Genomic DNA, 57,671 nt, shown 5'->3' with positions numbered 1-57,671 from the left:
ATGAGCTTTTCAAGATTTTCCTTAAAGGACGTCAAGGTATCTGGCACTTCCAATGACAGCCCCTTAGCATTTTCCTCATACTGCTGACGCTGCTTTAAGCAGGCCTCCAGAGCCTTGTTGGCATTATCCAGCTTTTCTTCAGTAACGGAAACCTTGTCACCACCATTTTGGTAAAGCTGACGCTGTACATCCTCAATGGATTCCTCATTGGTTTGCTTTTGCTCCATAATGGATTCATGGTCTTTTTTTACCTGTGCAAGATTATTTTCCAAATTTGACAGAGCTTTTTCCCTAAGCTCCTTGTCCTCCTTGGCAAACCAAGCTGACAGGGCCCCTTCCATCTGTTCAATAACCACCTGACGGCTATGAGCATCAAAATAGCTTTCCCCAAGGGCAGTAAGAGGCAACAGCATTTCCTCCTGCCTTCTTGCCCTTACCACCGCACTATGGGCGGTGTCCAGGTCATGAAAATGCTCCAAAAGACGCTGTACATCATCCTCTGTTCCAGGCTGCTCCAGCATATTTTGGCGCACGAAGCTGGTGAGGGAATCCACCTTCTTCATGGAAATAGTCTGCTGGAAAAGATCCATGGCCTGCAAGGAGCTGATGCCAAAGCGACGGCGAAAATCCTCCGCATATTTTGGGTAATCATCATAAATATGGATATAGACATCATTGCTGAGGCGCTTTCTCAGGCTTCTGATATCGCTTCCAAAGTTGCTGAAGTGATTTTCAATGGTAAGAGTCTTTTCACCCAACACAAAGAACCTATCCGGGCTTCCCGTTTCATCCTTGTACCAGAAAACCTGAGCCAAAGTCACTCTGGCTCCCAAATTTTCGTCACCAAAAACAGCCAGTACAACGCTGTACTGGTTTCTGTCACGAAGGGCCTCGGGCTGGCCAATGCCGTCCTCAGACCTTTTCTGGGCATAATAGCCCCTGATATAAGAATTAAGGCTGCGCTCTCTGGCACTGGCATCCGCCGCCTTGTTGTAGGTAACCTTTTTAGGTGGCACCAACAGAGTAATCAGTGCATCCACCAGAGTAGATTTGCCGGAGCCTACATCACCTGTCAAAAGTGATGTTTCCCCATCCAAATCCATGGCCCAAATCTTCCCATCAAAGGTACCCCAATTATATACTTCCAGCCGAACCAGCCGAAACCCCATCTTCACATCCTTGGGGTCATGCTCAAAATCAAATAAATCCATAATTATCCTTTTCTATCTTATCCAACCATATCCCTGCACGGCCATATCCATAAAATGGGCCATTAGCAGATTTGTTTTCAGCTCAAAAAATTCTTTGTCATAGCTATCTGGTAAGTCTTCGTCCAAAACTTCCTCTATAGCCGACTTTACTCTGGAACGAGGCTGTTCATCCTTGTACCAGTCCACCACGAAAATATCCTGTTTGTTATCCCGCAGCTTCTCATACAAACGCTTGGCCGAAAGTTTAACCTTTTGTTCCTCGGTCTTGGTGAGCTTCTTGTCTGCCATCAACAGGTCATAAATCTCCAGTTCTTCATCTGTAAGCCCCTCACGGCTGGCTCTGGAATCTTCCTCCTGCATATCCGCTAACAGCTTCACCAATTCTTCATAATAGTGTTCATTATCAGCACTGCCTGCGTTATATTGATCAATTATATTTCTATATCGTTCAGAGAAATTTCGGCGAGTACAATTTCGCTTCAACATCTGAACCAAAGCCCGCTCAATAAATGACTTCATATCGTCAATTTCCACCGACCGATATTTGGCCTGCTTAAACTCAGCTTTTAACTCCTCAGCATCAATTTTCGACAAATCAATAACTTTGGTTTTATATATGGCAACACCTTCCTTAATCCCCTGAATTGGGTTAGCAGCTATCACACTATCATCAAGCAGAGCTGCCATTCTCATACGGGCACGATTAATTTTCTCATCATCAATTAGATTATGGTACAGCCCGTGAAGATAACACAACGCAGAATAAGCCTCCGCGTGCGGCCAGTTATATTTGAAAATCTCTGGCTTGGCACTCTCATAAAGATTAACCAATGTATTAACAATAACATTGAACTTATCCTTATACTCGTCCTTATCAACAATGATATTATAGGCCTCCCGCAATTCTTCCAACTGATCAAACAGGGTACTTTCCCTCAATATGTCATCAATATCTATACCTAGTCCCAACAGAAATGCCTTGGCTTCTTTAACAGCATCGTCCAGATATTTTAAGAGTTCCTCCATATTTTTCACAGGGAACTCATCATCATTATCCCCAACAGCATAATCACGCAGAGCTTTTTTCATGTATTTGAATACATTTACATAATCTACAATCATTCCGCACTGCTTGCCCGGAAAAGTCCGATTTGCTCTGGCAATCCCCTGCATTAATGTATGAGCCTTCATTGGCTTGTCCAAATACAAGGTAGACATGCTTGGCACATCAAAACCAGTGAGCCACATAGCACACACGAACACCAACTGTAAATTGCTGTCCGGGCGTTTAAACCTATCCTCTATGTCCTCGCCTTCAGGAGAAATATAATTCATTTTGTCCCGATGTTTTTTTATGTCCAGCCCCTTTGCACTGAATTTTTCTTCCTCACCAGCTTCCTCAGAAATAACCACCGCCATTTCGGCCTTATTCATATAATCAATAATCCCGGTTATTTCATCTTGTTTTGCTTTAGTAGCTGCTCTGTTGCGTTCCTGAATTAGCTTTTTCTTTTCCTCGGACCAATAGCGTTGTACTTTGTCATACATCTGCACTGCCGTGTACTTATCTACCGACACTACCATACCCTTGCCAAGAAATCCCCGACGCGGAAAATGATAAGCAATATGGGCCGCAATCTTATTAAGACGGTCCTCCCGCTTGATTACTTCCAAAATTCTTGAAGAAGAATTTTCCAACAGTCGCTGTTCCTCATCATTAAGATTTTCTTCTTCGATAATGTTTACCACATCATCATCCAGGAAATCATTTTGCAGACACACCTCTGGTACTGGTTTGGAGTAAAACAACGGCACCGTAGAACCATCCTCTACAGACTGAGCAAAATTATACTCGGATACATAATTACCAAACCACTGATTGGTTAGCCTCTTGCTTCCCAACAGCGGAGTACCTGTAAAAGCTACATAATTTGCATTAGGCAGACCAGTATGCATATTTTCTGCCAGAGTCTTGTACTGGGTGCGATGTGCTTCATCCACGATAACAATAATATCATTACGCTCGGACAATACGGGGTATTTCTTTCCCTTATCATATTTGAACTTATGTATCATAGTAAAAATAATTGGCTTGTTGCCGGTCAAATATTCCCGTAGCTGCTTTCCATTCTTTGGCTGGCATTCTTCATTTTTACCAATTACTTCTGTACGAATGAAGTTCTTTACAATCTGATTATCAAGGTCCTCACGGTCAGTAATTATCAGGAAGGTGAAATTCCCCTCCATAGTCTTCCTCACCTTGCGGACAAACATAACCATGGAGAAGGACTTTCCACTACCCTGGGTATGCCAAAAAACGCCAAGCTTTCCCTGTAAATCCTGACGATTCTTTAGTGCCTCTATCAGATTGTTTACTCCTAAATATTGATGGTTCTTGGCGATAATCTTATTACCGCCATTCTGAAACAGAATGAAGTTCTCAATATAATCAACAAGATTACTTTTATTCAGCAATCCCTCAATAAAATACTTTATGGAGCTGTTCTCTGCCTTTGAAACTTCTTTTAATTCGTTACGGTCTACCTTTTCCTTTTCCGACTCCACCTTCAGCCATTCAAAGAAATACTCATAGGTAGCACAATATGCCCCCAGCCGTGTTTCTATGCCATTGGACAGCACACAAATCTGATTAAAGGCGAAAAGATTTGGAATGTCCTTCTTGTAATTGGTGAGATTATCATTATATGCTTCCTTCACCTTTACAATGCTGTTTTTCAGCTCAATGAACACCATTGGCATACCATTAACAAAAACCAGCACGTCGGGCCTTCGCCAGTACACATTGCCCATAATCCACATCTGGGAAACAGCAGTAAAAGTATTATTTTCCGGCTGGCGAAAATCCACCAGCTTCACGAAATCAAAATCAGCCTTGCCATTCCGTCTGACATTAACCTTGATACCATTACGGATTTTACGATACAGCTCATAATTGGCTGTTGCAATATCCTTGGCAGAATAATCCTGACATAATTCACGGATTATATTATTTAAAATATCCGCATCAATATTTGGATTCAGGCGAAAAATAGCTGTGCGCATCACCTCTGGCAATACACACTGGCTCTTGGAGGTGCGCCCAGTGCCATCGTTTAAATCTTCTCTTTTGGCCGGGTCCGGATCACACTTTAAAATGTCGTACTTAAATGATGGTTCTTGAAGTTTTGCCAGTATCGCCTGCTCAATATCATCCTCTGAAATAAAGCTGCCCATGGCTCTATCTCCTTTCGTATTCTAAGCCATCCCCCGTGGGGAGGGTGCCCGTAGGGCGGGTGAGGTCATACCTGTAGTTTTCCACTCATTAGACGAGGAAGCAAATAATCCCTCTGTTTGATAAGATTTTGATTTTGTTTGTTAAACATCTCAATCTGTTTGATAACACTATCCGTAAATCGTTTAAATCTCACTAGCAATTCATCACTTGGCAGCAACCATTTTATTTTTTTTATGAATGCCAAATCTGCTCGTTGTCTACCATCTGCACCATTCATGCTATTTATGGCTTGTTTTCTAAACAATTCATCTCTAGCAATACAATAAGTGAAGAAAGAGTCCACTTTAACACCATGCATAACAATAAACTCTGTCGAACCTGTCCCAACTTCATCGTCATTCAAGCAATTAACCAATCCTGTCTTGCCATTCTCCAAACAAGGGGTTATTTTTGCAAAAAGTACATCTCCATTTACGAAATGAGTACCCGAGCTTTTTTCCTCTATTGTTATCTGTGATTTATCAATAGACATTCCAAATGTACTTAATGCAGCCATTGGAATATTTATATAGCTATATTGTTGTTTAAAATCATATTTAGGATTGAATTTTATAATATCTTTTAACTTGCAAACCTTCCATCCCTTTGGCACACCATCCACAAATTCAGCCTTTTCATGCCCTGGAAACCTAAACCGCACAAACCATTCCTTGTACAGGTTTTCAGCCATTTGCTCAAGGATTTTGATACGTTTTTTGTTGGTTTCGAGCAGTCTATCATATTGTGATATAACTTTTCCTATTTTAATTTGCACATTATAGTTGGGAATAAAAAACTTAAACGACTTTATCGTTTCCAAGGTTATACTTGCTTGATTAGCTGCACCTCTCGCTTGTCCTACAACATGGCCCGAAAAATCACTTGACTTTAACCTATAATACAGAAAGTCATTGTCCATACCTTCATTTGGTATTATTTTGACAGCATTTTGGTTTAATAGAGCATTATTCAACTCATAAGGAACTCTTACGACCTTTCCTACAACAGAATCCGGATTATTAGGCCAAGAACCAACCGTCTGAATAATTATATCTTTATAGTGCAACTCATAATCCAGATAAGTATACTTTTCTTCTTTTGGATAATATTTTAAATCATTTGCAGAAATACTATCTGATGTAAAATCTGATACTCTGACAATAGGCACACCACTATCAACGTATTTTGTACTTTTAAACGCAAAACCTTTCTTGGTAGTGATATTTTTACCCAAAATAGTTTCATGCCAATTCATATTCCCAATTCCTTTAAACTACCAACTATACTATCCATCAATTTATTACTTTCTTGCTGTAACTGATACAATTCCTTATTAAGCCCCAGAATCTCTTCCTTAAATTCTTCCTCGCTAAGGCCATCATCTTCAACAGCTACACCTACATAACGTCTGGCATTCCATGAAACAATAGTTCATACTTATCATACTCCAAGTTCCTTCAATTCAGCCAACAGGAACTCTTCCAACTGTTTTTTATCTGGCAAATGCAACATATATGTAGAAACAAAAATCTGTTCATCCACACCATTAAGGACATACTCTACCATCTTTTCTCCCTTTTCGGTACACAAAAGAATCCCGATAGGTGGATTATCTCCCTCAGTCATTTCACATTCCTTGTAATATGACACATAGGAATTAAGCTGTCCAAAATGCTCATAGCGAAACTTATCTACCTTTAATTCAACAATTACATTGCAGTGTAACAAACGATTGTACAGAACAAGATCTATAAAATAATACTCATCATCTATAACGATTCTTTTCTGGCGTGCTTCAAAACAAAATCCTTTTCCCATTTCCAGCAGAAACTCCTGCAAATGCTCCATAATGGCTTCTTCTAAATCAGATTCTGTAACAGCCTCCTTGCCATCCAGCCCGAGAAATTCCAGTGAATAGATATTTTTTACTGTCAATGACTTACTAAAATCCTCACTATCTACCTGCCTTAGCAACAATTCTGGCTTTTTGCTGATACCTGCCCGGAAAAAGAGTTTTGAGCTAATCTGTCTACGAAGTTCTCTGACGCTCCATGTCCCCTTTATACATTCTACCTCATAAAAGAACCGTTCAAGAGGGTCATCAATAGGCAATATCTCTCTTAAATGTGAGAACGATAATCGGCTTATCAATACATCTGGGGGCATTTCAAATTTGCGTGACGCTGTATCGCAGATTTGATTTTCGACATTTTTCAGATAACTATTTTCAGCATCAAACTCCTTAGGTAACATCTCTATTTCATCGATACCACGTAATTTGCGTGACACTGTCGCGCAAATCTGCGGATACCTTTGATAAAACAGTCTGCATGTTCCTAACATCTGTCTGTCAAGACCTTTTATCTCCACTTTTTTAGACAGCTTTGTCAAAAGCTGAGTCCCATATTCAGCCCTGTCGTTACCACTTTGCTCAAATTCCACAATATAAAAACCAATCATCCAGTTTCTAATTGTAAGAAGCTGATTTACTGCACCTTTAGCATATAAACTTGTAACCTTGTGTATTTTCTCAACATTATTAGCTAGTAGTTCAAAATTCATCCTTTATTCTCTATCCCCAATATCTGCATATTATTGAAAATAGCCTCCATCAACTGATTGCTTTCATTCTGAAGTTTTTTTAATTCTTGGCTAAGCCCCAGCATTTCTTCCTTAAATTCTTCCTCGCTGAGCCCATCATCATCCACAGCTACACCTACATAACGTCCGGCATTGAGGGAATAATCCTGATCTTTGATACCATCTTCACCATCCAGCTTGGCTGCCTTGCAAAGACCAATTACGTCCCTATATTTCCCCTCAGGGAATTTTTCCTTAAGCCACAGAAGGTTTTTCAGATAGTATTTAACACTATCCACCAGCTCCAGGCCACCGGCAATCTTGTCTTTAAACTCCTGAACTTCCTTGTTTTGACCTTTCTTGACCTTGTTGCCATTAATCCATTTATCAGCCTTGACAAACTCCTTACGGCATTTACTTAGCTTCTCCAGTTCACTATGCAATAATTCAGCAGTATGGTTTACAAGAACTATATCCAGCTTATCTATTCCCAATGCAAAGCTTTCTGTTATTTCCTCAGTTTTGCCTATATCAGGATTTTCCACCTCAAATACGATGTTGTAAGGAACAAAATCTTTTATCTGCTGATTTAAATCACTTACACCTTCTGCCAACTTTTCCTCATATTCATGCACCAATTCCTGATAGCTGGCTTCATCCCCATTATATAGCTTGGTAATAATGCCCAGATTTTTTATCTGTTCATCACTGAACTTGCGGTGTGCCCTGTCCACCTGTGTAAAAACATTGCGGGCATCAATAAAGAGGATTTCATCCTTTTTATCGCCGTGAGCCTTTTGTTTATCAAAGAACCATAAGGTTGCCGGCAAAGTTACAGTATTGAACATATTGGAGGAAAGGGTCACCATCTGACTGATAATACCTTCCTCAATCATATTTTTACGAATATCATATTCGCTGCCGGAAGCATCAGAAGCTGAGTTGGCCATAACCAGAGCTGCCTTGCCTGTTTCATTTAAGGCCGATGCAAAATGACCAATCCATAAATAATTGGCATTAGGCACAGTTTCTTTTTTATCAGCATTCTTTTTACTGGAACTGCTTTTTTTACGAGGGATACCATAGGTATTGAAGCGCTTATCATCTTTTACCCGATCATAGCTTACCTCATCAACGTTAAAAGGTGGATTGGCCATTACATAATCAAAGGCCCCAAAAGCATTATGTGGGTCAGAATAAAAGGTATTGGCTTCTCTTATATCTCCCCTAACATTATTCAAAATCAAGTTCATTTTGGCCAGTTTTACAGTATCTGGCTCTTTTTCCACACCATAGCACCGAAAATTCATCATTTCTTTGTTGTCGGCATTATGTTTGTGCATATATCGGGCCGCCTGCACAAACATACCACCAGAACCACAGGCCGGATCTAAAAACTTCTTCTCCCCGCCTGGCTCCGGACCAAGTACTTCCACCATATAGCGAACAACAGTAGAAGGCGTGTAGAATGTTCCACCATCCTTACCCTCAGCCAAAGCAAAATTTCCTAAGAAATACTCGTAGATTTCACCAAATATATCCAATGTGGATTTTTCTGGAATATCCTTAAATATTCGCACAATACGTGATAAAAGCTCTGGCTCTTCCTCTGGCACCAGCTGCTCATAAACATCCTTTGGCAATACATTTACCAGTGTCGGATTTTCCTTTTCAATGGCTTCCATGGCTTCTTTTACTAATGTTGCCTTTTTCGCATCATCAGGAGCATTATTAATGGAATCATAATATGCTTTCTCTGGCAGATAAAAACCACATTTATCAATGGCAATCTCCCGCATAGTCTTTTCCCGGCGACCGCCTTTTAATTTATCATACTCGGCCTGAATTTCCTGCTTATGCTGTTTAAATAAAATATCAGCATAACGCAAAAATATAAGACCAAGTATCGGCTGGCCATATTTATTAGCTGCCAGATGGGCTCCAGAGCGAAGCACATCCGCCGCATGCCACAAATCATCTTTAAGTTTTTTCAGTTCTATGTCTGTCATTGTAGTTCTTCCTTACTAATTTGTTTTTGCTAATCACGTTTTATTTTATCACGAATACAGCGTTCAAAGATACATTTGAAATAAAATCTATAACAAAAAAGAAGTTGATGTACTAAAAAAGTAACAACAACTCCTTCTGTTTCATTTTCCCTGTATCGGGAACATTTAATCATCGCAACTTACCTCATGGATGTTGGCTCAGGTATTTCCATTTTTCGCTCAATCATACTGGAAAACCATTCTTTTTTGGCTTCTTCAATATTACTGTATGCTTCCTCCAAAGTATCTCCATCACTCATACAACCAGGCAAAAGAGGCACATACACGAAAAAACCGCCCCCATCTTCAGGCTTTATTTTGCTGAGTTCAACAGGATAATCCAATTCCATGTAATATTCCAATGTCTTTTCCATACATGTCACCTGCCCAAGCCATTAATAGATTTTACTATTCTTTACTGAAATTATACCAATCAACTACTCAATTTTCTATATGCCATAGCGGGATTAGACTTTAGCAGCCTCAAAATCTCAAAAAATATCTCCGGGCTGTTCACAAACACCAAGGCAGAACTGTAAGGCCAATTAGCAGATGCATATTCCTGCCACAGACCTTTTCGGTGCTGGGCCACTATGGCATAATCACTGTCTTCATGACTTTCCAGCCAGAAATAAGCAAAATAATCTGCCAAAGACTCCGTCAGCTGGTGCTTTCTTTCCATAGATATTCCCGTTCTGGGGCTGGCATCCTGCAAAAAGGCCTTTTCATCCCATATTCGGTGCACGGAATGAAAAAATTCATGAGCAAGCACCATACTTAAAGCACTTTCATATTCATTCTCCAAATGAAATGTGCAGCAATATTCCTTCACTGCCTCATAGTATATGAATACACTGTAGCCCTTTTTAATGGATTTCCCCAGCTGCTTATCAAAGGGGCCATTAGCTTTAGGAATAACTATCACTTCATCTGAAATATATACAGGTGGCAGCCATTCCTTGCGCTCCCCCAGCATTTTACAAAAAGACTTATCTGTAAAACCAGCCATGAAATCATAGAAGATTTCCCTTATTTGCACCAGCTCATTTTCCAAAAATGAATCAACATTATATGTAAACATCATAAATCCAATATATTTTACTTAACAAACATAAAACAGGCCAAATACCCCAAAAGCTATGAGTAACTGGCCTGATTTTTTTACCCGTTAATATCGGATAAAACTACATTTTCAAGAGCATCGCCACATTTTCCGGGCAGTATTCTATCTGCTCTGACCAGCGGCGTATGGCTTCAGGCAAATCACCCGTAATGGCTGCTGCTATAAAAATATATTCCGTGGATATATCTGTATAAATCAGCAAATCATCCAGGCTGTAATCACTGAGTTTTTCCAACTGACGGTACATTATATATTGATATATACGCTGAAATATCTGGTGTGGCATTATTAGTTCATAATTTTCAAGAAATTTAGGATTTTCACGGGCATATTGCAAATAGGCAGCAATATCCTCCCGCCACTTATCATCAATGGGTTCAGTATTTCCCATTATTTCCAGAACCTCAAGTGCATCATTCTTGGAAAGACCGGGATGAAATGTCTGCTGTTCCTTTTTCATGTTTATTCCCAATAGCTTCAAAAGCTCAGAAAAGCTCAGATTAGAGCTCTGACCCTCAATACTGAATTCCAGTGAACCAGCCTGCAAAAGCAGCCCACAAGAAACCTCGCAGCTAAGGCCTACCCCAGCCAGCTCATAATCATTGAGAACGGTATAGAAACGGGGATGATTGGTGCATATCTCGCAAAGTATTTCCTCGCCTGCTGACAAAATCAGCTTGCAAAGGCCATCCTCCTGTAAAAATGGGCAAGCTCCATTTTTAGCAAGCCCAAAGGAATACACACCAGTTGCGCTGGATATATTAGCCCGTAGTTCATCCCCCAGACTTCCTCCAATTTTCAGATATTTTTCCGCCGTGGCATTGTCTATATCTATCTCCCAGCCCTTACAGCATGAATGGCTGCAATCACTGGCTATACAGGAAAAATCCTTATAAAATGACGGATAAACTGTATTCATCCCATTACCTGCTTAATTCAGGGCTTCCTTCACTAATGTATTGACCATCTTTCCATCAGCACGGCCTTTAACCTTTGGCATAAGTGCCCCCATTACCTTGCCCATATCCTTTGGTGATGAAGCACCAGTCTGCTCCACAGCCTCTTTCACCAAGGCACGTACCTCATCCTCAGATAACTGCTGTGGCAAATATGGCATCAGAAAAGCAATCTCGGCTTCATTCTGAGCTACCAAATCAGCCCGTCCGCCCTTTTCGAAATCTGCGATGGAGTCCTTACGCATCTTAACTTCCTTGCTAATAACGGCTATTACAGCATCATCATCCAGCTCTACCTTGTTGTCAATTTCCTGCTGCTTAATGGCACCTCTGACCATGCGAATAACTGCCAGGCGTTCTTTTTCCTTGGCCTTCATTGCTTCCTTCATATCATTTGCCAACTGTTCTTTAAGTGACATATTATGCACCTCCAAAAATAATAACTTTAAACATTTAAAATTCCAAGGCATTTTCCTCAGATGGTTCCTCAGCATTTCTGCTGCCGAAATCAAGATAGTCCTGCAACCGCTCATTAAACCTCTGGAGCCAATCAGCGGTCACAAAGCTCCTTATGAGCTCCCTAACCTCATAGGCATCCGCCTGACCGTAGACCTCTGACAAAAAGCCCATTTCCACAGCCTTTTTGATGTGGCGGTTCACCTCATTATCAAACTTGGTTTCATTGGTAGCGGCGGGATAAAATGGCTTCAATCTCAGCTTTATATCCTCAAATGAAAGAACCAAAATACTATCACCATTGGAGGCATCAAAATCCCCCAGGCTCTTACGAAGCTGCACCAAAAGAATACTCAAGCCATAGCTTAGCTGATGGCGTGGCACCAACCGAGGTAGATTTTCATCATCATTTTGCTTCACATAGGCATAGCCCGCATTATCATCCACATAGAGAAGTAAGCCAATCTGGGCTACATATTCCTCCATGCGGGGCTGATTATCCTTAATTATATTCCATATATCCGGCTGGGTGCGCTTATCCACCACCCCCTTTAAAATCGTAATCAGGGCACGGGAATAGTCCATGTCCTTTTCTTCAGCCATAGTATTTGCCATCCCTTACCCCTCCTTTTTATAAAAAATAATCTTATCCATATCCACCTGAATATCCACAGCGTTCACATTTTCCATATCCAGAAGCTGACGCTCACCATCCACAAAGCTGCGGCTGTCACTGCTGGCAATTACCAGATAATTGAGAAGCTCGGTAAGGCCCTTGGTAAGGGGGTGCTTTTCCAAAATCGCACTTAGGGAAACCTTCTCCTTGTCCCCCAGGACATCAGCGATATTTTCCTCCAGCACCTTTCGGTCCACATATACCTGTTTAAAAAGTGCCTCCACGGAGCCCTGATGACTTCCCTTTTCAATGGCACTGCTTTCAATAATAGGCTTTTTCGGTGGCACAAAAAGTGGTCTGTCCATAATAAAATCAAAAAATGGGGCCGACTGATCCATCTGGGCGAATTCAGCATCTCTCGGAATATTATCCTTTATGGAAATTGCCTTATCCTCCACCTGCTTAATAAGCTCATAAATGTAACGCTCCTGCTCCAGATAGCCTTCATCCACATATTGGCGAATCTGACGGGACAAATTGCTGACGGTGTCCATAACCTGTCGGGCAGCCTCGGACCACTGACGGCGGATATGACGCATATCATACTGCTTTTCCACCTGTTCAATGCCCTGTATTTTTAATATTCTTCCCAAAGCCTCATCCAATTCTTCCCGTGAAGACTGGTTCATCAAATAGTCCCAAAAAGCTCCAAAGCTCCTGCCCTGCTCTGAGTGCTGTATATAGTCCCTGTCCTGAAAGAACTTTTCCAAAAGCTCTCCCTTGCCCTTTTTCCAGGTAACTATCTGCTCCATAAGACTGCGCTCCAGCTGACGGAAATTTTCCTCCACCTCACGAAAATCCGCCAGTATACTTCTGGCGGTTTCGGCAGCATGAATATATCGGTCCTTTATTTGAACTTCATCTAAAACCTTTGGAGCTCCACCATTTTCCAGGCGGAAAATCTCCTTTTCAATAGCCTCCTTTTCCTCTTTAAGCCGGGCTATGCGGCTTTCGGCACTTATATTGCTTTCCTCATCAATTTCACGAATAAGGTTAAACACAAGACGAACTCTGGATTCCGTGCCAATAAAGCTCTGCTTCCTCAAACCAGCCAGCCATTCAATACCACGCTGGGCATCTGCTGTCAGATCGTAGCAGGGCTCGTTTTTCTTCACAAAAAATTTACGGAGCCATGAGTGCTGACCATCAGTCCATGAAGCCAGATAATCCTTGGCGGGACGGATAATCCCCTGGGCCTTGGCATTATCATGAAGATCATATATAAAATTATTAAGATCCTCCAACAATCTGTCCTCTGGCACAGCTCTCTGATTCTTTACCATAAACTCCTGATAAAGGAAAGCCGCCACGAAGCTGCACTGCTCCGAGGCCAGCAATCTCCAGGCCGGATGCTCATTTCTCAGCTTCACCAAAAAGCTATACTGCATGTTGTCAGGGATATTATCATTCATCATATTATCAATACACCTACAGTTTAATCACGCCGTAATGCACCTTGGAGTGCTTGCCACCCACAATGGTATCAAAGCCCAGACGGGAAAACTCCAGGCTGCGGCTGTTTTCCTTCATTACAACCCTATGACGTGCCACCCGTTTGGCCTCCTTTACTGCCTCTATTGATAAAGGGCGATGGTCAGCCACAGCACGAATAGGATTTATATTATGGCTGTCCTTTAATGGATGACGGAACATAGGATCAAAATAAACAACATCCATAGACTTATCCGGCAGAGTTTTTAAATAATCATTGTAATCAGCATTTATAACATTTACCCGCTTAATGGCACTGTGAAGTTCGTAATTGGTGGCGAGAAAATGCTTCATGCCTTCACCAGTGACAAAGGCAATAAGGGGACTGGCCTCCAAGCCGGTGACACTGCCCCCTTCCCCCGTAACAAAGCTGGCCACTATGGCATCAGCACCAAACCCCAAGGTACAATCCAAAACGCTCATGCCTTCCTTTAAATCCATGGCGGCTGTCATGTGATCCTCATCACCCATACGAATATTCTTTATACGAAGCTGGGACATATTAGGGTGAAAAAACAGCTCCCCATCAAGGGTATCCAAAACAAAGCTGCCTTTTTTAGCCACCAAAATGTTATCTACACCGTATTCTTCACGCATTTCAGGCAAGGCCGCCCGATTGCGTTTAACATTTTTAATCCCCAGCTTCTCCGCCGCATAGGCTGCCAGCTCAATGCTTTCCTTATGATTTTTTCTGTCCGTCGTGACAATGGTATTTAGCATTAATTCTCCCTAAATATATGTGCAACTCAAAAGCCTGTGCGCTTAAACATCTTGGCCAGCTCATCGCTGCTGAATTTCAAAATTGTTGGTCTGCCGTGAGGGCAGGTATATGGCATGGCGGTTTTATTAAGCTCATCCAGAATAATTTCCATCTGACGGAAATTAAGCTCAAAGCCCGCCTTTATTGCCGCCTTACAGGCTGTCATAGCAAGGCACTCATGACGAATTTCCGCTGCACTAAGCTGATGCATATCCTCCAGGGAAACCAATGATGCATATCCTCCAGGGAAACCAATATTTCCCTAATTGTGTTTTCTGCCTCAGCCACAGGAATATCCGCTGGAATCTCAATTAGACGATACTGGTCCGGCCCGCTTGGTTCAAGACCAAAGCCCAAGCTATGGAACATCTCCAGATTGCTTTCAATAAGCTGGGCTTCCCTTTCGCTAAAATCCAATATGAGATGCACCAAAAGCTGCTGTGATGGTATACGCTCCGTCATAGCCGCAAAACGATCATATAATATGCGTTCATGGGCAGCGTGCTGGTCAATGATATAAAGACCATCTGCATCCTGGGCAATAATATAGGTGTTATCCACCTGACCGATAGGAACCATTGGAGTTGCACTGATACCCGCGGATTTTTCAATTATTTCCCCGGTTGACCTATCTATAAGTACATCATTTTCCAGAACAGTATTTTCTGATTGGCTGGCGATTAACTCTGTATCATTTATAGAAGTTTCGCCACCATTTGCAACTGTTCCACCCGAAGAAACCAAATCTTCACCCTTCAGCTGGGACAACTCCTCCTGGGCCTCATGCAAGGTCTTGGCCTGCTGCTCCACCCGATACTGATACGCCGAAGACGGGATACTGGAGGGAGTATAATCACTATGACTTACGGAGCTGGCTGCACTGGTTGTCCTTGGCTGTGATGCCGGTACAAAGTGCATCTCATCAATAAGGGGCTCCATAACGGGCTTTGACTCCTTCATGGAAGCAGGAATTCCCGTAAAATGTCTCTCGGGGCGCTCCACCTGGGCAGCGATATTCCCAAGAGCCTCGCCATGGGGGCGCACTGCGTCCAGCACGGCCTTATACACAGCTTTAAAAATTCTGCCCTCATCCTCAAATTTAATCTCGCTTTTCTGTGGGTGAACATTTACATCAATAGAATTTGGTGCCACATCCATAATAAGGGCCACCATGGGATAACCGGATTTTGGAATAAGAGATGAATAGGCATTATCCACCGCCTTTGACATGGCCCTATTGGAAATAATACGTCCATTTACAATAAAGGTTTGCCAATTTCTATTGCTTCTAATGGTGGATGGCTTGGAAATATAGCCCTTGATGGTAATATCATCGTCGGCAAAATCCATGCCTAAAAGAGCATCTCCTACAGAGCCTCCATAAATACTGCGGAGAGTATCATGGAGATTGCCATTTCCCGGAGTCACCACAGAGGTTTTATTGTTATTTATAAACTTAAAGGCAATATCAGGGCGGGAAATAGCCAGCTTTATAATAAACTCATTTATCTTACTGGCCTCGGTATTATTTGTTTTCATAAACTTTTACGGGCAGGAGTATTAAAAAACAAATCCTCCACCCGAATTGTGGTACCCAGACTACAGCCAGTTTCTCCGATTTCCGGCTCCTTGCCCCCGATAATCTTCACCTCAGTTCCCAGCTCCGCCCCCGCCTGACGGGTCTGCAAAGTAAAACGAGACACCGAGGAAATACTTGGAAGGGCCTCACCACGGAAGCCCAGGGTATCTATATCCATAAGGTCCTCAACCTTAAAGATTTTCGAGGTGGCGTGACGTCGGATGGCCATCTTCGCGTCTTCCATGCTCATGCCGATACCATTATCCGATACCCGCATAAAGCTGGTACCTCCCGCCATGATTTCCACCTCAATGCGGTCAGCCTTGGCATCCATGGCATTTTCGATTAATTCCTTTATAACTGAAGCAGGTCTTTCTACCACTTCACCTGCCGCTATCTTATTGATAGTGCTATCGTCAAGAACATGTACGAAACTCATCCTCGTCCCGCCTCCTCTTTGGCCTGCTGCTGTAAGCGATACAGGGTATTCATTGCTTCTATTGGGGTCATGGTCATAACATCCATGCCCAACAGCTCATCACTGATGGAATTCCCGAAAAGAGATGCCATCATATCATTGGATTCAGCCACCGTTTTAGCTTTCTCCTGTTTTTTGGTTAATGGGATATCCTCAACCCTGGAGCCCTCGGCCTCCAGTGCCTCCAGTATTTTTTCTGCCCGCTGGGTTACCGTCTTTGGTAGTCCCGCCAGGCGGGCAACGTGAATACCATAGGATTTATCCGCAGAGCCCGGAATAATACGGCGAAGGAAGCTAATGTCCTTGCCCTTCTCCTTTACAGCAATGCAGTAATTCTTTATTAAATCATCCTCCAAGTCCGTAACCTCATGATAATGGGTGGCAAATAGGGTCTTGGAGTGAATATGCTCACGAATATGCTCGATTACTGCCCTGGCAATACTCATGCCGTCAAAGGTACTGGTACCACGGCCAATTTCATCCAGAATAACAAGACTATCACGGGTGGCATATTTGAGAATCTGAGCCACCTCTTTCATTTCCACCATAAAGGTACTCTGACCGCTTACCAGATCATCACTGGCACCTATACGGGTAAATATTCTATCCACAGGGGAAATGGTGGCTTCCCGTGCTGGAATAAAGCTGCCCACCTGAGCCATAAGGGTAAGCAAAGCTGTCTGGCGCATATAAGTGGATTTACCAGCCATATTAGGGCCGGTAATCAGCATAATCTCACATTCAGTATGATTTAGACGGGTATCATTTGGAACAAACAAATCCCGTGTCAAAATCCGCTCTACCAGTGGATGACGGCCGTCCTTGATATCAATCTGCCCATTATTCAAAAGCTGTGGCCGCACATAGTTATAAGCACTGGCAGCCTCAGCCAGCCCCGTAATCACGTCAAGAACCGCAATATGCTTGGCCGTTTCCTGAATATCTCCCAGCTTTGACTTAATGGTGTCTCGAATTTCCATAAAAAGATTGTACTCAATGTTTACAATCTTTTCCTCAGCTCCAAGAATCTTAGTCTCAAATTCCTTCAGCTCCTGAGTAATATACCGCTCGGCGTTGGCCAGAGTCTGCTTACGGACATAATGATCCGGCACCAGCTCAGTACCGCTATGGCGCACCTCAATATAATAACCAAAAACCTTATTGTAGCCTATTTTCAAGGTGCGTATGCCAGTGGCTTCCTTTTCCTTTTCTTCCATCTCCTGCAAGAGCTGCTTGCCGTCACGGGAAATCTTGCGGTATTCGTCCAGTTCCTCATTGTAGCCTTCCTTGATAATGCCACCATCACGAATGGTAAGTCCCGGGGCATCCACAATGGCCCTGTTTAAAAGGTTCACAAAATCCTCATAAAGATGAATCCCCTCATGGCATTTCTGCAAAAGCTGGGATTTTCTGCCCTCAAGGAGATTTTTTATGGCAGGAAGGGCCATAAATGAGGTTCTAAGAGCCACCATATCCCTGGCATTGGCTGATCCCACTTCAATACGGGTCAGCAAACGCTCAAAATCATATATGGACTTAGTGGAAGTCTTCAGCTCTCCACGAAGGATAAAATCACTGGATAATTCCTCCACAGCATCCAGACGCTGGTTAATCTGCCCGATGTTTATCAGGGGATATTCCAGCCACTTCTTTAGGAGACGGGTCCCCATGGCCGTATCTGTAAAATCCAGAACATCCAAAAGGGTATCCTTCTTGCCACCATCCCTAAGATTACGGGTAATTTCCAGATTTCTTAGGGTATAGGTATCAATAACCAGATTATTGGCGAAATCCAGCTTGGTCAGCTGGGACAAATGGGAAAGATCTGTTCTCACAGTGTCGTGGAGATACCCCAACATAGTAGCCACGGCTTCACTGGCAGAACGGCCAGCAGGTCGATTGTTCACATCAAAATGCTGAATAATCAAATCATCCACATTTTTAACAGGCTCCTCAATACGAGTGAAGGCACAGGCTGCCATACGCATATCTATAAAGGCCTTTAAATCACCGAGAAAGGAGGGCTCACCCAAAATAATCAGCTCCGGCATCATAATACGGTACAGCTCATCATAAAGGGCTTGCAGGCGGTCATCACCAGTATAAACACCATAGAAGCACTCCCCGGTGGAAATATCCGCCCCGGACAGTACAACCTCCTCGTCAGCTTCATAAACCAAAGCAATATAATTATTATTAGCAGACTGAAGGGCACTTTCCTCCAAAATGGTACCTGGAGTAATGACCTTAATGACCTCGCGTTTTGTAAGTCCTTTGGCCTTTGGGTCACCAATCTGCTCAGCAATAGCCACCTTATAGCCCTTATTTACGATTTTTGTAATATAGCTTTCAGCAGCATGATAAGGAATACCGCACATGGGATTCTTCTTTACATCACCGCTGCGACTGGTAAGGGTCAGTCCCAGCTCGCGGGAGGCTGTCACCGCATCATCCAGAAACATCTCATAAAAATCTCCCATTCTAAAAAACAGGATTTCATCAGGATGCTGCTCCTTTATGGCCATATATTGCTGCATCATTGGTGTCATTTCCATGAAAATACCATTCCTTCTATACTAAACAACTTTATCTATGGGCAGATTTACGTCAGCAATCCATTCTAAGACTTGCGCCAGTAATCTTTGCGAAAGCTTACGCCAGCTCACCCTTCAGCACCCAGGTCTGAGGCTGACAAATCTTTACCTCTACCAAATCCCCAGGCTGTTCATTGCCCTGATATGGCCACAGCACCAGCTTATTGCCGGAGGTACGTCCGGACCAAACCTTGTCATCATTGGAGCTTGGCCCCTCCACCATAACCTTTACCACCTTGTCCTGAAGTTGCTGATTTTTCTCCAGACTTATCTTATTCTGAAGCTCCATAAGGCGATTCAGACGGTCATGCTTCACATCCTCATCCACCTGTTCTTCCATTTCTGCTGCCGGAGTGCCAGAACGCTTGGAATAAATGAAGGTATAGGCCTGGTCATAGCGAACCCATGCCATTAAATCCAGAAGCTGCTGAAAATCCTCCTCAGTTTCTCCCGGGAATCCCACAATAATATCAGTGGTAATAGTGGCATCCGGTACCGCATTTCGAATCTTAGTAATAAGCTCCTTATAGGCCTCCACAGTATAAACGCGATTCATAGCCTTCAATATTCTGTTTGAACCATGCTGCACCGGCAAATGGAAATGGGTACAGATATGCTGACTATTTTTAATGACATCAATTACTGCATCACTTAAATCCTTTGGATGGGAAGTCATATAGCGCACCCGCTCAATACCTTCCACCTTGTCCACCATTGAAAGAAGCTCAGCAAAGGTAGCCTTCTTGTGGTCCTTACCATAGGAATTAACATTTTGACCAAGGAGAGTAACCTCCTTGTAGCCCTGCTTCACAGCCTCCTGAACCTCAGAAACAATGTCCTCAGGCATACGGCTCCGTTCCCGCCCCCTTACATAAGGAACGATACAATAGGTGCAGAAATTATTGCAGCCGTACATAATTGGCACCCAAGCCGATAGAGCTGTCTTTCTGTGAATGGAAATATCCTCAGGCAAATCCTTTTCATTGATTTCTGTGTCAACAATATGCTTCTCCTGAGCCTGCTCCAGCTTGGAAACAGTGGAAACCACTTCCTGAATCTTATTGGTGCCCAGCACAAAATCAATATGGGGAGCACGCTTTATCAGCTTCTCCCCTTCTTTCTGCGCCATACAGCCAGTGATACCAAAAATAAGGTCAGGATTCTTCCGCTTGAGATTCTTTATCTCACCGATTTTTCCATAGACCTTGTCCTCGGCATTTTCACGCACCGCACAGGTATTTATCATAATAAGGTCAGCCTGCTCCATATCCTCAATGGACTCATAGCCCAGCTTGGCCAGCTCCCCCTCCATACGCTCTGCATCACTGAAATTCATCTGACAGCCGTATGTCAGCATCTTTAGGTATTTCTTTTCTCTATTTAAAGTCAAATTGATACATCCTCTCAAAAACAAACAATCGTACAGAATATTATACCATAATTGATGATTTTTTAAAAAATGAAATCAATAGAAAAAGCCGGGATATAATCTCGGCTCGATTGGAGAAAAATGAATTTTACGTATACTGTTCTCCACAAATCCATGAAATGACTTTCATTTTTTCTATAAATCATTCCCCTAGCTTGAGAATAATATTTTTCAAAATAAAAAATTTGCCAGCCTTTCGTAGAGATCCTTGTTTTAAATGCTATGTTGCGTAAATATCCCCAATCATATCAGCATCTGTAATATCTTTCAGATTCGATTAATCGGGATTACTTAATAAAAAATCCCTGATATTTTTGTGTTTTATCCCATTCCTGCTCATATCAAATTCATCCATGGACAGTACATATTTGGGATAATTATCCCTAATGTTCTCATATACACCAAATTCACGCTCTATTGTTTCCGGCGAAGCCAATAAGTAACATACCTGTACATAAATCAAGCCTTGCGGTGTTTTGACAATAAAATCGACTTCCTTGTTATTAATCTTTCCCACAGTAACCTCGTAGCCTCGCCGAATCAATTCCAAAAATACTATATTTTCCAGTACCAGAGCTATATCTTGAGTATTGGAGCCTAATACTGCCTGCCTTATACCATGATCAGCCAAATAGTATTTTTCATGAACGCTAAGCAGCTTTTTCCCCACCAAGTCCTGACGTTTTACCGAATAAAATAAAAACGCGTCCATGCAGGAATGAATATAATTTAAAATTGTTTCAGCTGAAACATTTCGTCCTTCGCTTTTGAAATACTTTGAAATAGAAGAAGCTGAAAATGTGTTGCCTATATTGGCCATAACATAAACCATTATTCGCTCCAACAAGTCTATATCACGGATTTTATTTCTCTTCACGATGTCCTTTAATTCCACGGAATTATACAAATCCTGCAAATATTGAATTGAAGAAGACTCCTGATAATCCAATTCTCCCAAATATGGCATACCACCGTATTGAACATATTTTTTAAACCCCTCTTCCTCCGTAGCTTGTGGATGCTTCATACGATAAATCTGCATAAATTCTTTAAAGGAAAAGGGATATATGGCAAACTCCACGTAGCGGCCAGCCAAATAAGTAGCCAGTTCACCAGATAAAAGTTTGGCATTGGAACCAGTAATATAAATATCGACGATTTTATCAGTTATAACCGTCAAAATCAATTATTTCTGTATTTTATCAGTTATAACCGTAAAAATAAAAAAATCGACTTTTCTATCAGTTATAACTGATAATTTGAAAAGAAAAAACGCCGGACACTCCGGCGCTTTCATTTAAATATATCATTTTCCTATTACTATTGCCTTTAATTCCTTGAGAGCATTGTCGTACACTTCAAGATCTTCGTAAGTAAAAGTGGCCTTGCATTCATCATTTTGTGGATACCAGCCAGGCATATTAAAGGTTTTACTTTGCCCTTGATATGTTATGGTAATTGGCTGTCACAAATAACAACTTTTATTTTTCAATAAATCGTCCACCAAACTGGGGAATAATATTTTAAGAATAATTTATATCAGCTAGTTTTTGTATAAAGTCAGTAATTTCTCATACATAGATTTCACCTCTTTGTATTGAAATTTCTGCTTCACTCAGCAATCTAATGCCCAAAATATTTCCCCCGGCTTAATAAGATATTTTATTGACTATTCAATACAAACTCATTAAAATCACATTAAGAGGTGATTGATATGGCAACAGCAAATTTACAAGTACGAATTGATGCTGATTTAAAAAACGAAACAGAAGAAACTCTTAAGAGCATGGGACTCTCCATGTCCACTGCAATTCATCTATTTTGCCGTCAGGTTGTCAATCAAAGACGCATCCCCTTTGAAATCGTCGCACCGCCAAAATATAATGAAGAAACTCTTCACTCCATGGACGATACTCTTGAGGGCAGAAATCTCAGCCGCAAATTCTCCACTGTCGATGAAATGTGGGATGATTTAAATGCTTGATGTGCGTTATTCCTCTCAATTCAGAAAGGACTTCAAACTTGCCCAAAAACGTGGTCTTCCCATAGATGAATTAAAAGATGTAATAAAACGACTGGCTGCCGAAAAACCACTGGAAGCTAAATTCTATGACCACCAGCTTAAGGGTAAATACTCTTCCTTCCGTGAATGTCATATACGCCCCGACTGGCTTCTAATTTATAGGATTGACCAAGAAGAGCTTGTTTTAATAGCTCAAAGAACAGGTAGCCATAGCGATTTATTTGATTGACAATCTTATAGTATCTAACCCGTATAAGGCCTGTCTTTTTGACAGGTCAAAGGATTGCATTTTTCTTCCTTGCTGATGAAATGCTTTTCATCTTTGTATTTACTCCTTGATTTCATTGTCAATGTGCTTATCTTGCAAGCCAATTACCACCAGCAAAGCCATGTCCCTGCTGATGACTCATTTAACTCATGGTATAGATTTAAGTGCCTGATTGTCAACTTTGGTACTGTCGCTTACAACATTTACCGCAGATATTCTTCCTCTAATTTTGCCATCGTGCCATCCATGCGCAGCTCCGCCAAGACAAAATTGATATAGTTCAGCCATTCCTGATCGCCCTTTTCCATCAATATACCGCAGGAATGGCGGGTAAATGGTGCGTTTATCAACGGTGCAGCAAGGCGACTGTCCTTTTTGATGTATTGAGCCGCCTCCACGGTCTCAGTAATCATGATATCCGCTTCCCCTTCTGCGATAAGGCGCGGGATATCGGCGTTTTCATTATGTACAATAAGCTGTGCCTGGGCCAGATTGGTGCGGGCAAATTTCTCATTCGTGCCACCAGGATTTATCATAATACGCACTTCAGGACGGTTCATATCGCTTATGGTTCTATACTTATTGACATCCGTCTTGCGGCAAAGGATAGTTTTGCCGAATAGACCCTCACCATAAGCATCGGACATGGCCATGATTTTTGCCCGATTGTAATTACGCGATATGCCACAAAGGGCAATATCAAATCTACCTGCCAGCGTGTCGGCAGTAAGCGTCGGCCAAGTGGTGGGCACATATTCTATTTTTACGCCAAGAGAGTCCGCAATCAGCTTTGACAGTTCCACATCAATTCCCTCATATTCTCTTGTTTTAGGATTCAAATACGACATAGGGATATAGTCTCCGGTCGTACCGATTCGTATTGTCCCCCGTGCCGCAATATCCTCCAGATGTCCTGCCAACGCCATGGACAATGAACAAAAGTACATTGCTGCAAATAATAAAGCGGCGAAAATTTTAGTTTTCTGTCTATTCAATATCATGGTATTCCCTCCGTTACAAAACATCAAATATCGCTTAGTAAGCTTCGTCCAAAACAGTGCTTCACACTACGCCCTTACTCAAAATCTAAGCTCATCTGCCCCTTCGGATTTTATTCGCTAAGATTTAATAATAAAAAAATGTGATGGTAAAACCGTTGGTGATGACGCCTCATAATCCCATGGAAATCGAACATCAATATCTGAACACCGAAACATAATCACATAACAGACTCTATTTTTTCAATAACTAATTTTTCCACCCATTTAGGAGGAAATGCTTTACCGCGGTTCCAGTCCTGCACCGTTCTATATGGAGCTCCCAATAAATCTGCCAACTGCTTGATATTTAATTTTGCCTTTTCTCTGGCGTATTTTATAGGGTTGTTCTCTTTTAACAATATTTCTCTGTACGCATCAGTATCGGCAACAATCATATTCACAAAACCATTTTTAGGTGCCTCAACAGTTTTTATATCTGTTGATTGAGGAATTGCTTCATTATCGTCCTCTAAATCACATAATACAAAGTTCAGATAATCAGTAGCCATTACAATTGCATCTGTAACATCTTCTCCCTGGGTTGCGCCCTCAAAATCAAGAAATGTAACTATATACCCGCCATCTTCAGCAGGTGTAAATACGGCCGGATACGAATATTTTGCCATTTTTTATTCACTCCTTTAACATTATTTGAATAAAACTCAATTCCTTGCTTTTACTTAATACCTGACTGTTTTAAGATAGCCTCTACTGTCCCTATCTTTATTTCAGATGCATGACGGGGAATTCTAAAATACTTATTTATTATGGGACTGTCATCGTTATCCCTCTTCTCACATTATATACATCCGTCGTATATTTTTCAATAATAATACACGTTATCTGTTTATTATTAACCAAACAAAAAAGCCTTTGGTTCCAGCATTTCAATATGAATTGGAATACAGTTACCAAAGGCCCCTTAGGTTTATTCTTTTATACACCTGTTTGGTACTTATATATTACTGCTTTGCATTTGTAGTGTCAATTCGAAAATTGTTTTAAATATTTATATTTATACAGTCAAAAACTTTCATATTTGCCAATGTACACTTCACTCTACCATTAACTTCACCATCCATTAAATACAAATTGATATTTTTCCCTCGAGGCATAAATTTCACCCCTCAACTAAATGTTAATTCCTAGCTCGAGACATTTTTATAGATAACAGCTTCATTAACCGCTTTAACACCTTTTGAGGATGGCCCTTTTCCCAGCGAGAATTAAAGGCATAGCCAATCCAATATTCTTCCCTGGTCAGCCATGTCAAAACTGCCAAGCATTTCTTTTCACTACACCAGCTTACCCCTTTAAAGGCTTCATCGTTCAAACCGTACATTTTAACTTTTATGGGTAAATTCTCACCGTAACTATGGTCAAAATAATCGTTTCTATCCAAAAGAATCAAACATGTCCAATTCGATCTTTCTCTGTAATTTGGCGTAATACTCTGCAAGGATTTCCCACGGCCAATGAATTGGCAGGAATATCCCTGGTGACTACGCTACCGCCACCGATGATTGATCCCTTGCCGATTTTTACCCCCGGCATAATGGTAACATTGCCGCCTACCCAAACATCTTCCTCCAAAATGATTTTTTCAACCTTTTCCGGATAATAGGCCCCATACTGGTTAAAATGCTTGGAACGCTCATCAGCAACCATTGGATGGGAAGGCGTGGCAAAAAGCACCCCTGGACCAATCAGGCATCTGTCCCCAATATGGATTTCATTGCCATCAAGAAATACAACATTGAAGTTAATATATACATCATCCCCAATATAGATATTGCAGCCATAATCAAACTGTACCCCATTGGCAATAAAGGAATTCTCCCCAATATGCCCCAGAAGGTCTTTCAGCAGCTTCTGTCTTTTCTCCTTCTCCTCCACCATAGTCTGATTATAAATTGTAGAAGTATTCCCGGCCAAAGCCCGTTGCTTCACCATCCAAGGCTCGTTGTCCTGAAACCATTGTCCATTAAGCATTTTCTCTTTTTCTGACTGCATATGGATACACTCCCTTTACACTTCATAAACTTCTGTTGTAGGCAAATTCTTAAGCAAGGCTGGATTGGCAGATAATATTATAAACCATAATGGTGTATTTCGTAAATCAACATAAAAACGCCAAATTATCTTTTCCTAACAAAAAGTGGACTTGAATAATTCAAATCCACTTATAAAGCAATATAATATTTTGTGCCTGTCAGATTGCCAGGTCATTCAACAGATTTCTCAGCACCACAATCTCATCCTTGGTGAAGGTGACGCCCTTCCCCATACGACTTCTGTCCGAAGACCATTCACGAATGTCATACTTTGGATTAAGGTGATTCCAGGATACAAGATTCAGCTCCTTGTGCCAGCCCCGTCTGTCCTCAGCAATTACTCCAAACTCCTCCTTGATTTCACAGGTAATTTCTCTCTTTTCGTTGTTTTCCATTGTAAAACACACTCCTTGATTAATAATATTATCTATATCTGTATTTTATCAAAATATTTTAGGCTTGTAAACAAAATACAATAAAAAAGAAGGCTGCTTTCGCAACCTTCAAAATTTATTCCATATTTCCGTCCCAGTGACGAAATAAATTATTCTCCACATTTAAGCTGTCGCAGATTTTCCCAACCAGCATATCCACCAAGTCCATCAAAGTTTTCGGTAAATGATAAAATCCTGGACTGGCCGGAATCACCATAGCACCCAAACGGGACACCTTGAGTAGATTTTCCAAGTGTCCGGCATGCATTGGGGTTTCACGAGGCACCACTATAAGGCGGCGGCCCTCCTTTAGAATCACGTCAGCAGCCCGAGTCAGGAGATTATCCGTGACCCCAGTGGCAATACAGGCTACCGTCTTCATTGAAGCGGGCACTACCACCATGGCATCAGCCCTAAAAGAACCACTGGCAATTGAAGCACCAATATTATGTACATCATGAAGCATGTCTGCACTGCTCAGAATCCTCTCATAAATGTCAGGGCACTCAAACTTCACTACCTTTTCGCCACTCTCCGTAAGCACCACATGAACCTGATGCCCCGCTTCCTTCAGCACCTCTATAAGACGGAGACCATAAATACTGCCACTTGCCCCCGTTATTCCAACTATAATTTTCATACATCCTCCAAAAAAGCCATGATTATAACGCCATTGTTCAAATTTTTCTTCTTTAGAAGAAAAATCTTCCAATTAGCGTTTCAACGAGCTGGGAGATATGCTCACCAGCTGTTGTAGTTTGTTTTCCCCCACCTAAACATCTTAAAGCTCGTTATACAGCTTCAAAGGCATTCTCAATAAGTCTGAAGCTCATGCTGCCACTTTTAGGTGCCAAAATTTCCAGCACATCAAAGCGGTAAAAATAATCATTAAGTCCCTTATACCTTATATACATCTGGGCAGTACGGATTATTTTTTGCTGCTTGAAGTAATTTACTGCTTCAGCCGGTGCCCCATATTTCACAGAGCCCCTGGTCTTTACCTCCACAAAGGATATGGTATCCCCCTTGCTGGCAATAATATCTATTTCCCCAGTCCTTGCCCGATAATTTCTCTCACGAATAAAATATCCGTGATTTTCCAAATATTGGGCTGCAGCCTGCTCTCCCTTATTTCCCAAAATCTTATTGTTCATTACATGCCTTTCATTGGCGGCATCTGATTTTTCATATCCTTGCGCCGCTGATCAATCCTATAAACATAGGCCAGAATTTCAGCCACAGTGGTATACAGCTCTGTGGGAATTTCCTTGTCCAGTTCCAGAGCCATAAGCATATTTACCAAGGATTTATTCTGATAAACGGGCACCTTTCCTTTTTTGGCAGCCTCCAGAATATTTTCTGCAACGTGCCCTTTACCCTTGGCCACCACCTTTGGTGCCATGTTTTTTTCAGGATCGTATTTAAGTGCTACGGCTTTCTTCTCTGCAAGGGGATCCAATTCCGGGTCTTCCTGCGGCCGTCTTCCTTTATTCATCATTGCTTACAGTTCCTATCTTTAAATCAGTCAGGTTAATCGGAGTATTATAAAGTGCCTTGCGGATATCTGGGAGATATTCCTTAAATTCATCCACAGCTTCATTATCCGAGAACACCACCCTAAGATTAAGATTATTGCCATCGTACAGGCGGCATACAACGTCCACAGCACCAATTTCATCTGTCAGCACACATACACGGAACCACGTATCCTTACGGGTAACACCGTATTCATCCTCATGTGGCGGTTCATCGTAAATATGAAGATATGCAGGATAGCTAAGAGTACCATCCCCTACATACAAAGGCATCATATAGGAAATAGATTTTTGACCATCAGCCTTAAAGGCACCGTCACTATCCATGGAGCCCTTTATAGCATTGGTAAAATTAACAATTTCCTTGCTGGCACTTCTGTACTGATAGCCCTTCATTTTCTTCAAGGTACTGATATCCGCCAGCTGCATAAATGCCCACAGCTTTGGCAATGCATCAAATCCCATTTTCTGGGCCGCCTGCTGAACTGAAGCCGGCATATTGCCTTCTATTGTACGAAGCAAGGTATTTAGCTGCTTGGCATCCTGCTCAGACAGCATCCCCTGATTCTCATTGATAAAATTGTTAAGAAGCTGAGTTTCTTTAGGAGTCAGCTCCATATTTTTCATAATCAGCTGTCCAGCGTCCTTTAAAGCCAAGGCCACTTGTTGGCTGTCCATTTGAGGCAGCTGGTATTGGGTGGTATTAGCAGCAGGCGCATTATTATTTTCAATAGGATGCTGAGGACCGAAACGGTTGAAAATACTTCTAAACAAAGGGTTCTGCTCCACGGGACCATTCATTCTGGCAGAGGTACCCTCATAAGCCATACCAATATTATTTAGGCGCACATTAATGGTCTCACGGCCAGGAATCGTAAAATTCGTCTGGGACTGATTAGCTTCTTCGGCAGCCATAGTTGATTGATTAGGCATAGCAGTATTTTGCTGAGTACTCTGATTCCCCTGAGTCTGTGCCATCCCCTGTGGCATAGCAGTATTTTCAGCCATTACACTGGTAGCATTAGCAGGATTACCAGCAGTATTGACAGTAGTGCCCGTTGTCCCCTGCTGGATCTGACTTGCCATTTGAGGGCTATTGCCCCCTGGTTGAGTCTGATTTGCCATCTGCGGGCCATTGCCTCCAGTCTGAGTCTGATTTGCCATCTGCGGGCCATTGCCTCCAGTCTGAGTCTGATTTGCCATCTGCGGGCCATTGCCGCCAGTCTGAGTCTGTTGAGCCCCTTGCCCACCAGCATTAACCTGTTGGGCCGCACCTTGAGGCATATTTTCGGTCCCTGAAACCCCAGCATTGCCCGCCATATTATTGGCCAAATTAGCAGTTGCCCCGGATTGAGCTGCTTGCCCACCCTGAAGAGCAGTCTGTACACCTTGAGGAGCCATCTGGGCAGAGTTACCCGTTGCTGTACCCTGGGCATTCCCCTGCTGAGGCTGTGACTGAGATGTATCCCCAGTAAATGCACTTTTAGGGAAAAAGGCATCCACCAATTTATTTAAGATATTTAGACCTTCTGTTGGCTGCTGAGCCCCCTGGGCTGGCTGAGGATTAGTGACAGCGGCCAACTGGGCCAGAAGCTGCTCAAGCTGCCGTGGCATTTCCTCACCTTCCGGAAGCTGCATCAGCTGAAAGGCCAATTTGTTGATATTCACAGTCTCCATGGAGCTATTGTTGCCAAGAACTGCCTTAAGATTATCAAACACTGTCTGCAAGCCTTCTGAAAAATCTCCCAGCTTGCCCTGATCAGCCATTTGTCCCAGCTGCGTCATGATTCTGCTCAAAGTATTAAGCTGCTCCACAGAAAAGCGCTGACTGGCCAAAGAACTGCCCACGCCTTCTCCCACGGTGCCTTCAAGAGTAAAGGCATTGCGCATAATATTCTGTATGATGTTTTTCAGCTCACTTGGAATGGCATTTTCCGCTTCAGAATGATGGGTAGAAATCTTAGACAGAACACCAGCCATATTATCTATGGAATTTTTTATATTTACATCTGTACGGGGCGAAAAGGCAGAACCGGAACTGCCGCCGCCATCCCGTTTGACAGATAGCTTATCACCTTTAGTTTCTTGTGTCCGCTCCGCAGGTTGTACTGAGGGCGTCATTCCTGTTACATTTGTTGGCAAGGCCTTTCCACCTCCTGGATACCAAAATACTGGTTATCATTTTATAAAAGCATTAATATATCGATTATCATGTTTAAATGCATGATTAATTAGTAAACAAATTCCCCACATCTTCCGTCTCTTCCACCATTGATTTAATAGGTTCAAAGGACAATCTGTGAATTGGACATGGGCCGTATTTACGAATGGCCTCAATGTGACTCCCTGTGCCATATCCCTTATGCCCGGCAAAACCATATTCAGGATATTTTTTATCATATTCATCCATAAGACGATCACGGGATACCTTGGCAATAATGGAAGCTGCTGCAATAGATGCGGACTTGGCATCTCCTTTAATAAGAGATAAAGACGCCATAGGAAGATTTTCCAGCTTCACTGCATCCAAAAGCACCTTGTCCGGCTGTGGTTCCAAGGCAAATATAGCTTCATACATGCCATTCATGGTGGCCTGTAAAATATTCACTCTGTCTATGGTACGTTCATCCACAAAAACCTGCTTTACACTCACAGCCTTGGCCATTATTTCATCATAAAGCTCATCTCGAACCTTTTCGGACAGCTTTTTTGAATCGTTGATTTTGGGAATAATAAGCCCCTCTGGAAGAATAACAGCTGCCACAGATACCGGTCCTGCCAAAGGACCACGGCCTGCCTCATCAACACCCGCAATAACAGTAAGGCCTTCATTTCTGGCCTCATACTCGTAGCGGTACATGGCCTTGACGCGGGCTATTTCCTTTTGCTGTCTTTCATAGCGTTTAAGGATTTTTCCTGCTGCCGCCCGGGTATCCATCTTAAGAGCCTCCAACAGCTCCTCAGTAACTTCGCCAGACGCAAACAAACCCTCTATTTGTTTTATCGACAAGTCTGCAATATTCATTAATTCTTCTCCTGAGAATTCTCGGTCTCTTCAATATCAGGTGGCGTATCAAGACTGACAGTGCCCAGCTTGCCACTTCTGAAATCTGTGAGGACAATACGTTGTGCCTTTTCCAGATCCACCACGCCGCCCTTCACAAGACAGCCCCGTTTCTTTCCAATAAGCTCCAAAAGCTCACCAGAGGTTTCGGGCAATTCATCTGTAATCTTGTAGCGTTCCTTAATACGCTCAGGATACAGCTTAATCATGGTATCGAGGAACACACCGGTGATAAGCTCCCTGTCAACTGCCTCATCGTTGATAGCCCCAGTAAAGGCCAGCTTAAGGCCTGCATTCATATCCTCAAACTTTGGCCAAAGAATACCCGGAGTATCCAAAAGCTCCAGACTGTCAGCAAGACGAATCCACTGCTTGGCGCGGGTTACCCCTGGCTTGTCCGCAGTCTTTGCCTTGTTGGAACCAGCAAGGCGGTTTATAAGAGATGATTTTCCCACATTTGGAATACCTAGAATCATCACTCTGGCAGAGCGAGCCTTGGCCCCCTTAGATACCAGCTTTTCCGTCTTGGAGCGAGCCAGCTCCTCGGTGATTTTTACCAGTTGCTTAGTTCCCTTACCCTGGGTGGCATCCACGGCCACTGCCTGAATACCCTTACTGCGGAAATAAGCAACCCATTTCTTGGTTATGGCAGGATCCGCCAAATCAGATTTATTCAGTGCCACCACCTTAGGCTTACCGGCAATAATCTCCTGCAGCATTGGATTGGCACTACTATATGGAATACGAGCATCCAACAGCTCAATTACCACATCCACCAGCTTCAGATTTTCAGTGATAATTTTTCTGGCCTTGGTCATATGACCAGGAAACCACTGCACATTAGGCAGCACCTGCTCAGCAGCCAGCTTTCGAGTGCTCTCTTCCCGTTCCTTTATATAATCATTCATATGTAAACTCCTATCTATACCTGCACACAAAACAACATATTAATTATACGGCCCAAGAAATGTATTGGCAAATCCTCTTTTCGGACAAAAAAAGCTGGGAGAAAAAAAGTCACATTCCTCACAGCTCAAAAATAAATCATTTTTTGTAGTTTTCGTGATAATACTTAATCGTCCTAAATCAACATATTAATGGACATAATGGCTTCTTCCTCCTGGGTTGGCTCCCTATCAGGCAAGGTACCCATTCGCTGTTTGGCTGATGCCAGAAGTCTTTTTACTTTTTCTACTTCCGCCTCATCGCACTTATTTTGCTTATAACCATCTTCCACTTCCTGTAAATCCTGTTCCAACAATGCAATTACGGCTTGCATATCCTTCTGGGTGGCCGCTGCAGCAATCTGACGGCTACGTTTTCCTTCATTGACTGTAACTGTACTTTTGGACGATTCCGTAGTCACTTCTCCATTTTCGTCTACCCTGACATTCATCCCCTGAAAGCCAACCTCATCCTTATGGCTGGCATAGGATTCATCCGCCGCCCGCAAAATATCAAACAGTCTGTTACGACTATCTTCATCAGTCAAGCACTTCTTCAAATACTTTGATGAAATACTGGTCATGCCGCCACTAACCACCTGATAATTATCCCGCAAATAGTCACTTAATTCATCGATATTTTTAAAAGCCTGACTTGTGCCAGATGCCTTGGTGTTTTGCAGATAAGCCTTAGCAAGCATAGGATTACCATTATACGGTATTTGCATAATTTTCTCAGCATTTTCCCGCAAAATATCTGTAACATGACTATCAGCCGTCCGCTTTGGGGCGCGCTGGTCTGCCGGTAAATACGGGATATCCTTAAGCTCCGAGGCCATAGCCTTCTTCTTTTCCTCAATCTTTTCCTGTAAAGCTTTTAAAGAACCCTTAGATCGGTTTTTATTTTTTTTCGACTGCTTCTCCAGCAATTCCTGCCACCAGTTTTTCTTATCAGAACGCTTAACAGAAGACTGGTTTCTGTTATCACTGACGCCAACGCTCCAAGCACGAAGGCCGCCGTTGTCATCGATAATCCAACCAGCAGATTGCAAGTTTCTCCCTTGTACTAGATCCGTGTTGGAGACATCGTATAGCAGAGCCTCATACTCCAGCCGCTTCTCCGGGTCTTTTTCCATTTGCTTCAATATTTTGGGTGAAATTGAAACATTGTTCGTCCCCACCCCAGAAAAAGGATTTGTTCCAACGCTAAACTTCATCCCTGAGAATTTTCCCTGCAATTCCGAGAAGATACCACCTTTTTCCTGGGCAGCATCAGCTTCCGCCCGTTCTTTTTGGCGAGCCTTGGCATATTCTGCCGCAGCCTCCGAAACATAGCTTTGTCCTATGCGTACTGGCATCTTAATTACCTCCCCACCACAAGTTTTTCTTATCTTATATATCGTTATAAATTCATCCCAGCTTACATTTTTGGTGCGAATGACTCATTTTTAGGTGTGAACGGCTACCTTTACACAGTTCTTTTCGTTGCTCAGCCTATATTCTCATGCTATGATGAGTAAAACGAAAAAAGAGGCTAAACCATGAAAAAAATATCCCGAAGAATTTTGTTAATTCCCTTGCTAACAATTTTTCTTTTACTGGCAGTAGACAGCTTCATAATAAGCCGCATTAACGTAACACCAAGTATATATCAGGAGCAAAACACTATTTCTTTTCCTGCCTTTCATACCAAGGATTTGCAAGGAAATATCGTTACTCAGGATATTTTTGCCCGCTCATCAGAAAGCAATATATCAATCGTCTGCCTTTGGGTAACCCAAGACACCGTCACCAGCCGTGATTTGCTTTGTGCCTTGGCCAACTGGCAAAATAACTCCACCAATAAAATCCCTATCATTGGCATCATCGGTGATTTACGGGAAACAGACAATAAAGAGAAACTCTCTCTGGCACAATCCGTTGTATGGAATCTACCTACAGATATCCCACAACTAATGGTCAATGACGACCTTGACAGCTTTTTGGTTCGTATCAAAAATGCCCCAACGGTCTGCTTCGTAGACGGAGGGGGCAATCTCATGGGCCAGCCGGTAGTTGGCAATGAACCAGACCTAATAATAAAAGAAGCGGAACGGTTAATAAAAACCGGTTCCGCCCAAGTTCAGCTTGAACAAACAATCCAAGACAATTTATTTCATTAATCTCAATTATCACTTTTTTCTTCCCTATGATAAAGCATAACAGTGAGATTAAACACCTGTTTGTCCCCTTTAGACAATGCCCTTATCTCCACATCACCATTATATTTTCTGGCACAACGCTGAATATTATCCAAGCCAATGCCATGTACCCGCTTTTCCGCCTTGGTTGTTTCCGGGAGCTCTGCCCCTGTTTTCCACACTAACTGCCCATCATAATCATTCTCTATTTCCAAGAAGAATAATGAACCCTTTTCGTAGGAGTGCAAATCTATATTTCGCGCTCCTTTTACTTTTTCGCAGGCCTCTATGGCATTTTGCAAAGCATTGTTCAAGATAATACTCACATCATATACATCAAAGGAAGCATTTTTAGGGTAATGAAAATTCACGGAAAAATCAATTTCCTTCCTTTTTGCCTGTTGCCTTATCTGGTGTAAAATCACATCCAACATTGGATTACCGGTATGATCCGCAAAATCCAGTCGGGCTACGGTCTTTTCCATTCCTTCCAAATACGCGCCCAAATCCTTATTTTCCCCCATAGAACGGTTACGTATATATGCGGTGAGATTAGCTATATGCCCCCGCAAGTCATGGCGAAGCCCCCGCATATCACCATAAATATCCTGCAAATCCTCGATTTGGTGCTGCACATCTGCCACCCGATTTTCCAGAAGCAACCGTTTTCTTTCCTCGTCCTTTGACTGAATAACACCCCTAAACAGAATCACCGATGACACCACAATACCCAAAAGCAGCAAACTTACCACGGGGAGAAGTACCAATGTTTCCGGTACCCGCTCATAAATTATCATCAGGGCACTGTTGTCCACCGAATATGCCATCAAACGCATAGTCAAATCAATGCACAGCACCGTAATGCACGGAATCAGAAGGAACCAGCTTTCCTGCCCCGTCATTTCCTCATCTATTCTGATAAAATGCCGCCCTATCAAACGCAAATACAAAAACAGGAGCCCCAGCTGCAGCCCTCGGCAAATTGCCAGCACCGCCACAATGGCCACCCGATTGAGCATCAGCATATATTCCGTCAATGACTCTATGGGCATAAGGTCTCTGTCTGCAAAATATTCCAGCAGCCACCCCCAAAAGGGGCTCCACAGGCCAAGAACAGCGTGGGCCAATGGACTAACCGTAAACCGCAGGATTTCCCAGCCGGCCACAAAGCTAACTACCACAAAGACCTGACGGGGCAAATTTTTCTCAAAAAAGAAATACTGCAAGAGTGACAACAGCAAGATATAAGACACCACATGGGTAAACCGGTCGTATAAAGGATAGGCTTCCACCAAACGCCCATACAATATTTGCCCCACCACATACACTGTTATCCAGATTATTGCAGCCTTGCGCCGATTGGCGTATTTACGCCGCAAAAATAAATCCCCATACCAGAAACTCAGCCAGCCGTTCAGTATATGTACAAGGGCTTCCAAAACATATTCTTCCTCATACATTCACCATGCCCCCTCCTTTCGCATAGGCGAGGTAAGCCTTTACGAAGACTGAATATTTTCTGTAGGCCAACAAAATACAATCCCCATTGGCAATAATTATTTCATTTTGATTATAGGATGATACCATGGCAAAATTCACCAAATAGCACCGATGACAACGGTAAAAGGCTGGGCCCAGTCCACTGGCAAATTCATCCATGGTGCCCTGCACCTCATAGGTTCCCCCGGTGGTATGCACCGTTACCTTTTTGTTGTTGCTTTCTATGTAGTATATGTCCCGCAGAAAAACCTTTCTGGTGTCCTTGCTGCCAGTCTGATGACTGGTAATTTTCAGCAGTACATATTCTTCCTCCTGCTTTGCCCGAAATTCCACTTCCTGCAAGGCCCGCCCAAGCACCTGAACAAATTTGTCCCTTTGGACAGGCTTCAACAAATAATGGAAGGCCTGCACATCAAAGGCCTCCTCCATGTGCTCCCGATAGCCGGTTACGAATATTATAATGCTTCGTACCTTACCATTTTGGGCCTGATGTTCCCTGATTTTACGGGCCATATCCAGACCTGAAACACCCTTTATATCCAGAAAATATATATGAAAATCCCTTCCAGCCTGTAGTAAATCAGCGGCTGAAGAAAACAACTCTACCCTCGCCTCAGGCCTGTGGGCTGCAATCATATTTCCCAAGTCCTTACAAAATTCTATATCACTGTCGCAAACAGCAATTCGCACCTCCACAAGTGATCTCCCCATTCTATATGTTTTATTTCGCCCCAAAAGAAAATATCTCTGAAATTATTTCCCAGAGATATTTTATCTGAATATGCTCCTTAAATCCATGAATTAAACAGGTTGCCAAGAGACGAATAACCAGACATTCTCATTAGTGAGTTGCTGGAATAAAGTGAACTAGATTTTCCATTAATGCCCAGAGCTGAGGAAATCGACGGAAACAGCCGATTTTGCTGAGACTTGGCAAAGGAAATATGTCTGTCTGCCATCCCTGCCAAACCATCCTTCCCCAGAAGCCGTCCCACCTTTGACGGATTTTCCGTCAAAGCCTTAGTCAGTACATCCTCGTCAATTTTCATTTTTCCATCATTGCCTACAACAATTCCAATACCACTGAACTGTTTAGCCCGATAAGTAGTATCTGAAAAAGTGTTAGCTATATTTTTCATATACTTAGACAAATCTGCATTATCCTTAAAAAAGCCAATAGCATCATTATATTTGCTGGCAAAATCCTCAATACCCTTCAATGCATCCACCAGCTCACTACTTTTTGTGGTTGTTACTGTTCCGTCTTCACTGGTTGTCTGTGTAAGGGCTGATTTGCCACCCACATCAAAGTTTATTTTCTTTATGTCCGCAGAGGCCTTTGACAAATCGCTCATGGTATCTGAAAACTCGGTCTTAAAGGCCTTGGCTGTACTGTCATAGGACTTCACCAGCTCAGTCATCCCCGAACGAAGCCCCATTAAGCCAGACATTGAAGAAGAGGATATACTACCTAATAATCCATATCCACCCAACATTGAACTGCCGTCACTCCACAAGGAGGATGTCTTATTAGCTGACTTCCCAGTATTAAACAAAGATTGGCCGGTATTTTGTGCATACCGCAACATCAAATAATTGTTGCGTGCCATAGATGATATAGTAGACATTCCAATCCCCCCTTATAGGAATTAATATAATACTGCTATTTTCATCTATAGTATCGTAGGTATGAGCTTTTTATCAATAGAAACGGCGCGAACGATTGTTTTTAGGGTGTGAACGGCAAATAAAAAAATGCCCGCACAGCCGATAAATCCCCCAGCCATCCAGGCATAAACAGTAAATATTCCATTTCCACATTATTCATTTCGTGCGGCTTCAATGGCATCCATTCCAGCCATAACTTCCTCCATAGAAAGCTCTTTTCTCTCGTATTTTTCCTTGGTATAATCCCCGCTGCCCTTTCCTAGCCGCTGGAGAAATCGTACCGTGCCTACGGGGCCAAGGGCCTTCTGCAAAGCCAGCATCCCTACCATCTCTGCTTCTGCGGGATTTTCGATATTAACCTTCATTTTGGACAACCTCCCTCAGACATTCGACAGGACTCATAGCATTAAGTCCCAACCTCTTACATATTTTCAATAGTTTATCATCAACCGTCAGGAAAACGGCATCTGCCTTTTCAGCCAAAGCTACATGCATACTATCCATCGGGTGCAGTCCTTCCCGTTGTAGGTATTTTGACCTTTCTATCACAACAGCATCCCGTTCCACCGACTCTGTGACAACCCGGTACATTATAGCCACCTTCTCTTTACGAACTTCATCTGAAATTGCTGCTATCTCCAGCTCTAAGGCAGCGCTACCGACTATTGTCCAATCATTCAAATACGCTCTGGCTACAACAGCCAGTATTATATCCGCCTCTTCCTGTAACCGTGCCTGTGATAAATCGTCAAAGGGCCTGTTATAACAACAGGTATCAAAATATAACCGCATCCTCTCACTTCCCTTAATTTATTATACAACTTAACAAAGTAGTGTATCAAGCTTTCATCCTTTTATTCAGCTTATTCCAATACAAAAAGCAGGTAACAGCTGACCATAGCACAAGTCAACCATTACCTGCCAACTAAGTGATTATTCACTTTAGCCTATGTTGTAAGTTGCGGAAATTGAATATCAAACACATCATCACCATAGGGAATATCAAATTTGCGGCTTTCATCCAGCACATATTCCTTACCGCCAATTTTAAAGACCGAGCCGACCTCATACTTGTCAAACAGCGCACTTCCCCGTCTAAACATCTGATAAGTGGCATCATATTCAAACTTTCTGGCGGCCACTTCGCCTATACCGCTGCCATTAGTGTAAAAATATTCCTGCTTTCGCTCGCCCGTTGCCACGGTAAAAAAGCCTTCGGTTATTCCGGCAGAGTTCAGCAAGCTTCGCTGTTCGTCCTTGCTGTAATACAATCCCAGGTAAGTACCATCATGGGAAAGCAAATTCCAAAATTTGGCAATGTTATAGGTTTCCTTATCCTGCCTTCCCGCAACCAAATCCGCATAGGGCTGGCTCAATCGGTCATACTGACAGGCCAAAATGTGGTTTTTACCCTTGCTGTCAGCATAGCGGTAGACGGAGCCATTAGCAAAGCTTATGACATTATTCTTAGCCTGGATGGCTTTAACAGCCTGTTGCATAACACCAGGCTTGGAATACAGTCCGCTGGTGCCTAATGGGCTATGTATATACTCAGCGCCATTGCTTTTCCCACCGCCAATAAATTGCCTCCCCTGACGACCCTTATTTGCCGCATTTTGTAGAATTTGTGCTGTTATCATTCCTGCCATATTATGCACTCTCATAAAAATCCCCCCAGCGTGCTGATACGATGTACCTACCTTGGCTAAAACCCTTTCATCGTCATGCCACCCATAAGACCCGCCAGTAAAAATTCCGCTGGAACACCCATAATAGGCATATCGGAGCTGGTGTGCAGCAAGCCCTGTTGTCTGGCCTGAATATCCCGCAGCATTGCCCGATGCTCGCCCATTCGTTTAAGCATATTCTGCTGTTCGTAGTATTTTTCATCAAGCTCTGCCTGTAGCTTTCGCTTTTTAGCACGGGTGGTCCAAAAGCCTCCCTCGGACTCCTTGTTGAATTGCTTTCGCGCTCCCAGGGGACTGCCGCCAAAATTCTTGCTAAATCCGTGGGAGTAACACCCCTCGCCCCCGTCAAATTCCAACACCCAATAAGTGCCTGAGGTCCCCATACCGAAAAACGGGTCAGCATATTGGCACCCCTCCCGGATAATATCCAGCATTTTTTGCTCATATTCCGGGTCAGCCTTCATGCGGTTCCAGCACTTATCCGCTATTTTGATGGTTTCCTCATCGAAGGGACGAGTTGGGCTGAAAGGAAACGAATCTATTTTATGCCAGATATAGCTCTGATATTCCTCCATTGTCATTTCCGCCGGGGATTTCGTTTCACTGACATTTTCTGCCGAATTACTGCCTGATACGCTTTTTTCCTGAATAGATGCCAAAATATCCTTATAGGAACGATTACTTGCGATATTTGATGCCCTTTTCTGTACCGTGGAAATAAGATTTTCCAATCCTTGCATATTGCTTACACACATGACATTATTCATAGCATTACACCTCCATAGTTGACCATCAAACTGCTATCAGCAACAGCCTTCGCAATAATCCGTTTATGTTCAAAGAGCCATTTATTATAGTCCCGTTGCTCCTGTATATGTTTCAGCTTACGCTCCCGCTGGGCTTTTTGGGCCGCCTCAATCTTGGCCTTGCGCTCCGGTGTCTCCGTGCCACCACCAATATAATATACTGTACCATCCTTATGTATTGCCACCCCGCAAGGCTCATAGGTCAGCCCCATGGCAGCACATTCATTCTTCCATTTTGGAATGTTATCAAAATAATACTGGATTTTCTGTTCATAATATTTTGCTTTCTCACGGTCAGAGGCCATCTGCTCCAAAATGTTCGGGGCAATAACTACATCGTTACCGCACATATCGGCCCCCAGCCGATCCATACTTTTTTGATCTTTGTTAAAATCCTTTGCTGTCACCCGAACCCCAAATCTTTTCTCCAAATACTTTTTATAGGCTGAACTGTCCATATATGATTGTGGCACTTCAGCCACCTGGCCAATTCCCAGCAGGGTATCATAAAACGATTTCCTACTTGTTCCACGTGGAGTGTCTGATAAATTCTTCCAGACCGAGCTGCTCAGTCCCTTTTCCCAAAGATAATTATCATTCGTAAGCCACATATCCTGCATTTTCATACAAATCTGCTCCTTTACGAACATCCCTGTTGAAATTTTGTCCATCATCCTGCCGGACATATCTAATTTCCATATCGAAAATTAAATATCAAACTTAATATAACCAGAGCGAATGCCCTCCTTTAGGGTGTGAACAACAAAAGAAAAGCCAAAACAGCCAGGCAAAACGCACGACCATTTTGGCATATAAATGTTTTATATTAGCTTTTAAGTAGATATTGCTCAATTGCATTATAAAATTCTACAGCCCTAGAATACTGTTCATCAGCATCAACCTTGGATACGATATAGAAATCATCATAATCACAGTTGTTTCTAACCTGAAACGCCTCCTGCAAATAAGCAGAATATTTTTTCTCGAAAACACCTGTCTTAATGTACTCTCGTTGAAAAATATGAGATTACACCTGCTGCGGTATTGGATTTTTTCCTTCATATACAATCTTACGATAATGCACAGGATCCGTATCTCCCTCAGTACTGATGCAGAAGACAACAGAATCCGGACCAAGCCCCAAAAGCCTTTTTATATCTGCATATTCTTTTTTCCTGGCAATCAGATTTACAAGACCAGTGGTTACGGCCCCACTTTCTCCGGATACAACCTTCGGATCAGCCCCCTGGGGTGCTGCCAGCAGACGCATTCCATAGGCTGAGACATAATCTGGGCATTTGAAATACCAATCACCAAAGTCTCTGAGAATCGGCCAGGCAATTTTACACGGTTCACCGCAATTAAGACCTGCCATGATAGTCGGAGCCTGTTCCACTGCTTCATGGGGCTCTCCGTCCCCCATCAAAGCAGACTGATAAATACATGCCATATTTTCCGGTTCCACCACGCCAATGGCTGGTCTCCTTCCCTCATAGCGATTCACCAGATATCCAGTAACGCCCCCTGCCATGGCCCCTACACCGGCTTGCAAAAACACATGGGTAGGCACAAGCTCTTGTTCCTCCATCTGTCTGCAGGCTTCCTCCGCCATGGTTGTATATCCCTGGATAATCCAAGATGGAATATCCTCATATCCATCCCAGCTGGTATCCTGAATCAGAATCCACCCATGCTTCTCCGCCATCTTTGCAGCATAGCGCACGGTATCATCGTACCCACTCTTCGTGATAGTGACCTCCGCCTTCAGATTAACATCCCTAATGGCCTGAGCACGGAGCTCACTGGAGCCTATGGGCATATAGACGTGAGCCGCACAGCCAAGCTGCCCCGCTGCCCATGACACACCCTTTCCATGATTTCCGTCCGTCGCGGTGACGAACACCATCTTGTGAACAGCCTCCTGATACTCCGGCTCTTTCAAATCAGAAAAGTTAATTTTCTCTGCATCAAGGCCAAGCTCCCGACAAATCACCCTGGTAATTGCATAGAGACCTCCCAGTCCCTTGAATGCGTTCAATCCAAAGCGCTGTGACTCGTCTTTTACAAAGAACGCCTTTACTCCCAGCTTCTCAGCCATAGCATCCAATCTACGGAGCGGAGTCTCATGATAATCAGAGTATCCACGATGGATCCTTTGTACTTGAGCAACAGCCTCTTCGGACAGAAACGTAGGCCCTTTCCCCTCAGACCTGGCGGTGTTCTGTATCACAGATACGCAACCTGTCCTGTATTCTTTCATTGTAATTCCCCTTACCGCCCAATACACTCTGCCAAAAGGGCCTGAACACGATAAACATCAGCATCCTTACTAAAGGTCTTTACTAATGGTGTACTTCCCATATCTGCCACCCAGATTTTCAGTTCTGCATCTAAATCAAAATGCCCCGCCGACTCCACCTCAAAGTGGCGAATATTTTTATATGGTATGGAATGATAATTCACCTTCTTGCCGGTAGCTCCCTGGATATCCACCAATATAAGCCGATAATCAGTAAAAATCATCAAATCCCTGATCCACTGATAAGCCTGTATCACCTTTTCATTTTGCCCCAGGAGCTTGGCATAGTCCTTTTTTACATCTTCAATGTTGGTCTGGGATGCATTGCCCATCAGACCGCTAATTATTCCCATAATTCTCGCCTCCTACACATTTTATCGGGTAATTTATTGGTCCATTTTGACCCAATAATTTTTTTACATATCAAGTAGGCCTTTCAGAACCTAGCACTATTAATTATTCTTATTTTCATCATTGACTGATAAATTTCAAAGTAGATATATCCCCAGTTGAAAGAATCCACAATAATCTACAAGCAGGACCAGTAGGATGTGTACTACCCCTTTCCCATGCTTCCACGGTTTTGCATGAAACTCCCATACAGTCAGCAAAGGTTTTCTGGGTCATGCCTACTTTGTTTCTAATCTTTTTTATTTCACAATGAGATAGCTTTTTCACCGGTTCTATAGTATACGTCCTTACTTTAGCGGGACCCGTACCTTTTTCGTGATCAATAGCCTCTTGAAGACCTTGCCGCAAATCATCGAATAATTCACTCATCAGTATCATCTCCTTTTTTAGAAGCTTCCCCTTTTAACGCTTTAACAATTTGTCTAAGTATATTCTTTTCTGAAGCTGATAAATTAGCCTGTTTATTTTTTTATAAAGGCTGTTATCAGATAGGTTACCTCGTATTCTTCAAAATCCACATAACAAACTCTGACACTACCGCTTTTACCTCTATTTCCTAAAGGAAATCTTACCTTTCGTATTCCACCAGTCCCCTCCATTACTGGACCGACCTCAGGATCTTTTAAAATCTTCATCTGCAAAGAACGAAGATCCTCACTACCTAGGCCAACTTCCTCCCACCGCCTGGTAAATAAGGGTACTTCTACAAAACGCCTTTTCATACGACTTGCTCCGTTTATCATATTTTATCACCCTATAAAATAGGGTGTCAATTGATTATTATTTGTTGTTTTTACTCTATAAATCCATGTTTTTCAATCTGGAGCGGATTGCTCCAAGGGTACGAGAATGAATCTTGGCTATATTTAATATATCCATACCAGAATTGTACTCATTATCAAGTTGTTTATCCTCGTTATCCGACCAAGATCTTCCGGCTCTATCCCGCTTGTTATGTTTACGATTATAGTCGACCCTGTCAAAAATGTTTTCTGCTTTTCCAGCTAAAATAACATCTTCATGCCCAGTACTTGTAACAACATCGGGACGTTCACACAAAAATTCTTTAACTATCTCAATGAAGCTCTTACCATACTTTTCATACTTAACCTCACCTATTCCGGAAACATTCAGCATTGCTTCCTTATCACAAGGCAACTTGACACTCATATCAATTCATTAAGTGCCTTAACTTGATCCTGCATCAAAGAAATAAGCGGTGAAATAACAATTGTAAGACCCGGAAGAAGTACTGCCGGTACTTGGTAACAGATAGATTTTCCTGCTCCAGTCGCCATTACTGCCAATACATCCTTACCAGCAAGAATAGACTCTATTATTTCCTCCTGTCCCTGCTTATATGATTCATAGCCAAAATATCTTTTTAGTATTTCTTTTGCATCCACCTTTACAATCCCCCCAACAAGCTATATTGGTCATTAAAACTTCATCGTCATAAATAAATATATTTACATTATATTATCGGCTGAAAATTTTATCAAATATTTTAAATAAAAATAGATGTATTTTATAAAATATTAAATACATCTATTTATTGTATCTTATTTTATTCATGCACAGTAATATGCTCATCCCCCAGCAAACTGCCGGTTATTACTGACGAGTTAATATTATGGTTATCAAAGCCCCGTTTTGCTCGATCTAAGCTGGCATTGGCATAACAATAACGACAGCCATGGATACAGGTGTCATATTGCCCAATGTCGAAGCTCTCCACGCAGTTACAAAGTGGTCGCTGTGTTTTGGCCCTGCTGATATTTAGTTTCCTGCCTACTATGTGTTCCACCAATTCTCCATCAATACAGGCCCCGTGACCTATTCCATACTTTTCCAAACCAATGGCCTCAGAGCAGGTTTGAAGTGCTACACCACTCCCCTTGGCAATATCTGATATTCCTGCCGCCAGTTCATTCATTTCCTCCTCAGAAAGCTCATGCAGATTCAGCCCCTGAGTGTTTTTTTTCGCCTTGGCATACAAGTCAATAAAGCTGATAACACACCGCTCCACACAGGCTGCCAATGAATCAAGAGTATTTTTGAACCATTCCAGATGTCCCTCTATTGTGTAGCTTTCATTTAATAAAATAGGGTCATACCGCCATACTACCCGTTCCCGTCCAAGTCTCTTGGATAGCTCATGCACAGTGTCAATGATATCGTTTTTATCACGAAGATTTGCCTCCACATCATGTCCGTAAGGCGTTATGGACACCTGTACATAATAATTGTAGTCTTTAAGATTATCCAATCCCTTTAACATAGGGGCCGGGTCCTTTGTCCAAAACACAATACAATCTACAAAGTCAGGCTTTAAAGATATACGGCTTACCTGCTTTCGATTGAACGGATTTACCACATCTGCATAGCCCGCCTTTAATCTCCGACAAAACCAGTCAAAGTAAAAAGCTGGTATATCCGTCCGCCTGCTGGCACTAATTATCATAAAATATCACCACTTAGCTACATAACCCCAGCATCAATCTAATCCTTGCCTTCTGTCCACCCGGCAGAAATCAGCATAGTATCTATATAAGTTTTCCGTGTTTTATACTCCTACTAAACATTAGTCGAGTAAAGCCATGGATTAACCCATAGCATTTAAACTTTCCCTTATTACAATAACTACTCTTCCAATAGAAACGGCAACATATATATAGGCATAAATATAGTCTGTCCATCATTCGATACATCTTTCTGTGAAAAGATATAGGGTCTTGAAGTAATCTTCGAATACTTTTTGCAGAAAACATCAATAGACTTGTGTGAGGTTGTAGCTGATGATTTTATCTCAATTGGAACGACTTTCTGTTCCCGTCCTATCAAAAAATCCATCTCATAATAATGCGTGCTTCCATCCTTCAGCCAAGTATGATAACAAAGCTCTCTGCCGGAAGCTGCAATCATCTGGGCAGCGACATTTTCATAAAGATATCCCAAATTAGCAGGGAGCTTATCAGATAACAGTTTCTCATAAAGTATATTCTCTGCTGACGTCCTGTCTATAAACATAAGTGTTACAAACAAACCTGTATCGGCTATATAAAGCTTGTAACTGCCTAAATCTTTTGTACTGGATAAGCATATATCAGGCCTTACTGTGTTATATGACGCCAGCACCGTCTGGGAATCAATCACATCATACAACCTCTCAATATCTCTCTTTTGGGTTTTTTTGCCTGTTGCACTGGAAATGACATATCTTTTTTTATTCTGCGACAACTGTGAAGGCACGTCCCTATATATCCTTGAAGAAAGACCAGAAGGATCTATCTTTCTGAAATCATCTTCATAGAGACGTATGATGCTTCGCTTGACCATGTCTATTTCGCTAAAACTCTTTTTATCAAGATATGCCTGTACTGCCTGTGGCATCCCTCCTACAGCCATATATATTCTAAAGTCACGCATCAACTTTCTGTTTACAGAATTTCCCAATGCAGTCCCTTTATCATAGAATTCTTTCAACAATCTATATGTTTCATTTCCAGTTGCCCACAAAAACTCCTCATAATCCAACGGATATAATTTGAGCTTCATCTCTTCTGATGGAATCAAAATATCCTTTACATTTCTTTTGATTGAAATCAAAGATCCAGTCTCTATATAATCATATCTTCCATCAGCTACAAGAAGCTTAATAGCCTGTCTGGCTCTTGGAAATAACTGAACCTCATCAAAAATAATAACCGAATGTCTATTGATAAACTGAACGCCTGTAATTGTCTGAAGTCTTAGGAAAAATCTATCCAGATCTGCAATATCATCAAAACAATCCTTTATATCCTTTGACACTTCTGAAAAATCTATCAATAAATAGGTTTTATATTCTTTCTTGGCAAATTCCTCCACCAAAGTACTTTTTCCTACACGTCTGGCACCTTCTATAAGAATTGCATATCGACCAGCATACTTGCACTTCCATTCGAGTAATTTGTCATACAGTTTTCTTTTAAACACTGCCATGATGTACCCCCAGGTATACGCAGTTCAAAATAATCCATTATTTCAAGATTATTTTAAGCGAATTTATCCGTTTTGCCAAGATTTTATGTGCAAAATATATCCGTTTTGCCATATTTTTCATTCTAACACATACCTAGTTTTATCTAGTGCCTTTTGAACGGCAGTTTTTGATTTGTCTACTAGTTCAAAAAAATTTGCAAAGGCATTCTGTTCTGCCAAAGGCACCATTATTATTTGAATTTCTTGCAAATTCTTAACAGATAATCCTGGCTGGGCAGCACCTGTTTGATATCTCTTCAAATCAAGATTAACAAGAAGCTGATTCAACCAAATACTATTCATCTCAATAATCGGTGTAACCAACAGTGCATGTTCAGTATTCTTAAACTGACCTTTGGCAAATTGCACATTTCCGCTCAAAGCCCCTTGTCTGCCGATAAGAGAGTACTCCCCTTCTTGGTTATATTCTTCAACATGTCCCCTCATACCGTTGCCACCATAACAGGGATATCTATGAGTTTCCGTTTGTTCATCAGAAATATCTGAAGCCGCAGTGAAAATACGAAGCATAGTTCTATCCATATCGAAGCCATTAAACATGGTATTCATGTAATGGTCTTTTTTATCTTTATTGAAAAATATTTCTTCTTTTTTGGTTTCTTTTAAATATTCTGCAGCAGATACCAAAAAGCCGTATGTACCGCAGGCAGGATCTGTTGCCGTGTCTAAAATGATACAACGTAACGAAATCCCCTATACTCACATAACGATGCACACGGTAGGGGGGCAAATTTGCACACCCCTCATAACGATTCAGGGTGCATCGTTACGGAGTATCAAATCCTGTTGCTTCAAGGTTTTGTGATATCATTGTATTATGCTCATGTAACCTTAACCGAGACTTTTTTCTTATTCCTTTTTCCGCTGTTTGCTGTACCTCTAACCTCCTCGTGGTAGAAGTAATCAACGATAGTCGGATGTCCCTGCGGTACACGCTCGTATGGTGTCTCGTTATCAACAAATCGGCAACCATACTTCCGAGCAATATCTTCAGCCTTATTTTCAAGAGCCTCGAAATAGCTGCGATTCTTCTTGCTGTATATCTCATCATATAGCGGAATCAGCTTCGGATATTTCTCCGCAATATAATCCATGATGGTCTTCTTGAATCCGCCGCGAAGATTAAGATTTTCCAGCCAAATCAGGTCGCACTGGTCTTTCGCTCTGTCTATAATCGCTTCAATATCCGTAATGCCTGGGAATACCGGAGAGATGAAGCAAACCGTACGGATGCCGGCATCATAAACCTGTTTCATTGCGGCAAGACGTCTTTCGATACTTACGGCAGAATCCATATCATTTTTGAAGGATTCATCCAGCGTATTGATAGACCAAGAGACCGTCAGCATATTTTTCTTGTTGATTTTCAATAACAAATCCATATCCCGTAGAACTAAGTCGGACTTAGTGCAAATCAAAATATCTGCGCCGCTGTCCTTCAGTTCCTCCAGAATCTTTCTTGTCCTGCCATATCCCTCTTCCAACTGATTATAACCGTCCGTAACTGTTCCGATAATGACCTTCTGACCTGCATACTTTCCGGGATTCTTTATCTCCGGCCATTCCTTCACATCCATGAAAGTACCCCATTCTTCAGTATGACCGGTAAAACGCTTCATAAAAGATGCGTAGCAGTATTTGCAGGCATGTGGACACCCCACATAGGGATTGACGGCATATCCCCCAAGCGGCGCATTGGACTTTGTCATCACACTCTTGGTTTCGATGCGATTTACTTTGATTTGCCGCTGCTCCATTTCCTTTGCTCCTCCAATACTCTGTTATATTCAGTCGGCATTTCCTATATCATGTTTTCCTCGCCCATGATTGGAATCAGATCTTCTTTCCAGAAAACCGGGATGCCAAGCGCATGAGCCTGCTCTGTCAGAGAATAAGCCCACGCTGGTTCTGTATGAACTTTTCTGATTTCTTAAATATGCTCCCCGCTATCGCTGATGGCAGTGTGGGAGACTTGATGAGGATTTAGTGAGTATAATCCAGTAGCTTAACTTTGTCTCCCAAGTCCTTCTCAATGATATCCTTCATTTTCTTTGCAAACGGACATGGATATCCGATAGGTGTACCTTTCTGAATGCAGGAAGCAAAAGCAATCGTATCCGCTCCTCGTTCCACAAGTTTTCTTGCTCTAAGCACAGCTTTCTTCGCAGGACATCCTCCACAGTTGCAAAAGCCAATCAATTCTATATCTTCATCGATCCCCTCAAGAACTCCCTTGTGTTCTTTTACCATTTTGAAGTCGGTAGTTCCGGGGCAATAGTCTTCTGTTTGCATACACCTTATAATTCCAAGCTTCATTTGCGCTCTCTCCTTATCTTAATTCAATGACCGTTCCCGTAGCAACTTTGCCCGGTACATTTGAGCCGGAACAGTGGCAAAGATTGAAATCACGGACACCGAGCCGTTCCAATTCGGTCAGCGACCTGTCCATGCGTTCCTGTCCTTCGCCGCTAAGATGAATACCGCCAACGATGCGACGGACGGGAAGCCCCGTCCGCTCTTTCACGGTAGCGGTAATGTTCAGGATGCCTTGATGGGAGCAGCCCACAACCAAGGCAAGGCCATCGCCTTCTTTTAGTAGCAAGCATATCTCATCCTCAAAATAATCCAGCTCTTTTTTATCGCCGCACACGAATTTTGCCGGGATATGCTCAAAAGGATAATGCCTGTCAAAATTTGTGAATAGCTGTGCGTAATTGTCAAAATCGCTTCCTTTTTCAATATTATTTTCTATCAAAATAGTTAATTTACAAATCATCAGCTAATCCTCATCCATGTCGCAGGCGTGTTATATGGGATTCTCGTATTTCTCTATCAAGTCCGGATAGCAAGCCCTCCGCATGATCGTGATGCGTACCTTCCGCACGGCAATCTCTCCTTCCTGCTTAACCTTTTTTACATTCTACCATAATCATCTCTACTCCTGCTTAAGAAAATAAAAAAATTGGCACAGAGCCGAAGCCCTGCGCCATAGTCCCCGTCAAGCCTGTATCTCCGTCCCATCCTGGAAAGTGACCGTCATCTCCTTGTTCCTGCCCACCGTGATATGTTCAACCATACAGCCCCAAAGGCTCTCATCGAAGTCCTCGATGATGCCGTCCCGCTCTCGCAGAGCCTTGGTGAAAGCCGTAAGCCGTGCGCTTTGGGCTTCCTTAGCGGATATGACAGCTACCGTCTCATCGTACTTGTCCTTGGCGGCATCGTACTTTGCCACCAGCCCATCGTACCGTTTCTGGTATTCCGCTTGGTCTTGGGCGATGCGGGCGTTCTCGGCGATGCAGCCCTGCACCATGTCCACCAACACCGCCATCTCGCTTTCGAGCCGCCGTTTTTCCTCCTGCAAGGAAGTGGTGTCGCAGAGTGTCCTGCGGATAAGCTCCGCATTGGCGATGATTTCCTTTTTCTCGATGACCAGTTTGTTGTAGGCGGAGACGAATGCCGCCTTGACTTCCTCCTCGGTCACATGGGGTGTCTGGCATTCGCAGGCTATAAGTATATGGGACAATGGTATCTCCCGTACCATGAATCATAAATGCCATACCTTGGTATTGCGATGCTGTTTCGTAGATAGGCAACGTTTGAGCTGTTTTGACATAGTTCGCCCCTAATTTCAAACCGTCCATGATCTCAATGGTTTTCGGCGGATTCAACGAATCATATTGCTTACCGAAAGAAATTCCGCGAATGGCATCTTCACGCAAAACAGCTGCCGGTGCCATTAACGCTATGCCTTTGATTTTTTGCGTGCCTAATATCCCAGCTGTCATACTGGTGACAACCCCTCCTTGCGAATGTCCTGCCATAGATACGGAACTCACCTGCGGCAAATTGTTTACATAATTGTAAACGCACTTTGCATCCTCAATTTCATTCAGCACGGTCATATCCTGAAATCTTCCTTCGCTCTTTCCATGTCCGTTGAAGTCAAAGCGGATAGAAGCAATGCCGTATTCTTCTAAATTATTTGCCAGTTCTGTCAGCAAAGGAAATTCTTTATTTAAGGTGAACCCGTGCATAATCATCACCAAAGGATACTTTTCCTGTCCGTCAGGAGTTTGAAGGACAGCGGCCAATCTGCCATGATCTCCGTCAATGTAAACGTCCTGGCTTTTAGCAAATCCAATTTCATTGATGTTAAGCAGAATTCCGAGAGCAAACATACCAATCAAAATCATTTTTTTGTATTGAACTTTTCCATCATGACTTCGCCTCCGTGATTTGTTTAAAAGTTATCTTTGTTCTCAGCATAAACTTCCGGCAAGATAGATGCCAGATTCGTGAATTCCTTGATATTATGGGCAAACAGGCCACGAGGAACTTCTACGGGAATACTCTCTCCTTTTGGCAACACAGAGGCAAACCTGTCATCCACAATGCCATACCCTATCCAAAATCGCGAACAGAACAGAACTCCATCCCTGTAAGGATACCATTTGTGCGTCATGGCTGCCGGGCAATCACCGGTTCCCATTGCAGACACCAAGGATTCGCAGTATTTTGTCCCCACCAATGCAGAATCATACCCAAAATTCTCTGGACTCTTAAACATCAGTTTAAGAAGTCCTGGCCCTTGACCAATATCCTCCAATACATATTGGTCAACACCCCATGTTTTTTCTTTCAGGGGAACATTAGGGTCGCAGACATAATCCGGACGAGCCGCTCTGGAGAAATAATGATCTTCCGGATCCCAAATCTTATAACGAAGGTCAGAACCTACACTCTGCCATGCAAACCACCAGTCCAGCATCTCTCCTGTTACCTGCGGCATATAGGTTTCATTACAGACAAAGCCGGTGCCATTCAACGCAATACCATATCCCAATTGAGTATAGTCCTTATCCTCTCCTGCCAAAAAAAGATTTCTCTCTTCGAAGGGAACAGCAGTTTTTTCTTGGGGCATTTCAATGAGTGCTAATTTTTCTTCGGGAATTTTGGCCATATCCCGCTCAAAAAACTTGTAATAGGGGAGTGCCTTCTCCTCTTTGCTTACGCCGACCTTCTTGTTCAAAAACAAATTCATGTCAATTTCCTCCCTATCTGTGATACATTATGCTAACCAACATCTTATGAAACTATTGTAGCATAGAATAGTTTATGCTACAATAGTTTCATAAGATATGCAACGAAAGGACAAATCATGTATCACATCAAAGAAGATAAACGCTCCCAAAAATCCGCTCGGCTGATTACCGAAGCCGTTTTAGCACTTGCGGAGAGGAAGCCTTATGAGGAAATAACCATTACGGATATCGAAAAGAAATCCACGGTAGCAAGGTCAACTTTTTATCGACTGTTTGACAACACCACCGATGTCCTGACCTACATATGCGATTGCGCCTTTGCCGAATTAACCGCCCTACATACCCAGAAGAAAGTCAATAGGATTAATCTCACATATTTGGCCGGAACCTACTGGGGAAAACACCATAAGACTTTAGAAATAATTATCCGTGCCGGATATAAACACATTTTCGTGGAATCATTTACCAGACATTATCCGCAATTTTTATCCATTCACGAATTGGACTTGCCTCCTGTCTATGAGAAAGACAGCAACTACGCCATTTCCATTGCCGCATCCCTGTTCTCTACTTCTTTGCTGACCTGGATTGAGACGGGTCAACAGGAAAGCATCGAGGAATTATGTCAAATAGTGTATGATGTTCTAAATCAAATGATAAAAATTTTCACTCAACCACACGAATAACCGCTCTCCATAGGAAAACAATGACGTATATCGTTGTTGTTATTCGCCGCCAGCCCTCGTCATTCCTGCCTTGGCGGTCATTTTGCACACCCTCATAACGATTTGTCCTGCCTTTCGTTACGAGATATACCTATCGTTACGGGGGTGTGCATTTTTTGCATTGGGCTACTCGCCGGAGCAATGCTCCGAAATGCGAGTGACCGATGCCGCTTATAAAAAATCGGCTTTCTGCACCCCCTTCGATGTCAGCAAGCCTTGTTTCTTGGGCTTTATCCGCACTCCTTAACGATAACGGGCAAGGAGCATTGTATCAATCACGCAACTGCCTCATCGTACAATGTGCCATCGAAAGGCTCTATCATGGCAGCAATTAACTGCACCACATCATGAGGTGTATAGAACTCACCTTCCTCCTTGGTAGCATTAACTGCAAATTCTTTTAAGAAATACTCATATACCCGACCGATAAGGTCTTTCTCATCGCCAAAGGCTTTATGGCTGATTTTATTAACCTCGTCCACCAGCTTTTTGATGTCATTGGGTGCAAGATTTCTGGTTGTGAATGTTCCCTCCACAAAACAGCCTTTTAAATCCTTTGAGTTTGTCGCAAGGCTATGCAGAGCTGAATCCAAAGTGACATTGAGTTTTGGTGCCGTAGTATTAATAATAGTTGACCAGCGGGCTTCTAAGGGCAAATTATATGTACCATCAATAAAAGTGGCATCATCAAAAAATGCTGCCACTATATTTTCATCCTCAGGATCAAACCCTTCCGCTACCAATTTCTCTTTTAAGCTCTGAATACCATCATCATATTTTTCACCGATAAAACGCAAAAAAACGAGCGTAAGCATCATGTCACGCTTCTCAAAAAATGAGCCGGAATTACGGGCCGCTCTCAAAATATCTCTACAATTAAATAATATATTATCTAAGTTTAATTCTTTTCCCTTATTCTTTTTCTTTGCCATATTACAAATTCCCTTCTATATGAGGATATTTTTTTTATTTCTGGTTTCTGAAATCCTATTTTGTTCTGTAATAGCAGATACTTTTGCCACTACCCTCACGCTTCAATTCGCCAGAAGCCACCAACTTCCGAAGAGCTCCTTCTACGGAACTAATGCTAAGTGCCGGGCAAAGCTCCCGTATATCCTGTTTTGTAAAACGTCCAATCTTATTCTGCGTTGCAAGGCGTACCGTATCAAGTGCCGAGCGTTTGATTTCCACAAGAGAAAATCGCTCTTCGAAATCCTTATAGGCTGCAAGAATTGTTCCAAGCAGATACTTAATAAATGGTACCGGATTATCATTTCCCTCATGCCAGCCATCCTGTGAAGCAGACAACGCACCATAATATAAATCCTTATTCTTGGCAATTTTTGCCTCCAAAGATATATATTTTCCAACATAGAAACCACTCCGATAAAGAAGCAATGTCGTCAGCAATCTGCTCATACGCCCATTTCCATCATTAAACGGATGGATGCAAAGAAAATCATGAATAAAAATAGGAATCGCGATTAGCGGTTCAAGCTCCATATTTCCGATAACGCGATTATATTCCCCACATAACCTGTCAAGTGCATCCGGGGTCTCGTATGGAGCAAGCGGAGTAAAGAGTGTTTCTGTATGCCCGTCGGGATAAGTTGCACTAATATAGTTCTGCACAGTTTTTGTCCTGCCAGCCACCGGGTTGTTCATGTGACTATATAAGATTTTGTGCAACTGAAGGATATAATTCTGAGTAATCGGAATAGAATCAAAACTCTCATGAATGATTCCCAACACATCCCGATAACCTGCGATTTCCTGTTCATCCCGGTTCCTCGGTGTTGTTTTCTCCTCAACAAGCTGTCTGATTCGAGTATCGGTTGTTACGATTCCTTCAATGGCGTTAGATGCCTCCGTACTCTGAATCTTGGCAATCTCGACTAGTTTCTCAAGTTCCTCTGGCCTTTGCTTCAAATACATTTCTTGCTTTCCAACCTCTTTATATATGGCAGCAACAAGCCCAAGCAGCTCAGAGTCCCATTTTTTATCCCTTATCAATGAGTAATTGAAATCTCTCATTCCCTTACCACCTTTCTCTTCCCCTTAAATTTTAGCATATTTTAAGGGGAACACCAAGTGTTTAAGGGAATATAACCTTAACATTACCCCTTTTTTAAGGGAAAATACACCATTAAAGTAATATGCTTTGATCATATTGCGATTTAATTTGTCATATAGCAAATCAACCTAAGTGCGTTGCATTTAGCATTATCCTTCATGAACAGTAATATTTTCATCACCCAACACGTTTCCCGTTATCACCGACGAGTTAGGATTATGATTATCAAAGCCCTGTCTTGCCCGCTCCAAGCTGGCATTGGCATAACAATAGCGACAGCCATGAATACAGGTATCATACTGACCAATGTCGAAGCTCTCCACGCAGCTACAAAGTGGTCGCTGGGTTTTGGCCCTGCTGATATTTAGTTTCCTGCCTACTATGTGTTCCACCAATTCTCCATCAATACAGGCCCCGTGACCTATTCCGTACTTTTCCAAATCAATGGCCTCAGAGCAGGTTTGAAGTACAACGCCACTCCCCTTGGCAATATCTGACATTCCTGCCGCCAGTTCACTCATTTCCTCCTCAGAGAGCTCATAGAGATTCAGCCCCTGAGTGTTCTTTTTCGCCTTGGCATACAGGTCAATAAAGCTGATAACACAACGCTCCACACAGGGAGCTAAGGACTCAAGGGTATTTTTGAACCATTCCAGATGACCCTCTATTGTGTAGCTTTCATTTAATAAAATAGGGTCATACCGCCATACTACCCGTTCCCGACCGAGCCTCTTAGATAGCTCCTGCACAGTGATGATAATATCTGTTTTATCACGAAGATTTGTCTCCACATCATTTCCATAAGGCGTTAAGGACACCTGCACATAATAGTTGTAATCTTTAAGATTATCCAATCCCTTTAACATAGGGGCCGGGTCCTTTGTCCAAAACACAATACAATCTACAAAGTCAGGCTTTAAAGATATACGGCTTACCTGCTTTCGATTGAACGGATTTACCACATCAACATAGCCCGCCTTTAATCTCCGACAAAACCAGTCAAAGTAAAAAGCTGGTATATCCGTCCGCCTGCTGGCACTAATTATCATAAAATATCACCACTTAGCTACATAACCCCAGCATTATAATTTATGCCATCGATAACCTTTCTGATTCCTGCCCAGACAGATAAATCAGTAAAAATATCAACTACGCTGCCTTGGTCAGTGAATGGTGACTCCTGCAGCACAGAAAGGTCCGTCATCATGCCATTATGAACAATGTATTCCACAATCTGATTCACGAAATAAATTTGTCTACTATCAAGATTAGTGTCATCCAAAAACTCTGCAAAGGCTTCCTTAGCGGCATTCATATCCAGTCCTACAATTTCACGCACCAATTCACCAAGCGGCTTATGACCATATTCTCGCTCATAATCTTCTTGAGACCCAACTTCACTCCATAAAATTTTTTCCAATGATTCTATATCCAACCGTGTCAATGGCTGATTCGTCCTGAGCTTTGCAATAACGGCGTTATCCAGATGCTGGTGAATATAAAACTCAGCTTTGGCCTTATAATTTTTCAAATCGTCATTTTCCAGCTCAGATTCATTCCATTCGTAGCTCAATATATCATCCGTAAAATCCGTATCATAGCGCACCTGGTTACGGGGTATGTACTTCATAAGATTTCTAAGATTTTCCCTGATATGCTCAAACTCATCAATTCCCGCCCGCTCCACATAATCTGTGTGCAAAATGGTGTTTATAAGCTCCTTTTGAGCAACAATCTCCGGAATATTGGCAACAGACGCAATCCCCTTTACCTTTTTGATCAGGTCTGTTTTAAGTTTTCCATACTTCTCTCCAGCAAGCTGTGCCAATTCCAAGCCATAAATCAATGCATCAAAACGCACTGCTGTAGCCTCATCATTATCCGGCAACACCAATGGTGCCAGTTCTTCCCGCACCAACAATGTATCTTCATAGGATATAGCATTGTAATTTTCAGCCTTTGAATATAGATCAACATACTTTATATGCTGTCTTACGGCAAAATTTTCTCTGTTCAGTTCCTTAACTTTCTCAACCACGGCATCAACCAACGATTTACGGAACTCCATCAGCCTATCCGTCTGATATTTTATATCCTGCAGCTTGTAAACAATCTGGAACATCAAATTGAAGATAGCCCCCTGCAAAGCCATCCTGGTTACAGCCTTTTTTCCTTCTCCCATACGGAAAAATTCAAAATTGCCGCAAAAATCGAATATATAAAACTTACTCTTATCTTCTCCATCAATAAGTCCCGGACAGCATCTAGTACCACGGCCAATCATCTGCCAAAACTTGGCCTTACTCATAACCTTCTTGAAGAAGACCAAATTCAAAACTTCCGGCACATCGATTCCAGTGTCCAGCATATCAACGGATATAGCAATTTGCGGCATTTTCTTGCTGTCAGAAAATTCATCAATAGCACTCTGACTATATGTCATGTAATTATCAATGACCTTGGCAAAGGCCTGTCCATTATTATTCTTGGCAAGATGTGGATATTCCTTATTGAATACTTCTAAAATCTTCTCCGCATGCTTATGATTTTTGGCAAAAATAATCGTCTTGCCTATCATCTCACCATAATTTACTTTCAAGCTGTCCTTCATAACGATATCAAGCACCTGACGAATGGTGTCCTCATTAAACAGCCACGTATTAATAGCAGAAGAGCTGATTTTCTCAGGAAGATTTCCGTCCTCATCCTCAAAAGTATCCTCATACTCTTCCTTTTCTTCATCCGACAGTTCATCATAGCTAATTCCCTGCTCAATAAACTTTAGGACTGTTTCCACAGACATATAATCCACTAAATAGCCATCTTTTACTGCCTGTGCCAAGTCATATCCATAAGTAGGCACACCATTTTCCATCTCAAAAATTGAATAGCTTCCTGTATAATTCAAAGTGTAGACAACAGATAAGTCAAACTTAACAAAAAGAGATACCTCAGCTAAACTGTCATTACTGACCCTGAGAAGTTAGTAATAAACAGAAAAGAGAGGTATCTACAAAATGAAGTCTACACAAAACAAGAAGATCGAGCAAGTAAAAGAAACATCTATGATCGTCGGCATCGATGTCGGCAGTGAAAAACACTACTTCAGGGCTTTCAACTGGAGGGGGATCGAATTCACCAGAAAGCCTATCCCGTTCTCCAATTCTATGGCGGGATTTGACATGTTTCATTCGGCTGTGGCAGAGCTGATGGAAAA

General features: G+C 42.4%; 60 protein-coding genes and 2 pseudogenes (1 of these 62 running past the window's edge). 5 read left to right on the top strand and 57 right to left on the bottom strand.

What is annotated here, in order from left to right:
• From B6K08_RS07810 to B6K08_RS07735, 17 genes and pseudogenes are all read right to left on the bottom strand, one after another.
• Positions 1–1,211, bottom strand: partial view of an ATP-binding protein gene (locus B6K08_RS07810; RefSeq protein WP_039210022.1) — the 5' end (the start) only. The gene continues 2,164 nt to the left of window position 1, outside the view; only the first 1,211 of its 3,375 coding nucleotides appear in the window; it begins with the start codon at positions 1,209–1,211; the stop codon falls past the left edge of the window.
• 12 nt (positions 1,212–1,223) lie between these two features.
• On the bottom strand, positions 1,224–4,445 hold the full coding sequence (locus B6K08_RS07805) for a type I restriction endonuclease subunit R (RefSeq protein ID WP_080325851.1): 3,222 nt from the start codon (positions 4,443–4,445) through the stop codon (positions 1,224–1,226).
• A 65-nt stretch (positions 4,446–4,510) separates the two neighbouring features.
• Positions 4,511–5,740, bottom strand: a complete 1,230-nt coding sequence (locus B6K08_RS07800; protein WP_080325850.1) for a restriction endonuclease subunit S — start codon at positions 5,738–5,740, stop codon at positions 4,511–4,513.
• Positions 5,741–5,925: 185 nt separating this feature from the next.
• The gene (locus B6K08_RS07795) at positions 5,926–7,047 is read right to left on the bottom strand and encodes a PDDEXK nuclease domain-containing protein (protein WP_080325849.1); all 1,122 of its coding nucleotides are present in this window, start codon (positions 7,045–7,047) and stop codon (positions 5,926–5,928) included.
• Positions 7,044–9,074 (bottom strand): type I restriction-modification system subunit M, encoded by a 2,031-nt coding sequence (locus B6K08_RS07790; RefSeq protein ID WP_080325848.1) that lies wholly within the window; start codon positions 9,072–9,074, stop codon positions 7,044–7,046. Before B6K08_RS07790 ends, B6K08_RS07795 begins: the two co-directional genes overlap by 4 nt.
• Before the next feature lie 179 nt (positions 9,075–9,253).
• Positions 9,254–9,487, bottom strand: a complete 234-nt coding sequence (locus tag B6K08_RS07785) for a type II toxin-antitoxin system HicB family antitoxin (RefSeq protein WP_200810405.1) — start codon at positions 9,485–9,487, stop codon at positions 9,254–9,256.
• A 59-nt stretch (positions 9,488–9,546) separates the two neighbouring features.
• Positions 9,547–10,197 carry a hypothetical protein gene (locus tag B6K08_RS07780; RefSeq protein ID WP_143254870.1) on the bottom strand — a complete coding sequence of 217 codons (651 nt, stop codon included), beginning with the start codon at positions 10,195–10,197 and terminating at the stop codon, positions 9,547–9,549.
• Between the two features lie 100 nt (positions 10,198–10,297).
• A complete protein-coding gene (fliB, locus tag B6K08_RS07775) occupies positions 10,298–11,155 on the bottom strand; it encodes a flagellin lysine-N-methylase (protein WP_080325846.1) in 858 nt (285 codons plus the stop codon).
• A 12-nt stretch (positions 11,156–11,167) separates the two neighbouring features.
• Entirely contained in the window at positions 11,168–11,611 is a 444-nt protein-coding gene (locus tag B6K08_RS07770; protein WP_027396981.1) for a GatB/YqeY domain-containing protein, read from the bottom strand.
• A 34-nt stretch (positions 11,612–11,645) separates the two neighbouring features.
• Positions 11,646–12,263, bottom strand: coding sequence for a DUF4194 domain-containing protein (locus B6K08_RS07765; protein ID WP_080325845.1), 618 nt, complete (start codon positions 12,261–12,263; stop codon positions 11,646–11,648).
• A gap of 3 nt (positions 12,264–12,266) precedes the next feature.
• The gene (locus B6K08_RS07760) at positions 12,267–13,739 is read right to left on the bottom strand and encodes a DUF3375 domain-containing protein (RefSeq protein ID WP_080325844.1); all 1,473 of its coding nucleotides are present in this window, start codon (positions 13,737–13,739) and stop codon (positions 12,267–12,269) included.
• A gap of 13 nt (positions 13,740–13,752) precedes the next feature.
• Positions 13,753–14,535, bottom strand: coding sequence for a class I SAM-dependent methyltransferase (locus tag B6K08_RS07755; protein ID WP_080325843.1), 783 nt, complete (start codon positions 14,533–14,535; stop codon positions 13,753–13,755).
• A gap of 26 nt (positions 14,536–14,561) precedes the next feature.
• Positions 14,562–14,786 carry a hypothetical protein gene (locus B6K08_RS14330; RefSeq protein ID WP_407639837.1) on the bottom strand — a complete coding sequence of 75 codons (225 nt, stop codon included), beginning with the start codon at positions 14,784–14,786 and terminating at the stop codon, positions 14,562–14,564.
• Positions 14,738–16,593: pseudogene (gene mutL / locus B6K08_RS07750) on the bottom strand (DNA mismatch repair endonuclease MutL). The gene B6K08_RS14330 and the pseudogene mutL overlap by 49 nt, the downstream one beginning before the upstream one ends.
• Positions 16,590–19,187: a DNA mismatch repair protein MutS gene (gene mutS / locus B6K08_RS07745; RefSeq protein WP_080325842.1), complete on the bottom strand. Its 2,598-nt coding sequence runs from the start codon at positions 19,185–19,187 to the stop codon at positions 16,590–16,592. The pseudogene mutL and the gene mutS overlap by 4 nt, the downstream one beginning before the upstream one ends.
• A gap of 97 nt (positions 19,188–19,284) precedes the next feature.
• Positions 19,285–20,583, bottom strand: a complete 1,299-nt coding sequence (gene miaB, locus B6K08_RS07740) for a tRNA (N6-isopentenyl adenosine(37)-C2)-methylthiotransferase MiaB (RefSeq protein ID WP_080325884.1) — start codon at positions 20,581–20,583, stop codon at positions 19,285–19,287.
• 349 nt (positions 20,584–20,932) lie between these two features.
• Positions 20,933–21,835 (bottom strand): ATP-binding protein, encoded by a 903-nt coding sequence (locus B6K08_RS07735; RefSeq protein ID WP_052211775.1) that lies wholly within the window; start codon positions 21,833–21,835, stop codon positions 20,933–20,935.
• Between the two features lie 534 nt (positions 21,836–22,369).
• Between B6K08_RS07735 and B6K08_RS07725 the strand changes: the two genes are divergently transcribed.
• Together B6K08_RS07725 and B6K08_RS07720 are read left to right on the top strand one after the other, a co-directional pair.
• Complete coding sequence (locus B6K08_RS07725; protein WP_039206080.1) at positions 22,370–22,639, top strand: type II toxin-antitoxin system RelB/DinJ family antitoxin; 270 nt, start codon at positions 22,370–22,372, stop codon at positions 22,637–22,639.
• A complete protein-coding gene (locus B6K08_RS07720) occupies positions 22,632–22,907 on the top strand; it encodes a type II toxin-antitoxin system YafQ family toxin (protein ID WP_039206081.1) in 276 nt (91 codons plus the stop codon). Before B6K08_RS07725 ends, B6K08_RS07720 begins: the two co-directional genes overlap by 8 nt.
• A gap of 242 nt (positions 22,908–23,149) precedes the next feature.
• On the opposite strand, the gene B6K08_RS07715 is transcribed toward B6K08_RS07720, so the two are convergent.
• The 12 genes from B6K08_RS07715 to B6K08_RS07660 form a co-directional block, all read right to left on the bottom strand.
• Complete coding sequence (locus B6K08_RS07715) at positions 23,150–23,947, bottom strand: transporter substrate-binding domain-containing protein (RefSeq protein ID WP_234985302.1); 798 nt, start codon at positions 23,945–23,947, stop codon at positions 23,150–23,152.
• A gap of 218 nt (positions 23,948–24,165) precedes the next feature.
• Positions 24,166–24,612, bottom strand: coding sequence for a type II toxin-antitoxin system HicB family antitoxin (locus B6K08_RS07710; protein ID WP_039206082.1), 447 nt, complete (start codon positions 24,610–24,612; stop codon positions 24,166–24,168).
• 512 nt (positions 24,613–25,124) lie between these two features.
• Entirely contained in the window at positions 25,125–25,328 is a 204-nt protein-coding gene (locus B6K08_RS07705) for a hypothetical protein (protein WP_152605337.1), read from the bottom strand.
• A 65-nt stretch (positions 25,329–25,393) separates the two neighbouring features.
• Positions 25,394–25,999, bottom strand: coding sequence for a sugar O-acetyltransferase (locus B6K08_RS07700; RefSeq protein WP_039206084.1), 606 nt, complete (start codon positions 25,997–25,999; stop codon positions 25,394–25,396).
• 199 nt (positions 26,000–26,198) lie between these two features.
• A complete protein-coding gene (locus B6K08_RS07695) occupies positions 26,199–26,435 on the bottom strand; it encodes a YdbC family protein (protein ID WP_080325840.1) in 237 nt (78 codons plus the stop codon).
• A gap of 115 nt (positions 26,436–26,550) precedes the next feature.
• The gene (locus tag B6K08_RS07690; protein ID WP_039206086.1) at positions 26,551–27,114 is read right to left on the bottom strand and encodes a UbiX family flavin prenyltransferase; all 564 of its coding nucleotides are present in this window, start codon (positions 27,112–27,114) and stop codon (positions 26,551–26,553) included.
• Between the two features lie 151 nt (positions 27,115–27,265).
• Positions 27,266–27,628, bottom strand: coding sequence for a YraN family protein (locus B6K08_RS07685; RefSeq protein ID WP_039206087.1), 363 nt, complete (start codon positions 27,626–27,628; stop codon positions 27,266–27,268).
• Positions 27,628–27,972 carry an EscU/YscU/HrcU family type III secretion system export apparatus switch protein gene (locus B6K08_RS07680; protein ID WP_039206088.1) on the bottom strand — a complete coding sequence of 115 codons (345 nt, stop codon included), beginning with the start codon at positions 27,970–27,972 and terminating at the stop codon, positions 27,628–27,630. The genes B6K08_RS07685 and B6K08_RS07680 overlap by 1 nt, the downstream gene beginning before the upstream one ends.
• Positions 27,962–30,151 (bottom strand): mediator complex subunit 15 domain-containing protein, encoded by a 2,190-nt coding sequence (locus B6K08_RS07675; protein WP_039206089.1) that lies wholly within the window; start codon positions 30,149–30,151, stop codon positions 27,962–27,964. The genes B6K08_RS07680 and B6K08_RS07675 overlap by 11 nt, the downstream gene beginning before the upstream one ends.
• A gap of 85 nt (positions 30,152–30,236) precedes the next feature.
• Positions 30,237–31,034: a ribonuclease HII gene (locus B6K08_RS07670; RefSeq protein ID WP_039206090.1), complete on the bottom strand. Its 798-nt coding sequence runs from the start codon at positions 31,032–31,034 to the stop codon at positions 30,237–30,239.
• The gene (gene ylqF / locus B6K08_RS07665; RefSeq protein WP_052211778.1) at positions 31,034–31,981 is read right to left on the bottom strand and encodes a ribosome biogenesis GTPase YlqF; all 948 of its coding nucleotides are present in this window, start codon (positions 31,979–31,981) and stop codon (positions 31,034–31,036) included. Before ylqF ends, B6K08_RS07670 begins: the two co-directional genes overlap by 1 nt.
• A 173-nt stretch (positions 31,982–32,154) precedes the next feature.
• Entirely contained in the window at positions 32,155–33,375 is a 1,221-nt protein-coding gene (locus B6K08_RS07660; RefSeq protein WP_052211780.1) for a DUF6033 family protein, read from the bottom strand.
• Between the two features lie 183 nt (positions 33,376–33,558).
• On the opposite strand from B6K08_RS07660, the gene B6K08_RS07655 reads away from it, so the two are divergent.
• The gene (locus tag B6K08_RS07655; protein WP_039206091.1) at positions 33,559–34,179 is read left to right on the top strand and encodes a hypothetical protein; all 621 of its coding nucleotides are present in this window, start codon (positions 33,559–33,561) and stop codon (positions 34,177–34,179) included.
• Positions 34,180–34,181: 2 nt separating this feature from the next.
• On the opposite strand, the gene B6K08_RS07650 is transcribed toward B6K08_RS07655, so the two are convergent.
• The 24 genes from B6K08_RS07650 to B6K08_RS07530 all read right to left on the bottom strand — a co-directional run bounded on the left by B6K08_RS07650 (position 34,182) and on the right by B6K08_RS07530 (position 51,654).
• Positions 34,182–35,657, bottom strand: coding sequence for an ATP-binding protein (locus B6K08_RS07650; protein WP_039206092.1), 1,476 nt, complete (start codon positions 35,655–35,657; stop codon positions 34,182–34,184).
• Positions 35,650–36,408, bottom strand: a complete 759-nt coding sequence (locus B6K08_RS07645) for a LytR/AlgR family response regulator transcription factor (protein WP_200810404.1) — start codon at positions 36,406–36,408, stop codon at positions 35,650–35,652. The genes B6K08_RS07650 and B6K08_RS07645 overlap by 8 nt, the downstream gene beginning before the upstream one ends.
• Positions 36,409–36,485: 77 nt before the next feature.
• Positions 36,486–37,325, bottom strand: coding sequence for a flagellar filament capping protein FliD (gene fliD / locus B6K08_RS07640; protein WP_080325838.1), 840 nt, complete (start codon positions 37,323–37,325; stop codon positions 36,486–36,488).
• Between the two features lie 192 nt (positions 37,326–37,517).
• Positions 37,518–37,730 (bottom strand): hypothetical protein, encoded by a 213-nt coding sequence (locus B6K08_RS07635; RefSeq protein WP_039209602.1) that lies wholly within the window; start codon positions 37,728–37,730, stop codon positions 37,518–37,520.
• Positions 37,720–38,157: a PIN domain-containing protein gene (locus tag B6K08_RS07630; protein WP_039209604.1), complete on the bottom strand. Its 438-nt coding sequence runs from the start codon at positions 38,155–38,157 to the stop codon at positions 37,720–37,722. The genes B6K08_RS07635 and B6K08_RS07630 overlap by 11 nt, the downstream gene beginning before the upstream one ends.
• A gap of 155 nt (positions 38,158–38,312) precedes the next feature.
• Entirely contained in the window at positions 38,313–39,029 is a 717-nt protein-coding gene (locus B6K08_RS07625; RefSeq protein ID WP_039209608.1) for a hypothetical protein, read from the bottom strand.
• A 41-nt stretch (positions 39,030–39,070) separates the two neighbouring features.
• A complete protein-coding gene (locus B6K08_RS07620; protein WP_052212286.1) occupies positions 39,071–39,820 on the bottom strand; it encodes a hypothetical protein in 750 nt (249 codons plus the stop codon).
• Positions 39,817–40,533: a DUF6033 family protein gene (locus tag B6K08_RS07615; protein ID WP_159446732.1), complete on the bottom strand. Its 717-nt coding sequence runs from the start codon at positions 40,531–40,533 to the stop codon at positions 39,817–39,819. The genes B6K08_RS07620 and B6K08_RS07615 overlap by 4 nt, the downstream gene beginning before the upstream one ends.
• Positions 40,534–40,685: 152 nt before the next feature.
• Positions 40,686–40,823 carry a hypothetical protein gene (locus B6K08_RS13755; RefSeq protein ID WP_159446731.1) on the bottom strand — a complete coding sequence of 46 codons (138 nt, stop codon included), beginning with the start codon at positions 40,821–40,823 and terminating at the stop codon, positions 40,686–40,688.
• Between the two features lie 63 nt (positions 40,824–40,886).
• Entirely contained in the window at positions 40,887–42,119 is a 1,233-nt protein-coding gene (locus tag B6K08_RS07610) for a diaminopropionate ammonia-lyase (RefSeq protein WP_039209611.1), read from the bottom strand.
• An 11-nt stretch (positions 42,120–42,130) separates the two neighbouring features.
• Positions 42,131–42,511 carry a PH domain-containing protein gene (locus tag B6K08_RS07605; RefSeq protein WP_027396955.1) on the bottom strand — a complete coding sequence of 127 codons (381 nt, stop codon included), beginning with the start codon at positions 42,509–42,511 and terminating at the stop codon, positions 42,131–42,133.
• A gap of 118 nt (positions 42,512–42,629) precedes the next feature.
• Positions 42,630–42,938 carry a helix-turn-helix domain-containing protein gene (locus B6K08_RS07600; RefSeq protein WP_039209613.1) on the bottom strand — a complete coding sequence of 103 codons (309 nt, stop codon included), beginning with the start codon at positions 42,936–42,938 and terminating at the stop codon, positions 42,630–42,632.
• Between the two features lie 92 nt (positions 42,939–43,030).
• A complete protein-coding gene (locus B6K08_RS07595) occupies positions 43,031–43,291 on the bottom strand; it encodes a hypothetical protein (RefSeq protein ID WP_200810403.1) in 261 nt (86 codons plus the stop codon).
• A gap of 76 nt (positions 43,292–43,367) precedes the next feature.
• Positions 43,368–43,739 carry an HRDC domain-containing protein gene (locus B6K08_RS07590; protein ID WP_039209615.1) on the bottom strand — a complete coding sequence of 124 codons (372 nt, stop codon included), beginning with the start codon at positions 43,737–43,739 and terminating at the stop codon, positions 43,368–43,370.
• Positions 43,736–43,975, bottom strand: a complete 240-nt coding sequence (locus B6K08_RS07585; RefSeq protein ID WP_080325837.1) for a DEAD/DEAH box helicase — start codon at positions 43,973–43,975, stop codon at positions 43,736–43,738. The genes B6K08_RS07590 and B6K08_RS07585 overlap by 4 nt, the downstream gene beginning before the upstream one ends.
• Before the next feature lie 161 nt (positions 43,976–44,136).
• Positions 44,137–45,033, bottom strand: coding sequence for a DUF1848 domain-containing protein (locus tag B6K08_RS07580; protein WP_052212292.1), 897 nt, complete (start codon positions 45,031–45,033; stop codon positions 44,137–44,139).
• Positions 45,034–45,212: 179 nt separating this feature from the next.
• A complete protein-coding gene (locus B6K08_RS07575) occupies positions 45,213–46,553 on the bottom strand; it encodes an ATP-binding protein (protein ID WP_080325836.1) in 1,341 nt (446 codons plus the stop codon).
• Positions 46,554–46,670: 117 nt separating this feature from the next.
• Complete coding sequence (locus B6K08_RS13985) at positions 46,671–47,240, bottom strand: restriction endonuclease subunit S (RefSeq protein WP_052211871.1); 570 nt, start codon at positions 47,238–47,240, stop codon at positions 46,671–46,673.
• 194 nt (positions 47,241–47,434) lie between these two features.
• Positions 47,435–48,370: a radical SAM mobile pair protein B gene (locus B6K08_RS07565; protein WP_039206560.1), complete on the bottom strand. Its 936-nt coding sequence runs from the start codon at positions 48,368–48,370 to the stop codon at positions 47,435–47,437.
• Positions 48,371–48,596: 226 nt separating this feature from the next.
• Positions 48,597–48,929: a CGGC domain-containing protein gene (locus tag B6K08_RS07555; RefSeq protein ID WP_039206558.1), complete on the bottom strand. Its 333-nt coding sequence runs from the start codon at positions 48,927–48,929 to the stop codon at positions 48,597–48,599.
• Between the two features lie 13 nt (positions 48,930–48,942).
• Complete coding sequence (locus tag B6K08_RS07550) at positions 48,943–49,389, bottom strand: MBL fold metallo-hydrolase (RefSeq protein WP_052211869.1); 447 nt, start codon at positions 49,387–49,389, stop codon at positions 48,943–48,945.
• A 222-nt stretch (positions 49,390–49,611) separates the two neighbouring features.
• Positions 49,612–49,845, bottom strand: a complete 234-nt coding sequence (locus B6K08_RS13980; protein WP_080325835.1) for a hypothetical protein — start codon at positions 49,843–49,845, stop codon at positions 49,612–49,614.
• Positions 49,808–50,806, bottom strand: coding sequence for an alpha/beta hydrolase (locus B6K08_RS07535; RefSeq protein ID WP_072033441.1), 999 nt, complete (start codon positions 50,804–50,806; stop codon positions 49,808–49,810). The genes B6K08_RS13980 and B6K08_RS07535 overlap by 38 nt, the downstream gene beginning before the upstream one ends.
• A 47-nt stretch (positions 50,807–50,853) precedes the next feature.
• The gene (locus tag B6K08_RS07530; protein WP_052211866.1) at positions 50,854–51,654 is read right to left on the bottom strand and encodes a DAPG hydrolase family protein; all 801 of its coding nucleotides are present in this window, start codon (positions 51,652–51,654) and stop codon (positions 50,854–50,856) included.
• 117 nt (positions 51,655–51,771) lie between these two features.
• Between B6K08_RS07530 and B6K08_RS07525 the strand changes: the two genes are divergently transcribed.
• A complete protein-coding gene (locus B6K08_RS07525; protein ID WP_052211864.1) occupies positions 51,772–52,341 on the top strand; it encodes a TetR family transcriptional regulator in 570 nt (189 codons plus the stop codon).
• Between the two features lie 314 nt (positions 52,342–52,655).
• Here the strand turns inward: B6K08_RS07525 and B6K08_RS07520 are convergent, their stop codons facing one another.
• The 4 genes from B6K08_RS07520 to B6K08_RS07505 all read right to left on the bottom strand — a co-directional run bounded on the left by B6K08_RS07520 (position 52,656) and on the right by B6K08_RS07505 (position 57,362).
• Entirely contained in the window at positions 52,656–53,312 is a 657-nt protein-coding gene (locus B6K08_RS07520) for an N-6 DNA methylase (protein WP_200810402.1), read from the bottom strand.
• A 55-nt stretch (positions 53,313–53,367) separates the two neighbouring features.
• Positions 53,368–54,414 (bottom strand): Fic family protein, encoded by a 1,047-nt coding sequence (locus B6K08_RS07515; protein ID WP_039205794.1) that lies wholly within the window; start codon positions 54,412–54,414, stop codon positions 53,368–53,370.
• Between the two features lie 189 nt (positions 54,415–54,603).
• Positions 54,604–55,503 (bottom strand): DUF1848 domain-containing protein, encoded by a 900-nt coding sequence (locus B6K08_RS07510; protein WP_039205792.1) that lies wholly within the window; start codon positions 55,501–55,503, stop codon positions 54,604–54,606.
• Positions 55,504–55,520: 17 nt separating this feature from the next.
• Positions 55,521–57,362 carry a type I restriction-modification enzyme R subunit C-terminal domain-containing protein gene (locus tag B6K08_RS07505; protein WP_200810401.1) on the bottom strand — a complete coding sequence of 614 codons (1,842 nt, stop codon included), beginning with the start codon at positions 57,360–57,362 and terminating at the stop codon, positions 55,521–55,523.
• Positions 57,363–57,471: 109 nt separating this feature from the next.
• Between B6K08_RS07505 and B6K08_RS07500 the strand changes: the two are divergent.
• Positions 57,472–57,671, top strand: a pseudogene (locus B6K08_RS07500) (hypothetical protein); the annotation flags it as partial.

Origin of the sequence: Anaerovibrio lipolyticus DSM 3074 (assembly GCF_900141865.1) — a bacterium.
Taxonomy (GTDB): Bacteria; Bacillota; Negativicutes; order Selenomonadales; family Selenomonadaceae; genus Anaerovibrio; species Anaerovibrio lipolyticus.
Note: the sequence above shows the minus strand (reverse complement) of the source record. Positions and strands in the feature narration are given on the sequence as shown.

Coding starts and splice junctions, on each gene's coding strand:
- B6K08_RS07805 (WP_080325851.1), bottom strand. CDS start 4,445: ATGGGCAGCTTTATTTCAGAGGATGATATTGAGCAGGCGATACTGGCA.
- B6K08_RS07800 (WP_080325850.1), bottom strand. CDS start 5,740: ATGAATTGGCATGAAACTATTTTGGGTAAAAATATCACTACCAAGAAA.
- B6K08_RS07795 (WP_080325849.1), bottom strand. CDS start 7,047: ATGAATTTTGAACTACTAGCTAATAATGTTGAGAAAATACACAAGGTT.
- B6K08_RS07790 (WP_080325848.1), bottom strand. CDS start 9,074: ATGACAGACATAGAACTGAAAAAACTTAAAGATGATTTGTGGCATGCG.
- B6K08_RS07785 (WP_200810405.1), bottom strand. CDS start 9,487: ATGGAAAAGACATTGGAATATTACATGGAATTGGATTATCCTGTTGAA.
- B6K08_RS07780 (WP_143254870.1), bottom strand. CDS start 10,197: ATGATGTTTACATATAATGTTGATTCATTTTTGGAAAATGAGCTGGTG.
- fliB (WP_080325846.1), bottom strand. CDS start 11,155: ATGAATACAGTTTATCCGTCATTTTATAAGGATTTTTCCTGTATAGCC.
- B6K08_RS07770 (WP_027396981.1), bottom strand. CDS start 11,611: ATGTCACTTAAAGAACAGTTGGCAAATGATATGAAGGAAGCAATGAAG.
- B6K08_RS07765 (WP_080325845.1), bottom strand. CDS start 12,263: ATGGCAAATACTATGGCTGAAGAAAAGGACATGGACTATTCCCGTGCC.
- B6K08_RS07760 (WP_080325844.1), bottom strand. CDS start 13,739: ATGATGAATGATAATATCCCTGACAACATGCAGTATAGCTTTTTGGTG.
- B6K08_RS07755 (WP_080325843.1), bottom strand. CDS start 14,535: ATGCTAAATACCATTGTCACGACGGACAGAAAAAATCATAAGGAAAGC.
- B6K08_RS14330 (WP_407639837.1), bottom strand. CDS start 14,786: ATGCATCAGCTTAGTGCAGCGGAAATTCGTCATGAGTGCCTTGCTATG.
- mutS (WP_080325842.1), bottom strand. CDS start 19,187: ATGGAAATGACACCAATGATGCAGCAATATATGGCCATAAAGGAGCAG.
- miaB (WP_080325884.1), bottom strand. CDS start 20,583: ATGCTGACATACGGCTGTCAGATGAATTTCAGTGATGCAGAGCGTATG.
- B6K08_RS07725 (WP_039206080.1), top strand. CDS start 22,370: ATGGCAACAGCAAATTTACAAGTACGAATTGATGCTGATTTAAAAAAC.
- B6K08_RS07720 (WP_039206081.1), top strand. CDS start 22,632: ATGCTTGATGTGCGTTATTCCTCTCAATTCAGAAAGGACTTCAAACTT.
- B6K08_RS07715 (WP_234985302.1), bottom strand. CDS start 23,947: ATGATATTGAATAGACAGAAAACTAAAATTTTCGCCGCTTTATTATTT.
- B6K08_RS07710 (WP_039206082.1), bottom strand. CDS start 24,612: ATGGCAAAATATTCGTATCCGGCCGTATTTACACCTGCTGAAGATGGC.
- B6K08_RS07705 (WP_152605337.1), bottom strand. CDS start 25,328: ATGTACGGTTTGAACGATGAAGCCTTTAAAGGGGTAAGCTGGTGTAGT.
- B6K08_RS07700 (WP_039206084.1), bottom strand. CDS start 25,999: ATGCAGTCAGAAAAAGAGAAAATGCTTAATGGACAATGGTTTCAGGAC.
- B6K08_RS07695 (WP_080325840.1), bottom strand. CDS start 26,435: ATGGAAAACAACGAAAAGAGAGAAATTACCTGTGAAATCAAGGAGGAG.
- B6K08_RS07690 (WP_039206086.1), bottom strand. CDS start 27,114: ATGAAAATTATAGTTGGAATAACGGGGGCAAGTGGCAGTATTTATGGT.
- B6K08_RS07685 (WP_039206087.1), bottom strand. CDS start 27,628: ATGAACAATAAGATTTTGGGAAATAAGGGAGAGCAGGCTGCAGCCCAA.
- B6K08_RS07680 (WP_039206088.1), bottom strand. CDS start 27,972: ATGATGAATAAAGGAAGACGGCCGCAGGAAGACCCGGAATTGGATCCC.
- B6K08_RS07670 (WP_039206090.1), bottom strand. CDS start 31,034: ATGAATATTGCAGACTTGTCGATAAAACAAATAGAGGGTTTGTTTGCG.
- ylqF (WP_052211778.1), bottom strand. CDS start 31,981: ATGAATGATTATATAAAGGAACGGGAAGAGAGCACTCGAAAGCTGGCT.
- B6K08_RS07660 (WP_052211780.1), bottom strand. CDS start 33,375: ATGCCAGTACGCATAGGACAAAGCTATGTTTCGGAGGCTGCGGCAGAA.
- B6K08_RS07655 (WP_039206091.1), top strand. CDS start 33,559: ATGAAAAAAATATCCCGAAGAATTTTGTTAATTCCCTTGCTAACAATT.
- B6K08_RS07650 (WP_039206092.1), bottom strand. CDS start 35,657: ATGTATGAGGAAGAATATGTTTTGGAAGCCCTTGTACATATACTGAAC.
- B6K08_RS07645 (WP_200810404.1), bottom strand. CDS start 36,408: ATGGGGAGATCACTTGTGGAGGTGCGAATTGCTGTTTGCGACAGTGAT.
- fliD (WP_080325838.1), bottom strand. CDS start 37,325: ATGTCTACTATATCATCTATGGCACGCAACAATTATTTGATGTTGCGG.
- B6K08_RS07635 (WP_039209602.1), bottom strand. CDS start 37,730: ATGAAGGTTAATATCGAAAATCCCGCAGAAGCAGAGATGGTAGGGATG.
- B6K08_RS07630 (WP_039209604.1), bottom strand. CDS start 38,157: ATGCGGTTATATTTTGATACCTGTTGTTATAACAGGCCCTTTGACGAT.
- B6K08_RS07625 (WP_039209608.1), bottom strand. CDS start 39,029: ATGAGAGTGCATAATATGGCAGGAATGATAACAGCACAAATTCTACAA.
- B6K08_RS07620 (WP_052212286.1), bottom strand. CDS start 39,820: ATGAATAATGTCATGTGTGTAAGCAATATGCAAGGATTGGAAAATCTT.
- B6K08_RS07615 (WP_159446732.1), bottom strand. CDS start 40,533: ATGATGGACAAAATTTCAACAGGGATGTTCGTAAAGGAGCAGATTTGT.
- B6K08_RS07610 (WP_039209611.1), bottom strand. CDS start 42,119: ATGAAAGAATACAGGACAGGTTGCGTATCTGTGATACAGAACACCGCC.
- B6K08_RS07605 (WP_027396955.1), bottom strand. CDS start 42,511: ATGGGAATAATTAGCGGTCTGATGGGCAATGCATCCCAGACCAACATT.
- B6K08_RS07600 (WP_039209613.1), bottom strand. CDS start 42,938: ATGAGTGAATTATTCGATGATTTGCGGCAAGGTCTTCAAGAGGCTATT.
- B6K08_RS07595 (WP_200810403.1), bottom strand. CDS start 43,291: ATGAAAAGGCGTTTTGTAGAAGTACCCTTATTTACCAGGCGGTGGGAG.
- B6K08_RS07590 (WP_039209615.1), bottom strand. CDS start 43,739: ATGAGTGTCAAGTTGCCTTGTGATAAGGAAGCAATGCTGAATGTTTCC.
- B6K08_RS07580 (WP_052212292.1), bottom strand. CDS start 45,033: ATGATAATTAGTGCCAGCAGGCGGACGGATATACCAGCTTTTTACTTT.
- B6K08_RS07575 (WP_080325836.1), bottom strand. CDS start 46,553: ATGGCAGTGTTTAAAAGAAAACTGTATGACAAATTACTCGAATGGAAG.
- B6K08_RS07565 (WP_039206560.1), bottom strand. CDS start 48,370: ATGGAGCAGCGGCAAATCAAAGTAAATCGCATCGAAACCAAGAGTGTG.
- B6K08_RS07555 (WP_039206558.1), bottom strand. CDS start 48,929: ATGAAGCTTGGAATTATAAGGTGTATGCAAACAGAAGACTATTGCCCC.
- B6K08_RS07550 (WP_052211869.1), bottom strand. CDS start 49,389: ATGATTTGTAAATTAACTATTTTGATAGAAAATAATATTGAAAAAGGA.
- B6K08_RS07535 (WP_072033441.1), bottom strand. CDS start 50,806: ATGATTTTGATTGGTATGTTTGCTCTCGGAATTCTGCTTAACATCAAT.
- B6K08_RS07530 (WP_052211866.1), bottom strand. CDS start 51,654: ATGAATTTGTTTTTGAACAAGAAGGTCGGCGTAAGCAAAGAGGAGAAG.
- B6K08_RS07525 (WP_052211864.1), top strand. CDS start 51,772: ATGTATCACATCAAAGAAGATAAACGCTCCCAAAAATCCGCTCGGCTG.
- B6K08_RS07520 (WP_200810402.1), bottom strand. CDS start 53,312: ATGGCAAAGAAAAAGAATAAGGGAAAAGAATTAAACTTAGATAATATA.
- B6K08_RS07515 (WP_039205794.1), bottom strand. CDS start 54,414: ATGAGAGATTTCAATTACTCATTGATAAGGGATAAAAAATGGGACTCT.
- B6K08_RS07510 (WP_039205792.1), bottom strand. CDS start 55,503: ATGATAATTAGTGCCAGCAGGCGGACGGATATACCAGCTTTTTACTTT.